Raw genomic sequence first — 57,671 nt, 5'->3', positions numbered from 1 at the left:
GCCAAATCAGCGGCGACACTGGACCGTGCATCCCCGCCGGAAACTGCAAGCTGCACCGCCTCGGTCGCCAGGGCCTCCGCCCGCAAGATTGCGCAGCCAATCGCGAACTGGCTCGAATAGGTAAACACTTGATCGTCGCCGACATAGGGGTCTTTCGTCGCCAACCGGACCGATTGTGCGCAGGCAAGACACGCCTCGAACCGACGCACCCACGCCTGTCCGAACGGGGCCACCGACGTGGCAACGAAGGACGCAACCGCAGTTGGCAACACGACATGCAATTCCGCACCACACGCAATCAACGCCTCGGCCCACAGAATGTCAGCGCCGGCGGCGAGGCCGCCATAAGCAAAACCGACCCGAGCCTCGCGCAGCACGGCCTGCATTTCCGCACTGAGTGCGGCGATACGCTCCGCGCTCGGGTCGGTCGTCGGATCGGTCGAATCCGGAAAGGTAAAAATCCGACCGGTAAAATGCGCCACGCGCGGCGGTCGCAACGGATCGAGCCACGCACTCGGCGCCCCCAGCTCCCGCAAAATAATGTCGATTTGCCCAACGGTCGATGCGTGTGCGGTATAATCGTGCGGTGCCCGCGAGATCGCGCTCGCCAATGTCTCGGCCGCCGCATCTGCTGCGCCCAGCAGCACTTGCGCCTCCGCCCGGCTTGCCAGGGTATAATAAGGTTCCGCTGTATCTGCCTCGGTGCCGGTATGGGTCAGCACCTTTTCCGCGGCGCGACGCGCGCCATCGGCATCTCCGGCAATCAACCGCATCGTCGCAACGTTGATCGCACTGTAAAGCCCGCCATGCCGCGCGTCGCTCGCCGCGTAGCGCGCAGCGGATGCGCGCGCGAACGCGCGTCGCCGCGCTCCGGTCGAGGCCAACGCCACGTCCTTCAGCAACCGCGCGCCCAGCGTCGCAGCTTCTGCGTCACGGGGATCATCTCCCAACCGCCACCGCGCATATTCCAGCCGCGCGAAATCGGTCGCTCCCGATCGCGCCAGGCACAAGACCGCTGCATGGGCAACCGCAGGCGAAACCCCGTCCCGCTCGATGCGCCGATAGGCCAGATCGTAGGCAGCAAGATGCTCGCCGCGCCTGATCAGCGCGGCGAGCTTCGCATCCTCTACGCTCTTATCCGCCAAGAAGGCCGCGCTCTTTATTTACCCACGCCATTTTCGATTTTCGGATCCAGCGCAATTTTCTGCTGATGGCGATCGACAAACATCAATGTATATTCAAATATGCCGAGCCGCGCACATTCGAAAACAATCCGAAATTTCGTCCGTGGAGCAATTGCCCCCTCGAACGTATTTTCCAGCCATTCATAACTCGAAAAATTGATACTGTAATCGCTGCCAACAACGAAAGGACGATCCTGAAAAGACCACCCGGCAGCGACCAACTGATCGCTAAGGGTAAATACGATGGTAATCTTTTCATCTACCGAAAGACGTAACGGTACAGGATTTTGCGGATCAACATAATTCATAAAATTAAAATATGGATCCAATCCGAGGACAATTTCCTGAGTAAGTTCTGGCCAAACTTGCGTCATTTTGTATCTCCCCGTTTATTAACCTCCGATATTGAACCCCACTTTGTTCCAGAATGCAAGGAATTCAGGCTTCCGATACCCCGACACGTATAGATTTTTTACGATTTGCCGCACCCGCGCGAGATCGCCGCGCCTGAACAGCGCGCGAGCAAGCGTATCGCGCCCTTCCGGCAATAAAACCGCCTCCAACGGGGCGAGTGTCGAAATTGCCGCATCCGTCTCACCGCGCGCAAGATGCGCAAAGCCGATCAACAACGCGACTTGGCCTGGATCCTTGTCATGCGGGTGCGCCGCCAAATCCTTTAGCAGTACCGACGCAGCGCCCAGTCCACCGGGAATATCACCCGCGCGCTGGTGCAATGCGACCGCCTGGCGCTGCCAGCGGCCTTCGATCTGTGACCGCCAACTCCAGTTGCTGCCACCGATCCTGCGCAAATGCGTGATCCGTTCCCGCGCCAGATCGTGCGCGGCGCGGGCTGCGGCGAGGTCCCCCTCGGCAAGCGCCAGATCAACCGCATCGAGATCCCCATAAGCGGCATTTTCGAGCCAAACGGCGTTATCGGGATCGAAGGCGGCCAATTTGGCGAGGCCAGCGCGCGATCGCGCCACGATCGCCCTGCTCTCCTCCAACTTGCCAAGGTCGAGCGCACGCCGTGCCAATGCAAGGTCGGCGGTCAGCACCTTTTCCTCCAATGGCCGATTCGCCGGATCGCTGGCGAAATGGGTGTGCAGGATGCGCGATGCCGTCGCCCGCTCGGTATAGGCCTCGCGCAGATGCCCCAGCAGGAATTGCGCATCGGCCACCCAATTTTGTGCATCGACCAAATCGGCCAACCGGTCGCTATCGCGCGGCGCCTTCAGACTGGCCTCCCTGAACCCGTTCCGCGCCACCTCAAAGGCAGCGAGCGCATCCGCATAGCGCCCCTGCTCCAGCAGCAGCGTGCCCAAATTGCTCCGCGCATAAGCGGGTTCCAGCCGCCAGTCGGCGCGCTTGGGATCGATTTGCACCAGCATATCGGCAAGCCGGGCATATTCGCCAAAGCCCCGCTCGGCCGCCGCAATATGCTCAAGTTTCCACTGAACGAAGGCTAGCCAATACACATTTTGCGCATGGTCGAACAAACGCGCGCCGTCATGCGGCGCCCGCGCGACGAGCTGCGCCGACGTGGCGGCTGCGCTTGCGAAAGCCTGTCCGGCGCCGGGAAGGTCAGCGCGCTTCACGCGAATCGATCCAAGCAGCGTCAGCGCTTTGGCCTGCTGCGCCAGCGCCGCATCATCCAGCCGGTCGCGATCCATGCGTCCATAATGATCGAGCACTTTGCGTCCGACACCATCGAGCACGTCGAGTCGCCCGACCGGCTCAAGTTTGCCGCGAAGATCACCCAGCATGAACGCCACAAGATCCTCGCTCTCCGCTGCCTGTCGCTGCGCCAGACGCCGTGCGTCGATCGCCGCCAGCGTAAGCGCCCCAAACGCGACACTAAGCAACATTGCCGCAAAGGTAACCGCCGCCATCAGGCGCGTCCGGCGGCGAGCATCGCGCTGCACCAAAACATCCAGGCCGACCCCCAACAGCCCTGCGGCAAGTTTCAGGCGGGCAAGCCGCCGCCCGTCACCACCCGGTCGCAAATCCACCGCCAGCGGTTCGCTGCCCGCCGGAAGCGCGTCCCGCAGGTCCTGAGGCAGGCAATCCAGCAACGGGAGGCCGATTTGCTGTTCACCGACGAGAACGCAAAACACGCGATCGACCGAATGCGTCTTCAAAAAATACGTGATTTCGGCGGCCACCCAATCCGAAGCGCGCGCGGTCGGCGAACACAGCAGAATCAGGTAGGGCGAGCGATCGAGCGCGGCCCGAATCGATTCGCCAAGGTCGGGCCCCGCCGACAGCTCCGCCTGATCCCGAAAAATGGGACGCAACCGCTGAGGCTTATCAGGGGCCGCGCCCAGTTTGCGGGGTGGACGATAGCTTTCGAGCGCGCGGTGCAGCCAATTCGCCCATCGTTGGTCACTATGACTGTAGCTGATAAATGCTATATAGCCTTCAGAATGTGCCACCTACTCGCCCCCGGCTGGCCAATGTCGCATTGCCTAGGGCATTGAACGCCTGATGCAAGACGTTGGTGGATCAAAGCAAATTTCACCCTCGGCGCTCGCCGCAGTAGAGCGCTGTCCGTTATTCCGCCACATGAACGCCAGTGAGCGCGCCCATGTGGCATCGCATACGATCTGGCGTATCTATCAACGCGGCGATCAGGTCGTGCGGGCACAGGAAGCCGGCGAGGATGTGTACATCATCGCAACGGGAACGCTGCTCGCCAACCAATTCTCCCGTGCCGGTCGCGAGATCGGTTATCGCCGCCTGGAGGCAGGCGCGCATTTCGGGGAATTGGCCGCGATTGACGGGGCACCGCGCTCCGCCAATATCTTCGCCATCACCATGTCCGAGATCGGGCGGATGCCGCCACCGCTGGTCAAGATGCTCCTGTCCGATTGCCCCGGTTTCACTCGCGCCTTGCTCGAAGATCTGGCGGCATTGGTCCGCAGCCTCAGCGCGCAGGTCTTTCGGTTGGGTGCAGTGCCCGCGCCATGTCGGCTGCAGATGGAGCTATTGCGCATGGCGAGGGTGAGCGGAGTCATCGAAGATCGCGCCGTCATTCCAGCAATACCGACTCACGCCGACATGGCGGTTCTCGTCGGCACTCAACGCGAGGTGGTGACCCGGGAATTTGCGCGCTTGAAGACGCTCGGCCTCATTGCACGCAGCGGCAAGGACCTGGTCGTCGAGACCGTGTCCGCGCTGGTTGCGGAAATCGAGCGTCAGGGCGGTGACGGGTCGCTGTCCGAATAAGGCACCCGAGCCAGCCACCGAAACACCATCGCCAGCGCGCCGTGGCTCAGCCGATCATCCCGTCGCCTGCTCCTTTGGCCAGCATCCGACCGATCGCATCGAACAGCGAATCCATCGCCACAGGCTTGAACAGGACTTCGTCGGCCCCTGCCGCCAGGCAACGCTCGCGCAAGTCAACTGCGGTATCCGCCGTGACAACGATAACCGGCAGTTGCCCCTTTGCATCGCAACGCGCGCGAATGTGGCGAAGCGTTTCGAAACCGTCCATCCCCGGCATCCGCAAATCCAGTAGAACGATTTCGAAATCCTGCGAGTCGATCAACGCGAGCCCCGCTTCACCGCTTTCGGCGCCCGTCATCGTCGCCCCGGCGACATCGAGCATGTCCTTCACGACACGCCGATTCATCGGGTCATCTTCGATGAACAAAATGTTCACCTGACGCACTCCGTTGCGGGTTCAAGGTATAACAAATGCGACATGGTCTGCACCTCTATCGCTTTATGCCGCTTGCGTGACAAGCGTCAGCGGTGCGGAATCGTCCGCCGGCACCCCGTCGAGCACAGCGGCAGCCAACGCGGCTCCGGCTATCGGCTTGCCGATGACGCGGTCGATCCCCGCAGCGGCAAAGCGCGCGCGATCTGCAGCATCGGGTGCTGGCCACAATAGCGCGGACACTGCGCTGCTCGCACCAAGCGCGGCGAGCGCGGCATCAACGTCGCGCTCCGCCCGGATCGTTGCGTCATCGATCAGGACGCTGGCAACCCCGCCCTCGGCAATCCGCGCGACGGCTTCGTCGGCATTTGCCGCGAACAGCACAACGCCAGCGCGCTTCTCCAGAACCGCGCGCAACATGCTGCGCGAGATGGGATTGCGATCCAGGATCAGCAGTGCCTCCTGCGGGATCGACTCTTCAGCGTTCGATGTGGGAGCCGCCGCCAACGTCAGCGGAAGCGAAAGCGTAAAGGTCGTGCCCTCGCCCGGCGCGCTCGCCACCGTTACACCGCCGCCCATAGCCTGCGCCAAATTCTGACAGATCGCCAACCCAAGTCCCGTGCCTCCATATTTGCGGGTGGTGCCGGCATCGACCTGACGAAACGATTCAAAAATAATTCCGAGCTTGTCCGAAGGGATGCCGATGCCGGTGTCGCTGATGCCGATCCGCAACGTTGCCCCTTCCGAGGCAGCGCGCACCGTAATCGTTCCCTTTTCGGTAAATTTCAGCGCATTAGACAGTAAATTGAAGGCGATTTGCCGCATCCGTGCCGGGTCGCCCTCGATGAACGCCGGACAATTTTCAAGATCGAGGACAAAGGCGAGCCCCTTGCCCCGCGCCTGTTCCTCCCACAGCCGCGAAACGTCGCGCAGCATGGCTTTCAAATCAAAAGCCACATGCTCGATCGTGAGGTTACCGGTTTCCATCTTGGCGACGTCAAGAATGTCATCGACCAATGCGCGCATCGTGACGCCCGCGCTGTGGACGACGCCGATCCGGTCGCGCAACGGCTCGCTCAAACCGCGATCCGCGAGCATCACCTGCGTCATGCCGAGTATACCATTGAGCGGGGTACGGATTTCGTGGCTGGTCGTGGCGAGAAATTCGGTTTTGGCGGCAAGCGCCCTGCCCAGCGCCGCGTTGGTCTTTGCCAGATCAACGTTCGCGGCCCGCACCTCGTTACGGCTGCGGCGGATCGTAATCAAACCGAAGGCGAGCATCGACACGATGATAACGGTCGCCACCGCCAGACCGCCAAAGATCGTCTGCTGCATCCGCGCGCGATTTTTCGCGTCCTCGATATTGCGCTGCAATTGCGCACGCTTCAGCTTTTCGATTTTCAGCTCCTGGTTCGCGAAATCGAACCGGGCTGCGGCGAGCGCGGTATTGGCGGACGCGGCGAGCTTGGACGTCTTGTCGTCGAACTGCTTCAACGCCTCCAGATGAGCAAGCGCCTGCGCCTGACGCCCCGCCGCCTTATATATATCATACGCTGTCTGATGCCCCTCCCGCAAATCAAGGGTCGACGTATTGGGATCGACATTGGCGAAGGCTTGCGAAATCAGGCGTTCCGCTTCGGGCAAGTGGCCACGCAATCGCGCCGACCAGGCCGACAAAACCAGGAAATGATTGCGCGCAACGCCTGCTTCGTCCCCACGCGACACAGCGAGCCCCAACTCGATGGTGTGGTCGGCGGCGGAGAGTTGCCCCGCTAAGAGTTGAGCACGGGCGATGTTTCGCAACGTCCGAGCCTGTAGCACGGGAATTTTCAGTTTTCGCGCAATATCTAGGGCTTTTTGAAATTGCTCCTGCGCTTCGGAGATCCGATTGAGCCCCATCAGGCAAATGCCCCGATTGCTATACATCGAAAACAGCAACTGTGAATCACCATTATATATGTCAATCGATTGACTGAAATATTTCAGAGCATTTTGATAGTCCCCAGCCTCCTGATATAGAAATCCAATACTAATAATTGCGATCGCACGTGTACGAGTTTCCCCAACATCACGAAAAATATCATGAGCTTGTTGATATGCAGAGAGTGCTCCGGCAACGTCAGCTTTTGCGAGCCGAAGCCCGCCGCGTGACAGCAATAAATCACCATAAAGTTTTGTTGACGGTCGAGATTTTTCCACCAGCGAGATCGCGTGGTCGATCAATGGTTCTGCGAGTGCAACATCGTTCATTCGAGAATACGCTTCGCCCTGCAACCATTGCGCGGTGGCGATCGCATTTGTGCGAAAACTGCCGACAGGGAAATTGCCCGCTTTGGCTTCGGCTGCCTTCGCGCGATCGATCGCCTTCACCGGGTCACCGAGCATTGCGGCTTTTGCCTCGGCGATCAGCGCGTCATACTGTACAGTCGCTTGCCCTGTACCTTCGGCATTTGCCGAAGGTACAGACAGGCACATTCCGGCAACAGCCAGCAGCAGCGTCGAGAACGCTCGGAAGATCATATGCCTCATCAAGCGCATTGTGGCCAAGGACAGGTTAAATCCTGGCTAACCTGCGGGGTTTGCCCGCTCAGGCGCTCTTCCAGAAGGTTGCTGGACGTTTGAACATCGACTGCCGCGTATCCTCGACCGGACGATCCCGATATTCATGCAGGAAACTGCGGAACGCGTCGATCGAAATCGGTCGACTGATCAAATACCCTTGAACCATGTCGCATCCCATCACCGAGAGCAGCGCCATTGCCGCTTGCGTCTCGACACCCTCCGCCGTGACCTCCATATCCAGGGCATGGGCAAGATCGATCGTCGACCGCACGATCAGTGGATCGCGGTTGCTGCTGGTCAGTTGCAGCACGAACATTTTGTCGATCTTCAATTCCCGCGCGGGCAACTGTTTGAGATAGGCAAGCGAGGATAACCCCGCGCCGTAATCGTCGATGGCGATAACGATGCCCTTGTCGGCAAAAATCTGGAGGTTGGCGATCGCGCATTCAGGATCGCGGATCACCGCGGTTTCAGTAATTTCGAACCCGATTTTGGCACCACAATCGTGAATTTTGGCGCAAGCCGCCTCGACGAAATGCTTGTCGCTCAGCAATTGCCCGGAGATGTTGATAAAGATCGTCAATTCATGCCCGTCAGCCGCGAGCGCCTTTTGATCCCTGATCACCTCGTCGAGCGTCCACAACGTCAGCGCCGAAATCTGCAATGCCTGCTCGGCGACGGTGATGAAATCGCCGGGTAGAATTAAACCCCGCTTCGGGTGTTGCCACCGCACCAGCGCTTCGGCGCTGGTGATCTTTTGTTCGCGAACATGCACCTTGGGCTGATATTCCAGGAACATTTCACCATTTACGATGGCCTGCGGCAGCTCGCGCGTCAGCGTTTGCCGGTCGAGCGTGGGGGTGCAAACGGAAAGGTCGCGCAACACCGGCTGGTTGCTCCCGCGCGCATCTTCCAGCGCACCTTCCGCTTCCTCGATCAGCCGGACGCCCTCGGCGGTGCCATGCAGCGCGGCGGCGGCGCCTATCGCGATGAGGACATCATGCGCCCCACCGTCGAGATCGAACGGAGTTTCGGCTACGGTCAACAATGCTGTAATCGCCACCTGGAGATCGGCAAAGCTCTCCCGCTCCAAGGTCACCTCGACCGCTGTACGGCTGACGATCACGGTCGAGGCATCCGGGAGGATCGAATCGATCCGGCGATCGAGATCGAAAATTAGGCTGGCAGCGCCGGACCGTCCGAGGTTGCGACGCAGCGCGGAAAAATTGGCGATCTCCACCAGACACAGGAATTGCCAGGCCAATGCGACGCCGCCATCATCACGGGTCGCAGTATCGATCGCGCTGCGTCTTGCCACCCGGCGCGCCACAGACGGTACGAACGGCGCATTTCCGCTTTCGATTGCGGACGCACGCATTTCCCTGCCGGTCGAGCGGCGAAACGGTTTCGGAGGTTGCACAGCACGCACCATAGTGTCCGAGGTAAAGCCGAGCACTAAACGAACCGTTAAGGGTACGCCGAAGCGCGCCTAACCGCCCGGAAACCCGGTTGCTTTATCCTTAAGATTCAATTAATAATCAGGCGTACTCGACTGGGTACGCAAGGGAGAAAGACGATGTTGGATTTCATTCTGGATGCGGTTTACGGTGAGGGCACCCGCCCCTGGTAAATTGTTTTATCGACCCGATGCGGGGATAATCCAGTCCACATTGGAATGCCTTCGCTCTGCGTCGGGTCGATGTTTCTATTGATGCGTTTTACGCTGCCCGGTGATCTTGGCAGCTTGTTCGCCTCAATTTTGGACTTCAATTTTTTATATTGATTTTCATTTTTTTACCATTGGCATAATTTAATTTATTTTGACGCCGCGGTGTTTTATTTCACATCATCGCCTCGAACAATCGCGCCATAAAGGCAGCCCCGCGTTCGAATTGCGCGATTTCCAGATATTCGTCCGGTTGATGCGCTTGCTCGATCGAGCCGGGGCCGCAGATAACCGTCGAAAAGCCCGCCCCCTGAAATTGCCCGGCTTCCGCCGCATAGGGTGCCGCTCGTGCCGGTCCGTTATCGCCTGCTAACCGACGCGCGAGCAGTTCCGCCGCCCCGTTGGCCTCGGGCGCAAAGGAGGGAGTCGCCGACCGCCTCAGAACGGCAACTCCGGCATCGGCAAAGCGCGCGCGCAACGCCCGATCCTCCCGCGCGCACGCCTCCAGAAAAGGCGCCATGATCGCATCCGGGTCCTGCCCCGGCGGGGTTCGTAGGTCGAACACGAAAGTACACTCCCGCGCGAGAATGTTAACCGCCGTCCCGCCCTGCATCAGCCCGATCGTCAGCGTGGCGTGTGGCGGGTGGTATAGCGACGCCGGGTCGCCATGCTGTTCCAGTGCATCCGCAAGCCCCCGCAATTGCGCCATCAAACCAACCGCAACCATATTCGCCGAAACGCCGAGATGCGTCAGGCTGGAATGCGCCTCATGCCCCCGGACCGTAACGCGCCACGTCGAGATACCCTTGTGTCCGCTCACCACTTCCATGTTGGTCGGTTCGCCAACGATAACCGCGCAGGGTGCCGGAAGCTCCGAAACGAGTTCGCGGATCATCGACGGCGCGCCGAGGCAGCCGACCTCTTCGTCATAGGAGAATGCCAGATGCAGCGGCCGCGCCGCTTCACCACGCGCGAACTGCGGCACGACCGACAATGCCAGCGCAAGAAACCCCTTCATGTCGCACGTTCCGCGACCGAAGAGTCGGTCTCCGCGCCGTGTCAGGACGAATGGGTCGCTGCTCCACGCCTGACCGTCAACCGGCACCACATCGGTATGGCCGGACAGCACGACGCCGCCCGGCACGGGGGCACCGATCGTCGCGTACAAATTCGCCTTGGTGCCATCCGCGTTCGAAACGCGCCGACTCTCCACGCCATAGCCGCGCAGGAAATGCTCGACATAGCCGATCAGCGCCAGATTCGAATCGCGCGAGGTCGTATCGAAGGCGATCAGCGCGTCGAGATGCGCCAAAGCGGTTGTTTTCAAGTCATCGATCATGCGGGCTACACTAAGCGCGTGACGCCGCGCTTGCCAATCACCCCGCCGCAGGTTGCTCCCACCCGCCGCCGAGGGCCTTAAACAGCGCAGCGCTGTCCTGCCGCAATTGCGCGTCGCTCGCCACAAGTTGCTCACGCGCGGCAAGCACCGCAACCTGCGCATCGATCACGCTGTTTTGCGCGACGAAGCCCGTGCGATATTGCGCCTCGACCGCATGGTTGGTTGCCTCGGCATCGGCAACTGCGCGCCGTAGCGCGGCATTGCGCCGCCGCTCGGCATCGATCCGGGCAAGCGGATCTTCGACATCACGCAAGGCGCCAAGCACAGTGGCGCGATAGCGCAGATAGGCCTGCTCCCGGTCTTCCTTGCGCAAATTGACCGTCGCCTTGCGCCGCCCCCAATCGAGCAGCGGGAAGGTTACGCCACCCACCCCGCTCGCCTGAATGCTGTCGCCGGACACAAGCGAACCGAGCGAGGTCGAGATCAACTGCGCCATGCCGGTCAGCTTAAACTTGGGATACAGATCGGCCACCGCAACGCCGATTTCCGCCGTCGATGCAGCCAATTGGCGCTCGGCCGCGCGAATATCGGGGCGACGGCGCAACAGATCGGAAGGCAAGCCTGCGGGAATCACCGGAACCGGCTGGAGCGCGGGCAGCGGCCCGGTCAACTCGGTGATTAAACTCTCCGGCGCGATGCCGAGCAGGATCCCCAGCGCATGAATCCGCACGCGCACATCGGCGCGCAACGGTTCCAGCCGCGCTTCGATGCTGGAAATTGATTGTTGCTGGCGCTTCACGTCGATTTGGGGGCTCAGGCCAACCTTCGCGATATTCCCGGCGATCTCCAACGCGCGGCGCTGCCGGGCGAGTTCCTCCTCAACCACGGCAATTTGCGCCTGATCGAGCCGAAGCGCAAAATAGGCCTGCGCCACTTCGGCACCCAGCGTCACCGCAGCATCGCGTTGCGACCAGATCGCTGCATCGGTGCGCGCCAGCGCCCCCTCGACGCCGCGCCGACCGCCGCCGAACAGATCAATCTCCCAGCTTGCGTCGAATCCTGCGGCGTAGGTGGTGATTCCGCTGCCTGGCAGCGCGATGCCGCCGCTGTTGGAATTGCCGCCACCGTTTCCGCCCGAAAACAGGCGAGCCAGCGACGAAAATCCCGCATTCTTGCTGAACTCGACGTGTGACCCGTTGGCGCTGGCATCAACGGTGGGCTTGCCCACCGCATGTGCCGCGATTTCCTCCAGGCGCGCTTGCCGGACACGCGACGCGGCGATGGCGATTGTGGGGCTGTCTTTCAGCGCCCGCTCGACCAGGCTGGTCAGCGTGTCGTCGCCAAAAGCCGTCCACCAATGCGCCGGATCGATCGCAGCCCCGGGTGCCGCAATCTGCGGCTCCGAAAAGGCCGGCGGAACCTCGACTGCAGGAGTGCGATAGTTCGGGCCAACGGTGCAACCGCCGAGCAAGGTCGCGCCGAGCAGCGCCGCCGTAACGAGAGAGCGGGTCAATGGGCCATGCCTCCACCACCGCCACCGGTCTTGCCGGAGCGCATAAAGAAAACGAGGGGCGCGACGCACAGCACCACGACCATCAACGATTGGAACACATCGAGAAAGGCGAGCATTGCCGCCTGCCGCTGCATCTGGCTGTAAAGCACGGCCAGGGGCGTCGTCGTGTCGCCCTGCCCACCAAAGACCGCCCCCGCCTTGGCCAGCCAATCATTGTAATTGGGGTTGAGCGGATTGAGCGGGCCCGCCAGATTCGACTGGTGCCGCTGCATTCCGGAGGCGAGCATCGTTTGCGACATAGAGATTCCGATGCTGCCGCCGATGTTGCGCGCGACATTGAGCAAGCTCGATGCTTGCGCGGTCTTGTTCTGCGGCAAGCCGACATAGGCGACCGCGTTGATCGGCACGAACAGAAATGGCAGCGCCATCGCCTGCAACAATCGCGCAAAAGCCGCGTCGCCGAACGAAATGTCCGCATTCAGGTGGGTCATGTTCCACAAGGCAAAGGCCTGGGCCAGCAATGCCGGAAACAACAACATCCGGACATCGACCACCCCCGCCAGGCGACCGGCGAACGGCACCGCGACCAGCGTTGCGATGCCCCCCAGCGTCAACGCCAGGCCCGCCTGAAACGATGTGTAGCCGAGCACTTGTTGCAGCATTTGCGGTATAAGCTGCGTGGTGCCAAACAGGATCATGCCAGTCACCCCCATCACCAACAGCGTGAGGGAAAAGTTGCGGCTCTTCATCAGCTTGAGATCGACCACGGGATCCTTGTGGTTGACCTCCCAAACGGCCAAAGCGAGCAGCGATACGCCCGAAATAACCGCCGACATGACGATGAAATTACTGGAGAACCAATCCTCGCGCTCGCCGCGATCGAGGGTGATTTCGAAAAATCCCAGCCCGAGCGCGATCAGGATTACGCCGATATAGTCGATCCGGATACCACGCTTGAGCAAGGCGGCGTGATCGTCCTTGATCGCCTTGGGTTCATCGACGAACAGATCGACCAGAAACAGCGAAATAACGCCGATCGGCACGTTGATCAGGAACACCCAATGCCAGCTCGACACCTCGGTGATATAGCCGCCGAGCGTTGGCCCGAGCACCGGCCCCACCACCACCACGATGGCAAAGGCGGCAAAGGCCATTCCACGCAAACGCGGCGGGAAGGTATCGGCCAGCATCGATTGCTCAACCGGAGCAAGACCGCCACCGCCAATCCCCTGCAACACCCGCGCGATGACCAGCGTCGAAAGGTTCGGCGCAAGTCCGCACATCAGCGACGACAGCGTGAAAAGCGCGATCGAGATCATGAAATAGCGCTTCCGCCCGATCACATCGGACAGCCATCCGCTGATTGGAATCACGATCGCATTGGCGACGAGATAGCTGGTCAGCACCCATGTCGCCTGATCGCTCGAAATCGACAGGCCGCCCGCGATATGATCGAGCGCGACGTTGGCGATCGAGGTGTCGAGCACCTCCATAAAGGTCGGGATCGAGATGATCGCGACGATCAGCCACGGGCTGTAGCTGCCCGCTGCCGACCGGGTCGGGTCCCACCCGTCCGCACGCCGTGCGGCGCCCGCCACCTTAGCGAACCTTGACCGTCGGAGTCACCGACATGCCGGGCCCGAGCGGATATTTTCGCGGATCAGGGCCGTTCCTGGTGTCAAACTCGATCCGCACCGGCACACGCTGCACGACCTTGACGTAATTGCCCGTCGCGTTTTGCGGCGGCAGCAGCGCAAAGGCCTGGCCCGCGCCACGCTGGATCGAATCGACATGGCCCTTGAACTTGACGCTCGGATACGCGTCGATCTTGATGTCGACCGGCTTGCCGGCGGTCATGTCCTTGAGCTGGGTTTCCTTGAAATTGGCGGTGATCCAGATGTGATCGGGCACGATGGCCATCAACTGCGTCCCCGGTCCAACATAGGAACCGACATTGACTTGCCGATTGACCACCTGCCCCGCCACCGGCGCCACCAGACGATTGTCGCCGAGCGTAACATTGGCCTGCCGCACTGATGCGCGGCGCGCATCGATCACCGCGCGTGCGGCGGCGACTTGCCGACGGGCGACCGCGATGTTGGCGGCGGCGCTATCGATTTGCTGACGTGCGGCGGCGGCATCGGCGGCGGTCGTTCGCGCTGCGGCACGCGCCGCGTCGAGTTGCTGGCCCGCGACAGCGGTCGGATCGATTTGACGCAACGCCTCATACCGCGCCAGATCCTGCTGCGCCTTGGCCGCATTGGCGAGCGGCGCGCGCGCCTGCGCGGTCACCTGGTCGCGCGTTGCCTCCGCCGCGACCACTTGCGCGCGCGCCTGTTCGAACTGCGCCTCTGCCTGCTTTACGTTTGCGTCGGCCTCGGCGAGCTGTGCTTCTGGCCCTGAAGGTTCGATCACCGCCAGCACCTGGCCCACCTCGACATGGCGGTTATCAAGGTCGGCGACGGCTTTCAGCGTGCCCGCCACCTTTGGCGCAAGCCGCACGATGTGGGTGTCGACGAAGGCATCGTCGGTCGTCTCATATTGCCGCGCATCAAGATAATAGAGCACCGATCCGATCACGACCGCGCCCACCACCACTACCAGGACGATCCAGAATAACGGCTTCTGGAAAAGCGAGGATTTCGCAGGCTCGGTTGCAGCCAGAAGGTCCTGCCCGCTTTGGGTCGCGGGTTGGGGCGTGTCGCTCATGAAAGCTCCTGTCGTTCGGCGATCAGCCGGTCGAGAATGGCGTCGATATTGGCCGCGATCCGCGCCGCCAGCACGGTGGTTGCGGAAACATCGAGTTGGGTGCGCTGCATCAATTTCAGAACCGTCGCACGCGAACCGCGCAGCGCGACCACCTGGCCGATCAGCGTAATCACGGTCACCTCTGCGGTATTGCCATCGCTTCGACCGGTCGCGATGCGCACCAATTCAACGAGAACGTGAAGCATCTTCTCCATCATCCCGCCGTAAATGCGCTCGAACGCTGCGGTCGGCTCCATTTGCTCGCGCATGATAAACAGCGAGTAAGACGTGCTTTTCGGGCCTGTCATCTTCTCAATTAGGCGACCGATAATGTCGTGGATCAACCCACGTGCCGCTTCTGCACCGATGCCTTCCGGGATGCGGTCGTCGCCCAGCGCGAGCGTCAGGCTGTCCCCCATTTGCAAGGCGATATAGTCTGCGGCGGCCAGATACAGCCCTTCCTTGCCGCCGAAATGATAAGTGATCGACGACATCGCCGTACCCGCCGCCGAGGCGATGCTACGCGTGCTCGCACCTTCCAGCCCCTTGGCGGCGAATTCCGCGATCGCGATTTCAAGGAGTCGTTGCTGAACCACGCCGCAGCTCGTAATTCGTTCGAACGAACAAAACAATCACCAAATTGTGCGGCGCGGCAAAAACGCCGCTCCAGCGAGGGCGGCTCCGGGGTTCAGGCGCTTACGGAATCGCGTTCCCGCGACCGGGTTTCGGCGGATGACGGGTTGGAAAATTCCATGCCGTCATCGACCGACCCGTATCGCAATGCGAGCAAGTCCCGCGCATAATTCTGGTGGACGCGCCACGGTGCCTTGCTGCCCTGCTTGGGGAATTTCTCCATTGCGCGCGTGACATAGCCTGAGCTGAAATCAAGAAAGGGAGCGGGTGTCAGCGCGGCATCGCCAACGCGCGGCGTTGCCTGTCGCAGCCCGCGCTTCTTCATCGTGTTGAGCAAACGACAGACATAGGCGCAGGTCAAATCGGCCTTCAACGTCCAGGATGCATTGGTGTAGCCGAACGATGTCGCCATATTGGACACGTCCGAAAACATCATGCCCTTGTAATTGAAGGTACGGGACAAATCGACGGGGGCACCATCGACGCTGAAGGTGACGTCGCTCAACAATTGCAACTCCAGCCCGGTCGCCGTCACCACGATGTCGGCGGGCAATGCCGCGCCCGATTGAAGTTCGATTCCCGCCGGGGTGAACCGTGTGATGGTGTCGGTTACCACCGATGCCTTGCCGTCCTTGATCGCAGTGAACAGATCGGAATCGGGCACCATGCAAAGCCGCTGGTCCCACGGATTGTAGCGTGGCGTAAAATGCGTCGCGACGTCGTAATCAGGGCCAAGTTCACCCCGCACCATCTCGATCAAGCGTTCCTTGGTCTTTTCCGGGCGTTTGCGGGCAAGATTGAAGAAGAACATCTGGAACAGCACATTGCGCCAGCGTACCAGCCCGTAAGCCAGTTTCGCGGGCAATTTGGACCGCAGCCAGTTGGCCGTCGCATCTTCCGCCGGTCGCGACACGACATAGGTGGGCGAGCGTTGCAGCATGGTGACGTGCGCGGCGCTCTCCGCCATTGCGGGCACCAGCGTCACCGCAGTTGCCCCGCTGCCGATCACCACCACCTTCTTGCCCGCATAATCGAGATCGGCGGGCCAGAATTGCGGGTGGACGATACGCCCTTTGAAATCCTCCATACCCGGCCACTCGGGTGCATGGCCGCGCGCGTAATTGTAATAGCCGCTGCACATGAAGAGGAAATTGCAGGTGAAACCAACCGGTCCCTCGGGCCCCTCCACCTCGACCGTCCAGCGCGCCTCGGCGGTCGACCACGCTGCCCGCTTGACGTGGTGACCAAAGCGGATGTGACGATCGATGCCATAGTCGCGCGCGGTGTCGCCAACATACTTTAAAATCGAGGGACCATCGGCAATCGCCTTTGCCTCGGTCCACGGCTTGAAGGCATAGCCGAGCGTGAACATGTCCGAATCCGACCGGATGCCGGGATAGCGGAACAGGTCCCACGTCCCGCCCAATGCCGCCCGTCCTTCGAGAATAACATAGCTGCGGTCGGGACATTGGGTTTGCAGATGATAGCCCGCGCCGATCCCAGAAATCCCCGCTCCCACGACGACGACGTCGAAATGTTCCATGCTCATGATCGCTCTCCGTAGGATACCCGATATTCGATTTTCGGGCTGGCGGGAAGAGACCCGTTGCGATTAGAAATCTTTCTTGTAGCGCACGGTGATGTTCGACCCGCCGAACGAGCCAGCTTGTGACAGTACGCTCAGCGCCTTGGTCAGCGACACTTCCAATTGCGTCGCGGTGAAGCCGCGCGCATCGGTAATCACCTCCACATAGATGTTGTTGGTGATGTATTTGCCCGCAGCGAGCGAGGTACTACGCCCGGTAGCGCTATCCGCGCCGAGAATGCGCAGCCGGTCGATCCCTGCCACCGAGCGCAACTTGCCGAGCGGATTGAGCCCTCCGCCCGAACCGCGCAACGAATTGAGCGCGGCGGCGAGCTGGATCGCCTGGATCGCCGACAGGTTGGTGACCGAGCTGCCGAACAGCAACCGGCTGAGCACCTCATCCTGTGGCAAAGCGGGAGTGGAGTTGAACGCGATTTGTGGCTTCTGGCCCGTTCCCGAGACATCGATCACCACAGTGATGCCGTTGGTGGTGGTCGTGGCACTCAGCGCGATTTGCGGATCGACCACAGCGCCACCGTCGAACCGCACATCGCCCTTGGTGACATCGAAGCGCTTGCCGGCGAAGGAATAGGTGCCGCGCACGATTTCGAGATTGCCGGTTACGCGCGGGGCGAGCGAAGTGCCGACGACACGCAAATCCGCTTGCCATTCGGATTCGAGCCCCATGCCCGACACGAACAATTGATTTACGGCGCGCACTCGCAGATCGAGCTTGAACAGCCCGACCGGTTCGGCGGGCGCGCTCGCCTGGGCATTGGCCTTGGTGATGTCGCTCTTGCGGCGCACCCCGGTCAATTCCGCGACATCGGCCTGGCCCTGACGGATGATCTCGTAGCGCGCATTGGGAATGCGTAAATCGCCCTTAATCAGCCCGCCACTCGCCTTGCTGTTGGTGATCGCGATGGTGCCGGTCGCGGTCGCGCCGAGCGCATCGCTGCTGGCGAGGCGCGCATTGTTAAGCGTCGCGCGCACGTCGATCGGGAAGCCCGCTGCCGCCGAGAAGCCGACCGATCCCTGCCCCTGCACGGTCCCCTCGCCCGCCCGCGCCGACAGTTGTGTGATCTCCAGCCTGTCATTGGTAAAGCGCCCGGCGAGCTTCATCTGGGTCAGCCGCGTGCCATAGATTTCATTGTCGTAGGTCAGCGAATCCGCGCGGAGCAGACCGGCCAGTTGTGGCGCATCGACTCGTCCAGCAAAATCGGCGGCGACCGCAATTGGCCCCGACAGTTGCTGCCGTGCCAGCCCCGCAAACGAGAACAGCACGCCCGAGGGGCCATTGTAGCGGATTCCACCCGACAAGGGGGCCGCCATCAGCCGCTGCGTCCAATTGCTACCGCCGCCGAGCGACCCCAGCGTAACGACCAACCGCCCGATCGTGGTGCCGCCCCGCTGCACCAACGCGCGAATATCGCCGCCATTGCCGTTCAGGCCGATCTGCGTGACCAGATCGACGGGTTCGGAGACGCTCGCCAGGCTCGACCGGGTGAACCGCGTGACGCGGAATTGCCCGGCTATGCTTGGCACCGCAGCCCCGCGCGGCTGGGTATAATCGAGCGAGCCCGTTGCAGAGCCGCCGAGACCGAGATCCGGCACGATGGCATTGGCGACCGACAGGTCGAGCGCATCGAGCCGCAGCTTGGCAACCAGCCCCGCGCCATAATCGGCAGCGATGCGCGCGCTGCCCTTGTCGAAATCGATCCGCGTTGGCTGGAGATGATAGGTCCCACGCTCAATCGCGATCCGCGCAGGCGTGCCGGTCTTGAAGCCAATGCCATTGGCCTGACCCTGCGCCGCCACCAGCCACAAGGTTGGGCTCAGCCGTGCATTGGCCGCGATATGGAACGGCACGCCATTCGACCCCGAAGCCACCGCCTGCGCGGTCCCGTTACCATTGACGTAATTGATCTTCGCGCGCGCGCTCGACAGCACCGCCGCGCCGTAGCGCAGATCGGCGACTTGCGTGTCGGCGATGATCTGCGGCGCGTTGGGGTAGAGGATCGCCTGTGCATTGACGATCGCGCGCCCGATCGTGAAGTCGACCGCGCCCGGAACCTTGGCGTTGCTCGCGCGCGCGGCAACATCGACGCGTTGCACCTTGCCCTGCGCGGCGAGCAGTGCGGCACCGCTGATGCCCGATCCGGCGAACTGCACGCGCCCGGCAAACGGCCCGGCGGGAAGTTGCTGGAGCTTGCCGGTGACATCGACCCCCGCGAACCGTGCCTTGCGGATGTAGATCGCCAATTGCGTACCGGGGGTGACGTTAAGGTCGGCGGTGAACGGGCCATATTGCGTGCCCCCCTTGGCGCGCACGGCATAAGACGATCCCGTCCCACGCACGGTCGCTTCCAGATTGACCAGTCCCACCCCAACGCCGGGGCGCGGCGCGCGCAGCAGCACGACCGGCTTGGTCGCCGTCCCCGTCACACGCGCGAAGAGCGGGCCATATTGGGTCGAATAGGCGTCGGCTTCGACCAGCAATGGCCCCTTTGGATCATAGCGCCCCTGCCCGCGCGTGACGCGGAACTGCGGCGCGGCCAAATGCAGGTTGCGGAAGGTGACAATACCGTTCGGGTCATAGCCGACGTCCGCCGTGACCACCGCATTTCCACCAAGAAAGCTGCGCGCGCCTTCGTTGAAGATTTGCGATGTCCTGGCGGCGACGTGGCCGGTGATCCCAAACCCGCCGCTCGCCACCGTCACCAGCTTCGCATCGGTGCGCAGCGAAACGATGCCAACGCCATCGATCCGGTAATTATTGACGCGCCCGTTGAGCGCACCGCGATACAGTCCGGTCTTGAGATTGGCGACGACCAAGGCAGTCGCGTCGATCTTGTTCGAGCGAATCCGCAGATTGTCGGACAGCAGCGTGTTGCCGGTGATCGCGATATCACCATTGATCGCGACATTGTCGAGCAAGCCGCCGGCTGCCGCATTCAGCCCGGTTACACGCGCGGCGCGCGCGGCGAGCGGGACGATGATATGGTCGGCATTCACCCGTGCCAGACCCGACGCGTAGAGTTGCTCGACCTGCGTCTCGCCAAAGCCCAGCACACCCGCCGTCACGACATAATTGACCGTTGGCGTGGCGAATTTGCCGTCAAGCACCACGCGCGCCGCGACATCGCGCCCGCGCAAATTGGGGGCGATCGCGCCAGGGGTCAGCAACTTTGCACCAACCGTAAATTGGCCGAAACGACTCTCGGCAAGGTCGAGCAAGCCCTTGGCATTCAGCGCCAGCGCATCGGAGCGCAGCGCCCCCGACAGCGTCACCCGTCGCTGGTCGAGCGTGGCGCTAAGCGAGACCTGCACGCGCGGCGCGGTCAGCCGGGCGAGCGGGTTGATCGCGCTCGCTTCCGTCTTGGGTGCGCCGCCGGGATACAGGCCCGGATTGGCGAAGCCGCGCACAGTGAAGGTGCCGCTGTTCGCGGCCAGCGCCAGATCGGTGAACGACGCGCCGCCCAGCGTGCCGGTCGCCTTGCCCTGCCACGCCTTCCAGCTACCTTTGCCGCCAACGCTGAAATCGAGCGGAGCCTTCAACCCGCTCATGCTGGCAACCACCCCCGTTGCCGGGGCAAGCAGATGCGCATCGAGGTCGAGCCGGTTCGCATCGGGCACGGCATCGAGCCTGAAATTTAGCCGATCGCCGCCCGCAATACCGCGCCCGGCCAGCGCGGCGATGCTGGCGGTCACTTGCGCACGCCGCTCGGCAATGTGGGTTGCGCCGTCGATCCTGAGGATATGCACCGCGCCCGTCACCGGTTGCGCGAGCACCATCCGCGCGACGGTCAAGCGCCCGATATCGATGTCCAGATCGGGCAGGATCGGCGCATTGGGGTCGGTCGGCACCGCCTTGAACGCCGGTGAGCGCTGCATCGTCACCAGCGCTGCCTGCGCCGAGCGCACATCGATATGGTTGCCTAGATAGGCGAACGGTCGCCAATCGACCGCAATACGCGGCGCGGTCAGGAACACGCCCTTGGGGTCGCTCACCCGGACATCGGTCAACACCATTGCGCCGTAGAGCGATCCTTCGATCCGCCCGACCTTGATGTTGAGGCCAGACGCCGTGGTGTAGCCGCCGAGCGAATTGGCGATAATCCTGCGCCCAGGTGCGGTGTTGAGCCCAAGCACCAGCACCCCCGCCAGCACGACCACCCCCAGCAGCGTAAGCCCACCCCATTTAAGGGCTCGCTGCCACAAGGGAGGACGGGCGATGATGACGGTCTCTTCGGTCATCAAAAGGCCTGCCCGATGGAGATGTAGAGCGCAATCTTGCCATCACCCTTGCGCGGGTTGAGCGGTGTGGCGACGTCGACGCGCAGCGGCCCGAAATTGGTATAGAAGCGCCCGCCGATCCCGGCTCCGAAGCGCAGGTCGGTCGCCTTGGGCAACACGCTCTCATAGGCATTGCCGCCATCGAGGAAGGGGACGATGCCGAAATTGCCGAAGCGATAGCGTGCCTCCAGCGCGAATTCGTTGATCGAGCGGCCGCCGACCGGATCGCCATTGGGATCGAGCGGCCCGAGCCGCTGATAGCCATAGCCGCGCACCGATCCGCCGCCGCCGCCATAATAGCGCCGCGACGGCGCAAGGTCGTCGCGATCCGTGCCTGCGATCGACCCGGCGCGCACGCGCCCCGCCAGCACGATGCTGTCGCCGATCGGATAATAGCCGCTCGCTTCTACCAGCGTCCGCGCATAGGGCCGCACCGCACCGCGCACCGACGTTTCCGGACTGAGGCTGAACTTCAGGCGATACCCCTTGGTCGGGTTGAGCAGGCTGTCCGAACGGTCGAATTCCACCTGCCCCGGCAGTGCGGCGATGAAATACGTCGCGCGCCGTCGCGCACCGCGCCCGAAATCATAGACGCTCTCGTTGGTGCCGGTCAGTTCGAACCCATAGGCATAAGTGAATTTCTTCTGCCAGATCGGCGTCGAATCGTAGGATATCCGGCCCGACAACGTCGTCGTGAAGGCATCGAAGGCATCGTAATTGGAATGGTCCGCCCCGGCGGTGATCGTCACCGTCCGGTCGCGCCGTCCGGCATTGGAGCGACGGAAGGTAGCGGTTGCGCCTTGCTCCTGCGTGCCCGCGACTGCTGTCAGAATCAGCGCACCTTCGGGCGGGAACAGGTTGCGATGCGTGAACGATCCTTCCAGCCGGATGCCCTGCCCCGTGCTATACCCCCCGCTGACCGCCAGTGAGCGGGGCGGACCACGCTCCTGCTCGATCAGCAAATTGACCTGTTCGGTGCCATCGGGGTTTAGGTTGCCGGTGCGGACCGGCTCGACCGAAACGGTCGAAAACAAACCCGTCGCCACCAGCGCCGCGCGCAGGTCATCGACCTTGCGATTATCGTAAAGCTCGCCGGGCTTGAAGCGAGTCAGCACCCCGACATGCGCCGCGCCAAACGCCAGCCGCCCTTCGGTGGTGAAGGTGCCAAACGAGGATCGCGGGCCGACATCGACCGGCAAGGTGTAATCGCCCGTTCCCGCGACGTCATCGAGCAGGATGTCGCGTTGCCCGACCTTGGCGAAGGGATAACCCCGCTGCGGCAGCACCAGCGCGACATTGGCTTCCGCGCCCTGCACCCGCTCGGCCTCAATCGCATCACCGCTGCGCAGCGGGAGCAGGCTTTCGACCATTCCTGCGGGAAGCGTCGGTGCCGCCTGCACTGTGATCGTACCCAATGTATATTGCTTGCCCGGCGTTGCCGAAACGATCGCGCGGACCCGTGCGGTGTCTCCGGGAATTTGCTCGATCGTCGAAATCGCGCTGCCGTCATAATAACCGAGCGACTTCATCAGGCGGAGCGCGAGATCTTCGTCTTCATGCCCGCGCGCCGAGACGACGGTGGCATTGGCCGCCTTGCCGCCACCGCCCTTAAGCGCCGACAGGCTGTTGAACTTGCCGGTCAACCCCAGCGTATCCAGCCCGCGCACGACGGTATCATAACGGAGGTCGGGAACCTTCGCGTCTTTGACGGTCACGTCGACGAGCGGGGTCGAATCGAACGCCCGCAACGCCGGCAACGGCTGCATCAATTCGGGCGGGGCGGCTTCCGTTGGAGCAGGCGGCGAGGTCAGCGGCGCGATCGGCTCCAGCGGGGCATTGATGTCGTTCGACAGCGGCGGCAGTGCTTTGTCGAACGCGTCGTCGGGGACGATCGCTGGTTCGCCCGACGGTGGTGTGCCCACCTTCGGCGTTGGCGCGGGAATAGTGGGCGGCGCCTGCTGCACGCCACCAGCGGCCACAGCGATCAGTCCCGTTGAAAATAACAGCAAACCCAAAACCCGCGCTTCCCCGCTTCTTGCCAGAGGGTCTCGCGATTCCAGCCCCTGCCTTTCCGCCTAACGCGCGAAGGCGAATAGGTTTCCGCTAAGCTGCTTTCGCGCGCAACCGATAGGCGTGCAGCAACGGCTCGGTATAACCGCTCGGCTGGGCAATCCCTTCGAACACCAGCGCGCGCGCGGCCTGCAAGGCAAGGCTTTCGGGGTGCCCGCTCATCGGGCGGTACAGCGGATCATCGGCATTTTGCGCATCGACCTTCACCGCCATGCGCGCAAAGGCGGCATCGACATCTTCGGTCGTCGCCACACCATGCAGCAGCCAGTTGGCGATATGTTGCGAGGAAATGCGCAGCGTCGCGCGATCTTCCATCAGGCCGATATCGTGGATGTCGGGCACCTTCGAACACCCCACCCCCTGATCGATCCAGCGCACGACATAGCCAAGAATGCCCTGCGCATTATTGTCGAGTTCGGCGCGCACGTCCTCGGGCGTCCAGTTACGGCCGAGCGCGACCGGCACCGTCAACAGCGGTGTCAATCCCGGCACCGCTTCCCTGGCAATCTCGCGCTGCCGCGCGAACACGTCGACCTTGTGATAGTGCATCGCGTGCAGCGTCGCCGCGGTCGGCGACGGCACCCAGGCGGTGTTCGCCCCCGACATGGGATGGCCGATCTTCTGCGCCATCATGTCGGCCATGCGATCGGGCGCGGCCCACATGCCCTTGCCGATTTGCGCCTTGCCGCTCAGCCCCGCCGCCAGCCCGATGCGGACGTTGCGATCCTCATAGGCCTTGATCCAGTCGCTCGATTTCATCTCGGCCTTGGGGATCATCGGGCCCGCGCGCATCGCGGTGTGCATTTCATCGCCGGTACGATCGAGGAAGCCGGTGTTGATGAAGACGATCCGGTCCTTCACCGCTTCGATACAGGCGGCGAGATTGGCCGAGGTGCGACGCTCCTCGTCCATCACGCCGACCTTGATCGTGTACCGCGTCAGGCCAAGCAGATCCTCGACCGCATCGAACACAGCGTTGGTGAAAGCGCATTCGCTCGGCCCGTGCATCTTGGGCTTGACGATATATACCGATCCCGCCCGGCTGTTGCGGAATGTGCCCAGCCCGCGCAGATCGTAAAGCGCGATCGTGCTGGTGACGATTGCGTCAAGAATCCCCTCGGGCGCATCCCCGCCATCGGCGAGGCGGATTGCCGGGGTCGTCATCAAATGCCCGACATTACGCACAAACAACAGGCTGCGTCCGGGTAGCGTCAGCCCATCGTTATAAACGCGATCGGGGTTGAGCCGCCGCGTGATGGTCTTGCCGCCCTTCTCGAACGCCTCGGCCAGATCGCCCTTCATCAGCCCCAGCCAATTGGCATAGGCCGCAACCTTGTCCTCGGCATCGACCGCCGCGACCGAATCCTCCAGGTCGCAAATCGTGGTCAGCGCGGATTCGAGGACGACATCGGCGATCCCTGCGGAATCCTCGCGCCCGATTGGGTGATCGCGATCGACCACCACCTCGATATGCAGCCCGTGATTGACGAACAGCCACGACGCGCCCTTGCGCCCGACCAATTGCGCGGGGTCGCGCAACAGCGGCTCCGCGTCGTGCAAATCCGCCCAGGAGCCAACCGCCAGCGGCACCGCCTCATCGAGAAACGCCTTGGCTGCCGCCACGACTTGCCGTCCGCGCACGGGATCATAGCCGCCCGGCACCGCCGTGCCCGGCAACGCGTCGGTGCCGTAAAAGGCGTCGTACAGGCTCCCCCAGCGCGCATTGGCGGCGTTGAGCAGGAAACGCGCATTCAGGATCGGCACGACCAGTTGCGGCCCGGCCATCGTCGCGACTTCGGCATCGACATTTTCGGTGCCGATGCTGAACGGCCCAGGCTCGGGCACGAGATAGCCGATTTCGCGCAGGAACGCCTCGTCCACCGCTCCGCCCGCTTGATAGCGCGCATCGATCTGCGCCTGCAGCGCGTCGCGCACGCCGAGCAGCGCGCGGTTTTGCGGGGCAAACGCATCGTAGATCGCCGCCACACCCTGCCACCAGCCGCCCGGTTCGATGCCGAGCCCCGGCAATACGCGCTCCTCGATGAAACCAGCCAGCGGCGCTGCCACCGAGAGTCCGGCGCGGTTGAGCATGGCGGGGACGGGCGTAGCGGGCATGGGAACATCCTCCTGAAAAGCATCTCGGCCTGGGGAGGGCTATAGGCGGCTTAGGCCACCAGCCCCCCGTCGTTCAAGTCCCGTCGTTCAAGCCCGATCCGCGTCAAAGGGGGCCGCAGACGCCTCGATCCGGTCGAGCATCTCACGAAAGTTGGCGATTTCCTTCGCCGAAAAGCCTTCAAAAACCTGCGCTTCCAGTTCGAGCGCCTTGGGCGCGACATCGTCATACAACGCCCGCCCGGTGCTGGTCAGCATCAACAGATGCGAGCGCTGGTCGCCCGGATTGGGGCGTCGCGCGACCAGTCCACGCTCGACCAGTGCGGTTGCGGCGCGGCTCACCGTCACCTTGTCCATGCGCGTCGCCACCCCCAGCGCCTGTTGGGTAATGCCGTCATGCTCGGCGATGATCGCGATCAGCCGCCACTCGGGAATCTTCAAGCCAAACAGCGCCTGATACGCGCTCGCAATCGCCGCCGACACGCGGTTGGAGGCGATCGACAGCCGATATGGCAGGAATTGATCGAGCTTGAGGCCGGTCATGTCGCCTCCCCGGTCGTTGCCACCCCGAACAGTACCTCACCGCGAAAGACCGTGAACACCGCGAGCCCGACCAAAACCGCCGATGCGATCCACAATCCGCCAAAACCGAGCAGCGGGAAGGTCGCCGCCCCCGTGATCGCCCCGCCGACCAACCCGACCCACAGGTAGAAATGCGGCAGCCACGCCCAGCGCGGGCCGCCAAGCACCGCCGCCGCCAGCCTTTGTCCCAATTTGACCAGCGTTCCCGTCATATAGGTCAAGCCGAGCCGCACCTCGCCATCCTCCTCGAACACGGTGTTCTCCGCGCCCATCGCGAGCGCCATGAGGCTGGCCGCCGCCCAGACCGCGCCCAACTGCCCAGCGGTTCCCGCAAGCGCGAGCAGCAACGCCATCCACGCCAGGATCAGCGGATGACGATAGCGCCCGGCCATGCGCCCGATCATCGATCCGATCGCGACACCGCCGACAAAGGTCGCGATCAATTGCAGTGCAAGCAGCGCCGCCGCGTGATGCTGCGCCACGCCGACCGCGAGCCGGGTCGAATTGCCGCTCATGAACGAGACGAAAAAACCACCGGTCGCGATGAACCCGATCGCATCGACAAAGCCCGCCAGGGCGGACAGGCAGACGGCGAAGCTGCGTTGGCGGGCATCGTAACGGATCACCTGCTTTGTGTATCGGGCCGACGCGGCCCCGTCATCCCCCGCTGGACGTTCCCGTGGATCATCGGTATAGTTTCATTTGTTACCAGTTTCCCGGAGCAAAGCCGATGACGACCCATGCGACCAAGCCCGAAAACCCAATGGGCCTGAATGGCTTCGAATTCGTCGAATTCACCTCGCCCGATCCGGCGGCGTTGGCTGATCTGTTCGTGAAGATGGGCTTCACCCATGTCGGCACGCACAAATCGAAGAATGTCCGGCGCTATGCGCAAGGCGACATCAACTTCCTGCTCAACATGGACGATGCGGGTCAGGTCGCGGGTTTCCGCAACGCGCACGGCCCCTCGGCCAATGCGATGGCCTTCCGTGTCGCCGACGCCGACGCCGCCCTGAAACTGGCGCTGGAACGCGGTGCGACGGCGGTTACCGGCGCACACGGTCCCGGCGAGCTCGACATCCCCGCAATCGAGGGGATTGGCGGGGCTAACCTCTATCTGGTCGACAAGCATGGTGGCGAGACGATCTACGACACCGATTTCGTGCCGACCGGGGCGACTGTCGGCGATCATAGCGTCGGCCTGCACACGCTCGACCATCTGACGCACAATCTCAAGCGCGGACGGATGGATTATTGGGCGGACTATTACGAACGCATTTTCAATTTCCGCCAAATCCGATATTTCGACATTGAAGGGCAATCGACCGGGCTGTTCTCCAAGGCGATGACCGCGCCCGACGACAAAATCCGCATCCCGCTCAACGAAAGCCAGGACGAGCATTCGCAGATCGAGGAGTTCATCAAGGATTATAAGGGCGAGGGAATCCAGCATCTCGCGCTGGCGACCGACGACATCTTCGCCACGGTCGACGCGCTGCGCGCCAATGGCATCCGCTTCCAGACGACGCCGCAGACCTATTTCGACCTGATCGACAAGCGCCTGCCCGGCCACGGCCATGACGTCGCCGAAATGCGCAAGCGCGACATCCTGATCGACGGCGCGCCCGAAACCGGCGGCGGCCTGTTGCTGCAGATCTTTACCGAGAACATGGTCGGGCCGATCTTCTTCGAGATCATCCAGCGCAAAGGCAATGACGGCTTTGGCGAGGGCAATTTCAAGGCGCTGTTCGAAAGCATCGAACTCGACCAGATCCGGCGCGGCGTGGTGCCGGGCAAGGTCGAGGCATGACCCGCAATCCTCCCCGTTTCGGGGAGGGGGACCAGCCGCAGGCTGGTGGAGGGGGCGTGCCGCAGGCGCTTCCGCCCGTTAGAGCCCCCCTCCACCCCTCGGCTGCGCCGAGCGGTCCCCCTCCCCGTTCCGGGGAGGATTACATGACCGGCTTCGGCAACCACTTCGCCACCGAGGCCGTGGCCGGTGCCCTCCCCACCGGGCGCAATTCGCCGCAGCGCCCGGCATTCGGGCTCTATGCCGAGCAACTGAGCGGCACTGCCTTCACCGCGCCGCGCCACGAGAATCGCCGGTCGTGGCTCTACCGCTTGCGCCCTTCCGCCGCGCATCCGGCTTTCACCCGCTATGGCGGTGCGCCGCTCTTCGCAGCGGCACCATCGGACGCCCCGCTCGCGCCCAATCGCCTGCGCTGGGGTCCGCTAGACGGATTGGACGCCGACTGGCTCGATTCGCTCACCACGATGATGGTCGCGGGCGATGGGCCGCAGACGCAGACCGGCGTCGCCACGCACCTCTATCGCTGCGGCAAGGACATGGGGAACCGCGCGTTCGTTTCAGCCGATGGCGAATTGCTGATCCTGCCCGAACTAGGCGCGCTGACGCTGCTGACCGAATTGGGGCGGATCGAGGTCAAGCCCGGCGAGATCGCCTTGATCCCGCGTGGCGTGCGCTTTCGCGTCACGCTGCCCGACGGCCCGGCGCGTGGTTATGTCGCGGAGAATTACGGGGCGCCCTTCCGGTTGCCCGATCTCGGACCGATTGGCGCCAACGGTCTCGCCAATCCGCGCGATTTCGAAACGCCAGTCGCGTGGTATGAGGATGTCGAGGGCGACTATCAGCTCGTGCAGAAGTTTCTCGGCACGCTGTGGGAAACCAACCTTGGCCGCTCCCCGCTCGACGTCGTCGCCTGGCACGGCAATTACGCGCCGTGGAAATATGATCTGGCGCGCTTCAACACGATCGGCAGCATCAGCTTCGACCACCCCGACCCGTCGATCTTCACCGTGCTGACCTCGCCCAGCGACCTGCCGGGCACCGCCAATGTCGATTTCGTGATCTTCCCGCCGCGCTGGCTGGTTGCCGAAGATACCTTCCGCCCGCCCTGGTTCCATCGCAACACGATGAGCGAGTGTATGGGGCTATTGCGCGGCGCCTATGACGCCAAGGTCGGCGGCTTCGTTCCGGGCGCATTGTCGCTGCACAATCAAATGAGCGGGCACGGGCCCGATGTCGCGAGCTGGCAAGGTGCCGGCACCGCCGATCTCGCGCCGCAAAAGCTGACCGACACGATGGCGTTCATGATCGAAAGTCGCTGGGTGTTCCAGCCGACCGATTTCGCGCTGGAGACAGCGGCGCTGGACAGCGACTATGATGCGGCATGGGGCGGCTTTCCCAAGGCAGTGCTACCGCAATAGCCAACTGCCTTGGGCTAAGCCCGCTTCACTTCATCTGCCGCCGCACGCTCGCCATCGTCGCCTTGCCATAGGGCGGCTTCAAACCCGCCAGCTTCGCGACGTCGAGCTTGGCCTGCTTGAACACCGCCTTGCCGTGGCTGAAGGTTTTGAAGCCGTCAAAGCCATGATACGAGCCCATGCCCGATGGCCCGATCCCGCCAAAGGGCAGTTCCTCCATCGACACATGGAACACCACGTCATCGAGCGTCACCCCGCCGGAAATGGTGCGATCGAGCACGCGCCGCCGCTCGGTTTCATCCGGCCCGAAATAATAGAGGCCGAGCGGACGGTCGCGGCGGTTGACCTCGGCAATGGCGCTGTCGATGCCGGTATAGCGGCGCACCGGCAGGATCGGGCCGAACAGTTCCTCCTGCATTACGATCATATCGTCGGTCGCGTTGCGGACAATGTGGAGCGGCATCTTGCGCGCGTTGGACCCGGCGAAATCCTCATTCGCGGGATTGACCGTCTCGACCGTCGCGCCCTTGGCGCGTGCGTCGGCGACCCAGTCCCGCAGGCGTTGGTGATGGCGATCGTTGATGATTGCGGTGTAATCGGGGTTGGCGAGCAGCGTTGGATACATGCTCGACACCGCCGCCTTCAGCCCATCGACCACCGCCTGCTCCTGCGCCTCGGGCACCAGCATGTAATCGGGTGCCAAACAAATTTGTCCGGCGTTGAGCATCTTGCCGATCGCCACCCGCTCGGTCGCGCGCGCAATGCCGGCATCCTTGCCGATGATGACGGGCGACTTGCCGCCGAGTTCGAGCGTCACCGGCGTCAGATTATCGGCAGCGGCGTGGAGGATATGCCGCCCAATGCCAGTCGCGCCGGTGAAGATCAGATGGTCGAACGGCAATTCGGAAAAGGCCTTGCCCACCTCCGGCCCGCCGCTGAAGAAGGCCAGCTCCTCGGTCGCGAAATATCTGGGGCTCAGTTCCTCGAACAGGGCCGCCGTGCGCGCGGTGAATTCGCTGGTCTTGACCATCGCGCGGTTGCCCGCCGCGAAGATGCCCGCGATCGGCCCCATCACCAGATTGACCGGGAAATTCCACGGCGCAATCACCCCGACCACGCCCTTGGGCTGATATTCGACCCAGGCGCGCGCGCCGAGCAGCCCCAGCGGAAATTGCACCGCGCGGCTGTCACGCCGTGCCCAGCGATCGAGCGACTTGATCGCGTGCTTGATCGGCGCGATCGACGACGCGATGTCGGTCAGCATCGATTGTTCGCGGCTGCGATGCCCGAAATCCTCGCTCAGCGCGTCGCAAAAGGCATCGGCATTGTCGGCGATCATCGCCGCCGCGCGCGCCAGGCGATCCTTGCGCACCGCCAGCCCAACCGGGAGTTCATCCATGAACGCCGCGCGTTGGCGCGCCAGCACATCCTGCATCGTCATCCTCATCCCCTTTTGGAGTATTATCGTATCAGGTCGCGCAACCGATCAACCCTCCGACCGGAACCACCACCGTATCCTGCCCCGCGCGATCGAGTTGCAGCAAGCCCTCGGTGACGACCGCCCCCCCGCTGATCGACTCGCGCGTCTCGATCTTCATCGTCAGCTTCGCAGATAGGCCTGCGGCACCATAATCGTCGCTCTCGCCAAAACCGAAGCCACCTGCCCCGGTCTGGCCGCTGCGTTCGAGATCGGTCACCGTCCCGCCGAGCGACAGGCGCAGCCGCCCCGGATCGGCTTGCGCCATCGCCACCAGCGCGCGCGTGCCGCTTACCGTCCACAAATAGGCGGCGCAGCCCTTGGCCGGGAGATCCTGCCGCGGAATCGCTCCCAGCGGCAAACCATCGATCGAGGATGGCAGCGGGGTCGGCGCAGGTGCGGCTTGCGGGGCAGCGGCAAGCAGCAGTGGCGCGAACGGGAGAAGCGCTTTCATGCCAGCGAGCCTATCAGGAACAACCACGCCGGGTAAGCCGCGATCGCCAGCAATGCACCGAACGGCAGGCGATCCCCCATCGAGGTGGGCCGCCCGCGCAATATGCCCAGCAACACCACCGCCAACCCGATCAACGCCGCCAGCAACACCACCGCCGGCAGCATCCGCCAGCCGAGCCACAGACCGATCGCACCGAGCAATTTGGGATCGCCCCCCCCCAGCCCGTCGCGGTGACGCAGCGCCTTATATCCCGCCCCAACCGCCCACAAGGCCGCAAACCCGCCCACACCGCCGATCACCCGGTCGATCAACGCAGGTTCGATACCCAGCAAACCGCTGGCCAAGCCCGCCGCCGCCAGCGGCGCGGTCAGCGCATCCGGTAGCCAAAATTCGTTGATGTCGAGCGCCGCCAGCGTCAGCAGCAGCCAACCGAACACCGATCCGGCCAAACCCACCGGCCCCGGCACCGCCAGCCCCGCCAGTACGCCAACCCCGAGACATCCCAGCTCGATTTGCCAATGCCGTGGATCGATCCGCGCGCCACACCGGCGGCAGCGCCCTCGCGCGAGTGCTGCGCTCAGCAACGGCACCAGATCGCGCACGCCAAGTATCACCCCGCACGCATCGCACGCGGACCGGCCCCGCGCGACCGAGCGCCCCTCGGGCCAGCGCACCACCAGGGTTGCGAGAAAACTCCCGACGATCGCGCCAAGGCCGCCCAGCATTACAGGCCAGAGCCAATCATCCATAAGATATCAGTGGTTCCCCATGTTGCGGGCCTTGTCCCTGCCCCGGCTACCATTTGTAAAGCGACAAAGTCGGGCCTAGATCGCGCATAGTCTTTTCCACCCGAGAGTCGCATCGTCATGGCCACCGATCCCGTCGTCATCCTGTCCTTCGCTCGCACGCCGATGGGCGGCTTCCAGGGTGCGCTGAGCGGCGCGACCGCGACCGAACTGGGCGCGACCGCCGTGGGTGCGGCGGTCGAGCGCGCGGGGCTTTCGGGCGAGGTAATCGAGCGCATCTATATGGGCTGCGTGCTTCCCGCTGGGCTTGGCCAGGCCCCTGCCCGCCAAGCCGCGCTCAAGGCTGGCCTGCCCGAACATATCGAGGCGACGACGGTCAACAAGATGTGTGGCTCGGGCATGATGGCGACGATGCTCGCCGCCGATGCGCTGGTGGCGGGTTCCGCCGACATGATCGTCGCGGGCGGCATGGAGAGCATGACCAACGCGCCCTATCTCTCACTGCGCCATCGCGGCGGCGCGCGCATCGGGCATGATGTGCTGAAGGATCACATGTATCTCGACGGGCTCGAAGATGCCTATGAACCAGGCAAGCTGATGGGCAATTTTGCCGAGGACACCGCCGCCGCCTATCAGTTCACCCGCGCGCAGATGGACGATTATGCAATCGAATCGCTGCGCCGTGCCCAAGCCGCGCAGGCCTCTGGCGCCTTCGATCGCGAAATCGTGCCGGTCGAGGTTTCCGGTCGCAAGGGGCCGACCACGATCAGCCTCGACGAGCAGCCTGCCAAGGGCGATGCCGCCAAAATCCCGACGCTGAAGCCCGCTTTCTCGAAGGACGGCACGATCACCGCCGCCAACGCCTCGTCGATTTCGGACGGTGCGGCCGCGCTGGTGATGACGCGCGCCTCGGTGGCGGAGAAGCTTGGGCTGACGCCGGTCGCCCGGATCGTCGCTCAGGCGGCGCACGCCCATGCGCCGTCGCTCTTCACCACCGCCCCCGTCTTCGCGATGCGCAAGGCGCTCGCCAAGGCAGGCTGGTCGGTCGACGATGTCGATCTGTTCGAAGTCAACGAAGCCTTTGCGGTGGTGGCGATGATTGCGATGCGCGACCTCGGCATCGCGCAGGAGCGGCTGAACGTGAATGGCGGGGCCTGTGCGCTGGGCCACCCGATCGGTGCGAGCGGCGCGCGTATTCTCGCCACGCTGCTGTCGGCGCTGCACGCAAGCGGCCAAAAGCGCGGCCTCGCCTCGTTGTGCATCGGCGGCGGCGAGGCAACCGCCATCGCGGTGGAGACGATGAACTGAAACCGCGGAAGGCCCGCTACAGCTTCAGCGTGAAATAGCGGGCGAACACCTCATCGCTATACCCGGCGAACGGGCCGCATTCGACAAAACCGGCGCGCGCATAAAGCGCGCGCGCCGCCGCAAAGGGGGCGTTGGCGCCTGTCTCCAGGCTCAAATGTGCAAAGCCACGGTTACGCGCGGTGCCGATTACATGATCGAGCAGTATCGCCGCCACCCCGCGCCGTACCTGATCCGGCGCGGTACGCATCGACTTCACCTCTCCATGATCCGCATCAAGTGCCTTGAGCGCGGCCATACCGAGCAGCGTTTCGCCCTCCCACGCCGTCCACAGCGTCACCGCAGGATCGCGCAGCCTGCTCAGGTCGAGCGCGAAGACGCTGCCGGGCGGTGAGTTCTCATGCGCCGCGCGCAGATGCAGACCGATCAACGCAAGCACCGCCGGATGCGTCACGTCGTCGCGGACAATCCGCCAGGCGGCGCTTGCCTCGCTCAACCAAGCGTCTCGCCGGGCTCCACGCCCCACAGATGCACCGCCTCGACAAAACCGCCGCGCCCGCGCACGTCGAAATAGCACCATCCGCGCGTGCATTTGCTGATCCGCCCGACCACGCCCGGTGCCGCGCGCCACAACACCCGGCCTGCATCGCGCGGCGAATCGCGCAGTTCGGCGACGGTGCCCATCACCAAAGCGGTGCGCGTCTCGCGGATCAGCGTACCCATCATCCAGCCCTGCGTGCCATCCGGATCTTCCACCTTGTACCATTGCCCATGCTCGTAAATATCGAGCACCTTCACCGGCAAATCGGCGCGCTGATACAGCCAGTTCGACGGATAGGTCCGCGCCGGCCCGGTGCGCATCCGCGCCTTGCCGGCACCGATCGAGGCGAAATAGGGCGGCTTCTTCTGCACCAGCCCCGCCACCGACGGCACCGCCAGCGCAAACCCCATCGTCGCCAGCAAAATTCTGGCTCGCAACCGCATCTCAGTCCCCCACAAAATCCTACATCGTTTACAGCGGAAGCACCGCGCGCTTCAACACCCGTTGACGCCGCCAAACACCTCCGCCAAGCCTTTGCCATGCCCGAAATGACACGTCCCGCGAACCCGAGAGTGCCCAGCCCGAAGGTTTGGGTGACCCGTGAATTGCCCGCTGCGGTCATGGACCGCATGGAGCAGTTGTTCCACACCAGCATCCACCGCGGCCCCGCCGCGCTCACCCGCGACGAACTTTCCGCTGCGATGGCGGAATGCGACGTGCTCGTCCCGACGGTGACCGACGAAATCGATGCCGAGCTGATCGCAGGCGCGGGCCCTGCCCTCAAGCTGATTGCCAATTTCGGCGCGGGCGTGAACCATATTGACCTGAAAGCGGCGCGCGCGCGCGGCATCATCGTCACCAACACCCCCGGCGTGCTGACCGAGGACACCGCCGACATGACGATGGCGCTGATTCTGTCGGTGCCGCGCCGCCTGGCCGAGGGCGAAAAGCTGGTGCGCTCGGGCGAATGGAAGGGCTGGACACCGGGCGGGATGCTTGGCCACCGCATTGGTGGCAAGGCGCTCGGCATTCTCGGCATGGGGCGGATCGGCCAGGCCGTCGCGCGGCGCGCGCGCGCCTTCGGGCTGACGATCCATTATCACAATCGACACCGGCTACCCAAGGTGGTCGAGGCCGAACTGCAGGCGCAGTGGCATCCCAATCTCGATGAGATGCTGTCGGCAATCGACATCCTGACGATTCACACCCCGCGCAACCCCGACAGCGAAGGGCTGATCGATGCCGCGCGGATCGCGCTGCTGCGGTCGCATGTGTATCTCATCAACACGTCACGCGGCGGGATCGTCGATGAAGGCGCGTTGATTGCGGCGCTGGAAGGTGGGCGACTGGCTGGGGCGGGTCTCGATGTATGGCAGCACGAACCGCAAATCGACCCGCGCTTGCTCGCTTTGCCCAATGTCGTGATGACCCCGCATATGGGCTCCGCCACCTTCGAGGGGCGGCTGGCGACGGGCGAAAAGGTCATCACCAACATCCGCATGTGGGCCGATGGCCACCGCCCGCCCGATCAAGTGCTGGAAGGCTGGGCCTGACACGGCCCCCACCCTTCCCACTTCAACTTTCCGATTGACGCCCGCCACCGCGCATTGCAGCTTCACTCCAAGAATAAAAAATCTGAGGAGAGTGATGATGGACCGTACCGGGTCGTTTGCCGTGGGTGCTGCACTTGTCTTGTTTTCGGCTTTGCATATCGTAAGTGCGCCGGACTATCTCAACATCCTTCCGGCGGCGGCCCTGCTCTACGGGGTCTTTCGCCTTGCCATCAAACGCAACATTGCCGGAACGCCGATCGACGAAGAGCTGTCGTTCGCGCCTCCTGCCGAGGGCTGAACGGACCGCGGTACGCGGCCCCCCTTCTGTTCGTTTCGAGCATCGTCGACAAACCTGGCGCAGCGCGTGTGGCTGTTTTTCAACTTCGCTCGAAACGAACGGGGGGACGCGCTCAGCGCGCGTGGAAAAAGTCGTAGATCTGCTGCGCGACCGCCGCGCTGACGCCGGGGGCCTTTTGCAGGTCTTCAAGGCTCGCGTTGCGCACCGCGCGCGCGGTGCCGAAGTGCATCAGTAGCGCCTTCTTCCGCGCCGGGCCGATGCCCGGCACGTCATCGAGCGGTGAGGCGCCGATCGCCTTCGCCCGTTTGGCGCGGTGTGCGCCGATTGCGAAACGGTGGACTTCATCGCGCAGGCGCTGAAGATAGAACAGCACCGGCGCATTGACCGGCAATTGAAACTCGCGCCCGTCGAGCATGTGGAACACCTCGCGCCCATCGCGACCGTGGTGCGGGCCTTTAGCGATGCCGACCAGGCACACATCCTCGATCCCCAATTCCTCGAGCACGCCCTTGACCGCGTTGAGTTGCCCGCGCCCGCCATCGATCAACACCAGATCGGGCCAGTCGCCCGCGTCGCGATCGGGGTCCTCATTTTGCGCGCGTGCGAAACGGCGCGCGAACACTTCGCGCATCATGCCGAAATCGTCGCCCGGAATCGTGTCGGGGTTCTTGATGTTGAACTTGCGATACTGGCCCTTGCGGAAGCCCTCGGGCCCGGCAACGACCATTGCACCCAACGCATTGGTGCCCTGAATATGGCTGTTATCGTAGATTTCGATCCGGTCGGGCGGCTCGGGCAGGTCGAACAGGTCAGCTACCTCACGCAGCAGCTTTGCCTGGGTGGTGCTCTCGGCCAGCCGCCGGTCAAGCGCCTCCTCGGCATTGCGCTTGGCCTGATCGAGCAATTTGCGGCGGGTGCCGCGCTGCGGCATCGACAGCGTGACCTTGAACCCCGCCTGCCCGCCCAGCGCCTCGCCCAGCAGCACCGCTTCGTCCAGCTCGCGGTCGAGCAGTACAGTACGCGGCGGCGGGACTTCCTCGTAAAATTGCGCGAGGAACCCGGCCAGAATTTCATCCTCGGGCACGTCGGCGGTGTGCGCGGGGAAGAAGCTGCGGTGCCCCCAATTCTGCCCGCCACGAATGAAGAAGGCCTGGATGCCGATCACGCCATTCTTGTTGGCCATCGCAAAGATATCGGCATCGCCCAGCCCCTCGGCGTTGATCGCCTGACTGCCCTGAATAAAGGTGAGCGCCCGCAATCGATCGCGCAGGATCGCGGCGAGTTCGAAGTCCATCGCTTCGGCGGCTACCTGCATCTGGCCACCGAGCTTGGCCTGCACTTCGGTCGATTTCCCGGCGAGGAACGCCTTGGCGTCAGCCACCAATTCGCCATAGCCCGCCGCGTCGATCCGCCCGACGCACGGCGCCGAGCAGCGCTTGATCTGGTAGAGCAGACACGGTCGGTCGCGATTCTTGAAAAAACCGTCGGTGCAACTACGCAGCAGGAACAGCTTTTGTAGCGCGTTCAAGGTGTTGTTGACCGCACCTGCGCTGGCGAAGGGGCCGTAATAATTGCCCTTGGCACGCCGCGCACCGCGATGCTTCTGGATGCGTGGAAAATCATGATCCGCGCGTAACAGGATGAACGGGAAGGATTTATCGTCGCGCAGCAGCACATTGTACGCGGGGCGATATCGCTTGATGAGCTGCGCTTCGAGCAGCAGCGCCTCCGCCTCGTTATTGGTCGTGACGATCGTCATCGCGCGCGTCTGCGCGACCATGCGCTGCAAGCGCCGCGAGAGCCGCTCCACCTGCGTATAATTGGTGACGCGGTTCTTTAGCGCGCGCGCCTTGCCGACATACAGCACGTCGCCGCGCGCATCGAGCATCCGATAGACACCGGGCCGCGCCGGGAGGGTGGCGAGCACGTTACGGATCGCTGCGACCCCGGCATCGAGATCGGGCGTGTCGCTGCCGCGGACGGTAAAGGTGGCCTTGTCTTCGTTGAAGCGGGTCGGGGCGTTGGGATCGGACATTGTCGATGATCTAGGCATTCGCGCGCAGGGATGCCACGGCTTCCTTGGCGGAAGAACCTCCCCGCACGAAAAAGCAGCGGCAAGTTGCCCCGCCGCTGCCCGAATATACACTAAGCGCCGTTACTTGATCGCGGCGAGGTCCGTCTTGACCTTGGTCAGCGCGGCGTCGGTCAGTGCGCCTTGCGACAGCGGCGCAAGCTGGTTGAGCGTCATGCCCTTGAACTGATCGTACAACGGATGCGCGGTAATGTTCTGCAGGTCGGTGTCGAGCACCGCCTTGCCCGCCGTGCTGGCAGCGATTGCCTCGATCGGCGTGTCGAGATCGAATTTCGCGGCACCGGTCGCGGTAGCGGTCGTTGCGGGCGCAGCGACGGCAGGAGCCGATGCCGCAGCAGGTGCGGGGGCGGTCTGGGCGGCGAGCGGCGTCGCGATAAAAGCGACGGCTGCGGCAAGAACGACAGACTTCATGGGGGAGCCTCTTTCGAAAGGTAAGCGGCGCGAATCACCGCGAGGCCGACGTTACCCCGATCAGTGGCGAAACGAAATGCACCCGTAATAACGGGCACATCGCGGTCAGTTGAGCTTGCTGAGTCCAGCGATGGTCCGGTCAACCAGGGCTCTATCGGCATCGACACCGTGACGCTGCGCGATGATCGTTGCGGCAGCGCGGGTCGCCGCTTCGGCGGCACGCGCGCGAACTTCGGCAATGGCGGTGCGCTCGGCTCCCGCAATTTTGTCTTCGGCCATCGTTTGCCGACGTGCGATCAAATCGGTAAGATCGCTTTCCGCCTTGGCAAGCATTGCGGCTGCTTCGGCTTCGGCATGAGCGACGATGGCGGCGGCATCGCCTGCGCTCGCTGCGTTGCGCGCCTTGGCTTCAGCAAGCTGCGCCTCGGCTTCCGCCCGCAGTTTGGAGGCTTCCTCCAACTGCCCACGGATCGTCGCGATACGGCTGTCGAGCACGCCCGCGATCATCTTCGGCACCTTTTGCCAAATCATGATCCCGATCACGACCAGCATCGACAACGCCACGAACATCGGCGGCGTGATGCCGACGAACGCCATTTCGTGATGCAACTCGGTCGCCCCGGTATGCTCGATCGTCTTGACCGCTTGACCGTCAGCCATGTGCCAGCTCTGCCTTAACCTGCGTTTCGATGGTCGCGCGGTCGACCGCCACGCCCGAAAGCTTGGCGACGATCTGTTCGACCGCTTCGACCGTATTGGTCTCGATTTCAGCCAGCGCCTGAACCTTGGACGCGTCGATGCGGCTGGTGGCGGCATCGAGTTGTGCGGCCAAAGCGGAGTCGCTCGCCTTCAACTTGGCCTCGGTGCCGGCAATCGCCCGCGCCTTGGCTTCGCCGAGGGCAACCGTCGCCTTCGACCGGGCGGACTCGAGACCCGCCTGATAGTCGCGCTCGGAGGTGAGCGCAGCATCCCGCGCCGCCTCTGCCGCGGCGATGTCCCCCGCGATCCGCCCGTTACGATCTTCGATCGTGGACTCGATCTTGGGGACCATCGCCTTGCCGATCCCGAAATAGATCAGCGCGAATACGATCGCGAGCCAGAAAAGCTGCGAGGCGTAGATCTCGCCAATCTGGGAAAGCTGCGGCATTGGTTGCGCTCGCTCTTGCTTACTTGACGACGAAGAGGATGAGGATCGCGACGACGAACGCGATCAGACCCAGAAGTTCCGAAGCCGCGAAGCCGATGAACAGGCGGCCCTGCTGGCCGTCTGCCGCACCCGGGTTGCGCAGTGCGCCTTCGAGGAACGAACCGAACACGTTGCCCACGCCGAGCGCGGCCAGACCAACGCCGATCGCCGCGAGGCCGGCACCGATGTACATTGCACCAAGATCAGTCATGATAAGCTCCTTGAGAATTGCGTAGTCAGGTTATGGAAAAGATTAGTGCAGGTGTACCGCATCGTGCAGGTACAGCGACGTCAGCAGGGCAAACACATAGGCCTGGATCGCGCACACCAGCAACTCCAGTGCGCTAACCCCCACGATCATCGCGAAGCTGAGCAAGCTGACGACGCCGCCAAGCGGACCGCCTGCGTTGAGCCCCTGCACCACGAAACTGCCGAACACTTCGAGCAGGATGTGCCCCGCCGTCATCGCAACGAACAGTCGCAAACCGAGCGAGAACGGGCGCACCATGAACGAGACGAATTCGACCGGGATGATAACCGGCATCAGCCAGGCAGGCGCCCCGTGCGGCACGAACAGGCTGAAGAACTTCAGCCCGTGCGTCGCGAAACCAACCACCAGCACAATGCCAAAGGACAAGAACGCCAGCACGGCCGTCACCGTAATGTGGCTGGTCACCGCGAAGGTGTGCAGGCCCGGCAGGATCGCCAGCGGCAGCACGCCGACCAGATTGGCGAACAGGATGAAGAAGAACAGCGAGAAAATGTAAGGCGCGAATTTTTTGCCGCCCGAACCGATGTTCACCGTCACCATATTGTCGATGAAGCTGACGGCATCCTCTGCGGCAACCTGCCAGCGGCCAGGAACGAGCTGCCGCTTCAGGCCACCGGCCATGAACACGGCGAGCAGCATGAACACGACCACCATGAACAGCGCCGAGTTGGTGAAGGATACGTCATAGCCAAACAGATTCAGGTGCCCGCCCAATACGGGCTCCACCTTGAACTGTTCCATCGGATCGATTTTGCCGGCGCTCACTCCGCGCGCTCCTTCGAAATCTTGATGATATTAAGGAACGCCCCGATAACCGCGAGCGTCAAGACTATCAGCAGCGCCCAGGGCGAGGTTCCCAACCAATGGTCGAGCGCCCAGCCCATAACCCCGCCACCGAACAAGGCCCCCAGCAGCAGCGTCAGCACGCGTGCGCCCTGCGAATAGCCTTTCGCGGGGGGCAGCGCGACACCAGCACGCACCTGGCCAGCCGCCTTCGCCGAAGCGATGCGGGCATCCAGGTCGTTCTTCTGGCGTATGTCGGCCAAGGGGCGCTTATCCTGATAAGAAAACGCCGCCGTGCCTCTGGCACCGCGACGGTGAACATCGGGGATCGTGGGGAAAGAGCCCCGTTCACGCGCCGTTTAGGAAGGTGACCGGGGGGTGTCAACTCTTGTGGCCGATCCGGCCACCTGCGTTGCCTATCGCCCCTGCCCGCGATACTCCTTTGGTCCAATGAGCGAACCCCTTCCCGATCATGCCGGACACCGCGCGCGCTTGCGGCAGCGCTTGATCGAACAGGGCGGTGACGCTTTGCTCGATCATGAATTGGTCGAATATCTTCTGGCATTGGCGATTCCCCGGCGCGACACCAAACCGCTGGCCAAGGCCTTGCTTGCTGAATTTGGCGGGGTCGGCGGGCTATTCAGCGCCGATCCGGAAGCGTTGCTGCGTGTCACCGGCATGGGCGAGACCTCCGTCGCGGCGATCAAGATCGTGCAGGCAACCGCCTTGCGGCTGTTACGCGTGCAAGCCAGCGCGCAACCGGTACTGGCGAGTTGGCAAGCGTTGATCGACTATCTCCACGCCGACATGGCGCACCGCACCAACGAGCGTGTCCGCGTGCTCCACCTCAACACCCGCAACATGCTGATTCGCGACGAGGCGATGAGCGAGGGCTCGATCGACGAAGCCGCGCTCTATGTGCGCGAAGTGATCCGCCGTGCGATCGATCTCGGCTCGGCGGCGATCATTCTGGTCCACAATCACCCGAGTGGCGACCCCGCCCCCAGCCGCGCCGACATCGAAGTCACCCGCAAGGTCGCCGAGGCGGGCAAACGGCTGGGCATTGCGGTCCACGATCACATCATCATCGCGGCAAGCGGGCATTCCAGCCTGCGCGCGATGGGGCTGTTGTAGAGAATGCGGCGCCCGCCGCTCCAGGGTGGAGAGCGGCGGGCACGACGGTAACAGGGTACGGCATTACCCCTGCTGCGACAGGAATCCGGTCAATTCGGACTGGCTGATCTTCTTGTTCTTGTCGGTATCGGCCTGGGCAAAGGCCTTGTTCAGCCAGCTCTTGGTCGCGGGCGAGGTTGCCTTGGTCGAAGGGTCGCTCGCGCTTTTCAGGGCGATCATCCAGGAATCGAATTCCTTGGCGCTCAACACACCATCGCCATCCTTGTCATAGCTGGAGAACTCCTGGCTCACCACCTGCGCCACCTGCGTGCCCGTCGTCGGCTGGGCAGCGACCGCCGATTCCGCCGTGGGCACGGCCGCCGAATCGGCCGGTACGGCACTTTGCGGTGTCGGCGGCGCAGGCTGGACAGGAAGTACCGGATCAGTCGTCGCGGGCGCCGATTGCGTGGTTTGCGGGGTTGCCGGCGTAGTTTGCACGCCCTGTGCAAATACCGGAGCCGACATTATCATCACTCCGCTAAGTAAAGCATATTTCAACATCGGATCTCTCCATGTGATTGTTCAAGTGTCACGTTGAACGCGACGCCATGCGTCCTAACCAGCGTTCACGGTATCAACACCCATGCTTCCGGATCGGTCCCTTTGTCGCTGATTTGAAGGATCGGCTTGTCCCTGCTAACGCGCGTGTCATCGCGGACCCGTTGCGATTCCGCGATGGCCCGACTCTGCCGCATCAAGGAAATCCGATGGTCCCCCGCTATTCCCGCCCCGACATGGTCGCGATCTGGACGCCCGAAGCGCGTTTTCAGATCTGGTTCGAGATCGAGGCACATGCGACCGATGCGCTGGCCGAACTGGGTGTCGTCCCCAAGGAAGCCGCCGCCGCGATCTGGGCCAAGGGTGCGTTCGAGGTCGAGCGCATCGACGAAATCGAGCGCGAGACCAAACATGACGTGATCGCCTTCCTGACCAATGTCGCCGAGCATGTTGGCCCCGAAGCGCGCTTCATGCACCAAGGGATGACCTCGTCCGACGTGCTCGACACCTGCCTTGCGGTGCAACTGGCGCGCGCGAGCGACATTCTGATCGCCGATATCGACGCGCTGCTGGCGGTGCTCAAGCGCCGCGCGGTCGAGCATAAGCTGACCCCGACGATCGGCCGCAGCCACGGCATCCATGCCGAGCCGGTTACGTTCGGGCTCAAGCTCGCCCAGGCTTATGCCGAGTTTGCCCGCAACCGCGCGCGGCTCGTCGCGGCGCGGGCCGACATCGCCACCTGCGCAATTTCGGGCGCGGTCGGCACCTTCGCCAATATCGATCCGTTCGTGGAGACGCATGTCGCCGAGAAACTCGGCCTCACGGTCGAGCCGGTTTCGACCCAGGTCATCCCGCGCGACCGCCATGCGATGTTCTTCGCGACGCTCGGCGTGATCGCCTCGTCGATCGAACGCCTCGCGACCGAAATCCGCCATTTGCAGCGCACCGAAGTGCTGGAGGCCGAAGAGTTCTTCTCGCCGGGGCAAAAGGGCTCGTCGGCGATGCCGCACAAGCGCAACCCGGTGCTGACCGAAAACCTGACCGGCCTCGCCCGCATGGTACGCGGCTATGTCACGCCCGCGCTGGAGAATGTGGCGCTGTGGCATGAGCGCGACATCTCGCACTCCTCGGTCGAGCGCTATATCGGCCCCGACGCCACGATCACGCTCGATTTCGCACTGGCGCGGCTGACCGGGGTCATGGACAAATTGGTCGTCTATCCCGCGCGGATGGACAAGAACCTCAACAAGATGGGTGGTCTGGTCCATTCGCAGCGCGTGCTGCTCGCGCTCACGCAAGCGGGCGTCAGCCGCGAGGACGCCTATCGCCTCGTGCAGCGCAACGCGATGAAGGTGTGGGATTCAGACGGCGTGCTGTCCTTGATGGAATTGCTCAAGGCCGATCCCGAAGTCACGGCGGCGCTGTCGGTCGCGGAAATCGAGGACAAGTTCGATCTCGGCTATCACCTGAAGCATGTCGACACGATCTTTGACCGGGTGTTCGGCAACGACTGATCGACAAATTTGCACGCTTCAACGTGCAAATGCTGCAAGTGCGAATGCGCGTAATAAAATTGCGTAATTGAGCAACAATCTCCAGATGCACCCGTGCCGGAATGATCCGGCACGGAGATCCCTACCATGCGCATTCTACAAAGCCTCGCGAGCGGCCTCATCGCCGTTGCAGGCGTCGCGCTGGTGGTCGAGGTTCTTAGCCTCTAACCCATCGGCCCACCCGCCCCTTCTTATTGACGGGGCGGCCAGGGCCGTGGGGTTGAGAGCAGATTTTCAAATCTTTGGCGGAAGGCGCCCGCCAAACATCCCGCCGTCACCCCGGCCCAGTGCCGGGGGCCACTGTGCCGCAAATCCTGCGAGTATTCCCGGCGGCCCCGGGACAAGCCCGGGGGTGACGGGTAAGAGCATGGGCCCAGCCGCTTACCCCCAGGCGCTCTTCATCTTCTTGAAGAATCCGCTGGTCTGCGGGCATTCCTTGCCGGTTTCGGTCGAGCGGAATTCCTCGAGCAATTCCCGCTGGCGCGAGGTCAGGCTGCTCGGCGTTTCCACTTCGATGCGGATAACCAAATCGCCGCGCCCGCGCCCCTGCAACACGGGCATCCCCGCGCCACGTTGCCGCAATTCGCGGCCCGACTGGGTTCCCGCCGGGATCTTGATGGTGTGTTGCACGCCATCGGGGCCGGGAATGGTGATTTCCCCGCCAAGCGATGCAGTGGTGAAGCTGATCGGCGCGCGCGCGTACAGCGTCGTGCCCTCGCGCTGGAACAACGGATGCCGCGCGACATGCAGAAAAATATAGAGGTCGCCCGGAGGCGCGCCGCGCATCCCGGCCTCGCCCTCCCCGGTCAGACGCACGCGCGTGCCCTCATCGACGCCGGGCGGGATGTTGACGGTGCGCGTCTTGGTCTTTTCGACGCGGCCCTCACCACGACAATTGCCGCACGGATCGGAAATGGTCTGCCCTGCGCCGTGGCAAGTCGGGCACGTGCGCTCCACCACGAAGAAGCCTTGTTGCGCGCGGACTTTGCCGTGGCCGTGGCAAGTCGTGCAGGACTTGGCCGACGTGCCCTTGGTCGCGCCGGTGCCCTTGCACACGTCGCACACGCCGGTCACATCGACGGTGATATCGGTGGATTTGCCGTGAAAGGCTTCCTCCAGCGTGATTTCCATGTCGTAGCGCAAATCCGCGCCACGGCGCGGGCCGCTGGCGCCGCCGCGCTGCCCACCCATGAATTCGCCGAAAATGTTTTCGAAAATGTCCGAAAAGGCGCTGAAATCCTGCGCACCGCCGCCGCCACCGCCCTGTTTGAACGCGGCATGACCATAACGATCATAGGCCGCGCGCTTTTGCGGGTCCTTCAGGCAGTCATAGGCTTCGCTAATCGCCTTGAAGCGTGCTTCGGAATCATCGCACCCCGGATTCTTGTCGGGGTGATAGCGCATCGCGAGACGGCGGTAGGACGATTTGAGCGTGCCTTCATCGGCATCGCGCTCGCATTCCAGCAATTCGTAAAAATCGACTTCAGTGCTCATCTTGCGCCTCTAAGCCCTCTCCCCAGCAGGGGAGAGGGTTGGGAGAGGGGGAGTGATGCGGATGCGGTTGCGATCATATCGCAAATGCCCCCTCTCCCCCGGCCCTCTCCCCCGATGGGGAGAGGGGGACTTCATTACGCCTTGCTGTCGTCGACCTCGGAGAATTCCGCGTCGACCACGTCTTCCTTTGGTGCTTCCGCTGCATCGGCACCCGGCGAAGCCTCGGCCTGCGCCTGCTTCTCGTAAATCGCCTGACCCAGCTTCATCGCGACCTGCGCCAAGGCACCGGCCTTTTCCTTCATCGCCTCGGCATCGCCACTCTCGACCGCGGTCTTGGTCGCGGCAATCGCGGTTTCGATCTCGCCCTTCAGCGCGGCATCGACCTTGTCGCCATTTTCGGCGAGCTGACGCTCGGTGGTGTGGACCAGGCTTTCAGCGTTGTTCTTCGCCTCGGCTGCCTCACGACGCTTCTTGTCGTCCTCGGCAAACTGCTCGGCATCGCGCACCATCTGCTCGATGTCGCGATCGGACAGACCACCCGAAGCCTGGATGCGGATCTGCTGCTCCTTGCCTGTGCCCTTGTCCTTGGCCGAAACGTTGACGAGGCCGTTGGCGTCGATGTCGAACGTGACTTCGATCTGCGGCACGCCGCGCGGTGCGGGCGGAATGCCGACCAGGTCGAACTGGCCGAGCAGCTTGTTGTCCGCCGCCATTTCGCGCTCGCCCTGGAACACGCGGATGGTGACAGCCTGCTGGTTGTCGTCCGCGGTCGAATAGGTCTGCGATTTCTTGGTCGGGATCGTGGTGTTGCGATCGATCATGCGGGTGAACACACCACCCAGCGTCTCGATGCCGAGCGACAACGGCGTCACGTCGAGCAGCAGCACGTCCTTGACGTCACCCTGCAGCACGCCCGCCTGAATGGCGGCACCCATTGCGACGACTTCATCGGGGTTGACGCCCGAATGCGGTTCCTTGCCGAAGAAGTCCTTCACCACCTGGCGGACTTTAGGCATACGCGTCATGCCGCCGACCAGTACCACTTCGCTAATGTCCGACGCCTTGACGCCGGCATCGGCCATCGCCTTGCGGCACGGCTCGAGCGTGCGCTGGATCAGATCATCGACCAGCCGCTCGAGATCAGCGCGCGACACCGATTTGACGAGGTGCTTCGGGCCGGTCGCATCAGCGGTGATGAACGGCAAATTGACTTCGGTCGTCGCCGCCGAAGACAGCTCGATCTTCGCCTTTTCGGCGGCTTCCTTCAAACGCTGGAGCGCCAATTTGTCCTTGGTCAGGTCAATGCCCTCGGCCTTCTTGAAGTCGTCCGACAGGAAGTTCAGCAGCTTGTTGTCGAAATCTTCGCCGCCGAGGAAGGTATCACCGTTGGTCGCCTTTACTTCGAACACGCCATCGCCAATCTCGAGGATCGAGATGTCGAAGGTGCCGCCGCCAAGGTCATAAACCGCGATCGTCTTGTTGGTGTCCTTGTCGAGCCCGTAAGCGAGCGCTGCCGCCGTCGGCTCGTTGATGATGCGGAGCACTTCAAGGCCGGCAATCTGCCCGGCATCCTTGGTCGCCTGGCGCTGCGCGTCGTTGAAATAGGCCGGAACGGTGATGACCGCCTGCGTGACCGTTTCGCCAAGATACGCCTCGGCGGTTTCCTTCATCTTCTGGAGCGTGAAGGCTGAGATTTGCGAGGGGCTATAGTCCTTGCCGCCAGCACCAACCCAGGCGTCGCCATTGTTGCCACGCACGATGTGGTACGGGACCAGCTCGGTGTCCTTCTTGGTGATCGGGTCATCAAAGCGACGGCCGATCAGACGCTTCACCGCGAAGATGGTGTTTTCCGGATTGGTCACCGCCTGGCGCTTCGCCGGCTGGCCGACCAGCCGCTCGCCATCCTTGGCGAAAGCGACGATCGACGGCGTGGTGCGCGCGCCTTCGGCGTTTTCGATAACCTTGGGCTTGCCGCCCTCCATCACCGAGACGCAGCTATTGGTGGTGCCGAGATCGATTCCGATTACTTTTGCCATTGGTCCTCTGGGGCCCCCGTCTGTCAAAAAATTGCCATTCCGCCGCGCCCTTACGATAAGCAACGCGACACTGCACTCCGGCGATATAGGGGGGCTTTCGCTTGTCGCAAGATTTCGCAGCACGTAGAGTGACGCGATAAGTTCCCAAAGCGGGAGAGAGCATTGCATATTCGAATGATTCTGGCGTCCGGGCTCCTGTTTTTGGGCGGGTGCAGCCATCCACCGGTGCTGTCCGTCGACAAGGGCTATATCCGCCTTGCCGCAATCCCGAGCCGCCCGGCAGCGGCCTATTTCACCATCCACGGTGGCCCAGCCGACACGACCCTGCTCTCGGTCAGCAGCGATGTGTCGGTGAAGAGCGAGCTGCACGAATCGATGATGTCGGGCAACATGGCGACGATGCAGCCGATCGGCGACCTGGCGATCCCCGCCGCTTCCACCACCGTGTTCAAGCCCGGCGGCAAGCATTTGATGCTGTTCGACATGAACCCGGGAATCAAACCGGGCCGCGCGGTGACGCTGACCTTCACTTTCTCCAACAACCAGCGCGTCTTATACGACGCACCGACCATCGCCGCAGGGGCTCCGGCCCCAGCCGAGTGACCAGCCGCGCGCTGACATCGGGCGAGGTGGCGCTTGCCCGCAGTGTGTTCGGCGACGCGATCGATTATGCGCCGGTGCGGCTGGAGCAGCGCAAATGGGCGTTCTTCCAGCCGCGCGAAACGGTGATGGCACTCACCGGCACGATCCACTTTCATCCACAGGGTTCACGCTACCGGGCGGATTTCTCGTGCGGCGATCTGGATGACCAGGGGCTGCTGATTCACGAATTGACGCATATCTGGCAAAGCCAGCGCGGGATTTTCCTGCCGCTGCGCCGCCATCCCTTCTGCCGTTACCATTATGCGATCCGACCCGGCCTACCGCTGCACCGCTACGGGATCGAACAACAGGCCGAGATCGTGCGCCACACCTTCGTGCTGCGCCAGGGCGGCTTCGTGCGCGGCGCATTCCCGCTGGCGACGTATGAAAGTATTTTGCCGTTCAGATAGCGGGTTGGATCAAGCCGCGAGCTCGCTTGCGGCACGCGGGGCCAGCCCGAGCGTCAGCACCGCCACCGCCCCCCGGCCCACGCCTTCGCTTTCCAGACGGAGCGTACCCTGCATTGCGACCATCGAATTGGCGCACCAGTGCAAGCCCAACCCGCCCGATTTGTATTTACGCGTTGAAAACCCGCGCTGGAACAGCGTAGGCGTCGCATCGGCGGCGAATCCCTCGCCATCGTCGCGAATCGCGATGCGGGCTGTGTCGCCATCCTCCTCGATCGAGACCGTGATCGATCCGCTGGCGGTGCCCTTGGCGGCAATCGCGTCGGCGGCATTGGAGAAGAGGTTGCCGATCACCTGGCTCAGGATGATTCGGCTGGCGAGGACGTAGCAAGGCTGCGCTGGAAAGCTGAACGCGATCGAAACCCCGCCGGAATAGCGCGCAATCGTCGCATTGCGGGCGATGATTTCGGTGATGTCGCACGGTTCGACCGGTGGACGCTCGTGCGCGGCGCTTTGCTGCTCGCCAATGATTTCGAGCACATGGCTCATCGCCTCACGCCCGATCTGGAGTTGATCGCGACGATGTGCGCGGTCGGCATTTTCCGCTTCGATCGCCGCCGAGACGAAGGCAACCAACTTCGCGCGGCGCGGCGCGGGCAAATCGTCCTGCGCCAGTTCGGCCACCGCACGTTCCAGCACCGCGCGGTCGACCGGCGGCGCTTGCGCGATTCCCTGGCTCAGGATCGTGCTGATCGGATTGAGCGCGTTGCGGACATTGTGCATCACCGCCACCGCGCTCTCGCTCTTGCCGAGCGCGAAACTCTGCACTTCCAATTGTTCGCGCAGATCCTTCAATTGCTGCAGCATCGCATTGAAACTGCGGCCAAGCGAACCGATTTCGTCCTTGCGCGTTTCATCCGGCAACAGGCCGAGCGCGCCCGACGATCGCACGACCTGCATATGCTGCTCGACCCGGGCGAGCGGGCGCAGCACGAGCCGGGTTATCATCCGCCGCAACATCGCCAACACGCCGAGCAGCAGGACCACGGCTCCCGTTACCGCCAGCAGCAGCATCCGCTGCCCCAGCACCGACACATCGCGCGGCACGGTGAAAGCCGCACTGGCGACGGCATGTCCGTCCGCCCCCTGGATCGGCACGGCGATACGCATGGTCGCGTTGGCGGCGACGATGCGGTTGGCATCGGGCGCGTTGGCAAGATCGATCTTGGCCCGCAATTGCAGCACATCGGACAGCGCGCGCGACGTGATCCGCCGCGCCATCACCACATAGCCGTGCGGATCCCCGGTGCCGTCGCTGCGCCGCACCTTGGCCACGCCGATTGCCGCCAACTCGTCACCGAGCCGCAAATAATAATGCCCGGAGCTCTTCGTGCCCAGGAACCGCTTGAAATCGGTATGGACCAGCGCTGTGGCAAAGGCGTCGCGCCGGTCTGGCCGATCTAGCCCGCGCGCGAGATCGCGCCAGCGCGCGATGACAATCCGTCCGTCATTGCCAACATAGGCCATGCCATCGACATTGAGATTGGCCATTGCCAGCGTCGAAAAACTCTCGCGCTCAAATTCCGGCGTCGGGTGCGCCATATAGGTGTAGCTGGCGGTCCAATCGCCATAATCGCGCACCGCATTTTCAACCTTGGTCGCAAAATCGCCAAGCGCGGCATGGGTGCGATCGACCTGCGCATCGATCGATTTCGCCTCAAGCTGATTGAAGCTCGGCACGATGACACTGGCCAGCAACAGCGTGAGCGCCACCGAACCGGCCAGGCCGACTGCGGTCAGGATCACGACGAGCTTGACACCAAGCGAGCCACGCCCGCGCCATCGTCCGATCCGGCCGCGCACGGCACGGATCCTGTCGCCGATCATCCGTGTGTCCCGTTGCCCGGTTCGGGCAGCTCGGCTGCGGTGTCGATCGCGTTCGGAAGGATGATGAAGCCTGCTTCGGCAATCGCCCGCGCAGCCTCTTTCGTGACCGGGCGCGAGAAGAAATAGCCCTGCATGTGGCTGCATCCGGCAACGCGCAGCGCCTGCAATTGGGCCTCGGTTTCGACACCCTCGGCAACCACGCCAAGCCCGAGCGCGCGCCCGAGATGGATGATCGAGTGGACGATCGCGGCGCTTTCGCGCTCACGCCCCATACCATCGATGAAGCTGCGATCGATCTTGAGGCAATCGAGCGCGAATTTGCGGATGTTGTACAGGCTCGAATAACCCGTGCCGAAATCGTCGAGCGCGATGCGGAAGCCCATCTGGCGAAGCTTGTACAGCGTGTCGGCGGCGCGATCGGCATCGTCGAAAATCGCGGTTTCGGTAATCTCGATCTGTACGCGGCGCGGGTCGATCCCGGCGTGCTGCACGCTTTCGACCAGCCGCCCGACGAAATTGTGGCGGCGGAACTGACGCGGTGAAAAGTTCACCGAGACATATTGGCCGGGCCATTCGGCCAACACCTTGAGCGATTCGGCCAGCACCCAATCCCCAAGCTCGTGGATCAGGTTCGATTCCTCGGCGATCGGGATGAACACGGCAGGCGAGATCGGCCCGTGGTCCTCGGTGTTCCAGCGCAACAACGCCTCGAACCCGACGACTTCGAGCGCCTCGCGGGTGACGATCGGCTGATAGACCAGGCTCAGCTCGCCCTTGGCGATCGCTTGTGTCAGCCCCCCTTCGATCGCGCGGCGCAAACGGATATTTTCATCCATGCTCTCATCGAACACCCGCACCACGCCGCGCCCATCGCGCTTTGCGTCGTTGAGCGCCAGGTCCGCGCGGCGCATGAGATCGGTCGGGTCGCGCGATTCGCCGGCCTCGGTCACGATCAGGCCGATCGAGGCACCGCCCTGCACCGAATTGCCCAATACCTTGAACGTGCCCGAACAGGCCTTCAACAAGCGCGCGCAATCCATCTCCGCAGCTTGGGTGCCGGGGGTATCGAACATCAGCCCAAATTCATCCCCGCCAAGCCGCGCAACCATGCCGCCCGCTGGCACATTGGCCTGCAAGACCGAGCAGATTTTGCGAATGAGTTCATCCCCGGCAAGGTGGCCGAGCGTATCGTTGACCAGCTTGAAGCGATCGAGATCGACCATCGCCACCGCAAAGCGCGCCTCGGTGCGCGCGCGGTCGGTCAGTGCGCGGCGGAAAGCCAGTCGGTTGGGGGCCTCGGTCAGCGAATCGTGATTCGCCATATGGATCGCGCGGCTTTCGTTCGCGGCGAGTTCGTGGCCCTGCTCCTGCAATTGCACAACTTGCGCGGCGAGCACTTCGCGCGCTTCGGCCAATTCGCGGTCGCCTTGCCAGCGATGCGCCAGCGCGCTTGCCATCTGCGTCACTTCGGCGACTTCAAACGGTTTGGCGATGTAGAAAATCTTGTCGGCTGGCCCCGCCGCCTTGGAGATTTCGACCGGCGAAAAGTCGGAATAGCCGGTGACGATGACAAGATTGATATTGGGGTCGAGCGCGCGGATGCGCACGGCGGTTTCCTTGCCGTCGATTCCCGGCGGCATCCGCACGTCGATAAAGGCGACTGCAAACGGATCCCCGTCGCGGATCGCGGTTTCGACTGCGGCAACGGCATCCAGCCCCTGCATACAATGCGTCAGCGCGAAATCGGGCCCGGCATTGTCCGGCGCGGCATCCGCGTCGTCATCGCCGAACAATTCCGCCGCCATTGCGTCGAGCACGCCCGTGGCGGCGGCAACCGGCGCGAAGCTGCGCCGGTAGCTGTCATGCATGGCCGGTTCGTCGTCGACGATCAGAATTCGCATGTAAGCACCGCCAGTCGCAAAGTCACCGGGCATAGCAGCCCGCTGCACAGACCTAAGCGGACACAGTTAAAGGCCCGTAAACGACGTTGTCGAGATCAGGCCCCGGCGAGGGCACGCACGCCCAGTTCGATCGCGCCGAGCGGTCCGGCCATGCCGCCCAGCGCGGCGGGCACGACATAGGCATCGATCGGCAACAGGCCGCCCGCCGACACATAGCCACCAAGGCTCGCTTCCAGTCGGGTACGGATCATCGGCAGCAAATGCGGAATACCCACGATCACGCCGCCGCCCATCACGATCCGCCGCGGGATACCGGTCAGCACCAGCGTGTGGCACAATTGCGCGAGCGTATGGGCGACGCCCTCCCATACCGGATTGTCCTCGGCCAGCGTCTCCGCGCCCACGCCGGTGCGCGCGCGGATTGCGGTGCCCGAGACCAGTCCCTCGACACAATCACCGTGGAACGAGCAGCTTCCGGCCCAGCTATCTCCCGCCAGACGAACCGGACGGATATGGCCGAGTTCCGCATGGGTCAGCCCGGCGACGGGCGCATTGCCCAGCACCAGACCGACGCCAACGCCGGTGCCGACGGTGATATAGGCATGGTCGGCAACATCCTGCGCCGCGCCCCACCGCCCTTCCCCCAAGGCCGCGCCGTTGACATCGCTATCAAAACCGGTCGGCACTTGGCCGATCGCCGCCAGGCGCCGGGCGACATCGACATTCGACCAGCCGGGCTTGGTCGTCGCGGTGATCGAGCCATAATCGGGCGCGGTGTGATCGAGCGAAACCGGGCCAAAACTGGCGATGCCGAGCGCATCATAGTGCGACCAGCCGCGCAGCACATTTTCCACAGCGCCGAGCGTTTCTTCGGGCGTCGTGGTTGGGATCTGGACGCGGTCACGCACATCATCAGGACCGGTGGCGAGGACGCAAATGCACTTGGTCCCGCCCAGTTCGACTCCGGCAATCAGGGGTGTTGTCATTCTACGGTCACCGACTTGGCAAGGTTGCGGGGCTGGTCGACATCGGTGCCCTTGGCAACGGCGACATGATAAGCGAGCAATTGCACCGGTACGGCATAGACCAACGGCGCAATGAGCGGATGGACCTTGGGCATTTCGATCGTTGCGATCGTGTTTTCGCCCGCCTGCGCAATCCCGTCCGCGTCCGAGATCAACACGACCAGCGCGCCGCGCGCCTGCGCCTCCTGCATATTGCTGACGGTCTTGTCGAACAACGGGCCCGAAGGCGCGAGCACGATCAGCGGGACGGTGTCGTCGATCAAGGCGATCGGCCCGTGCTTCATCTCGCCCGAGGCATAGCCTTCAGCATGAATGTAGCTGATTTCCTTGAGCTTCAGCGCGCCTTCCAGCGCCAGCGGATAATCAGGCCCGCGGCCAAGATAGAGCACGTCGCGCGCCACCGCGATCTTGGGGGCCATCGCGGCGATTTCCTCGTCATGCGCGATCGCACGGCTCATCGCCTGCGGCACTTCCTGCAGATGATGGACGATATCGCGCTCGGCTTCGGGCGTCAGTTGCCCCTTGGCGCGGGCGAGATTGACCGCGAGCGCCGCCATGACCGCGAGCTGGCAGGTGAACGCCTTGGTCGAGGCAACGCCGATTTCGGGGCCGGCATGGGTCGGCAGCAACAGATCGACTTCACGCGCCATCGAGCTGGTCGGCACGTTGATGATGCCCGCCGTGGTCAGCCCCGCCGCCTTCATGTGGCGCAGCGCTGCCAGCGTATCCGCAGTCTCGCCCGATTGCGAAATGACCACGCCCAGCATGTTGGGGGTGAGCACCGGATCGCGATAGCGAAATTCGGAAGCGACATCGACTTCGACCTGCACGCGCGCGAGCTGCTCGATCCAATATTTGCCGATCATGCCGACATAAGACGCGGTGCCGCACGCGACGATGGCGACGCGCTCGACCGAAGCGAGATCGAACTCCATGTCGGGCAGCGCGACGCGCTCTTCGAGTGGACGCAAATAGCTGCGCAGCGTCTGCGCGACCACCACCGGCTGCTCGTAAATTTCCTTGAGCATGAAGTGGCGATGGTTGCCCTTGTCCATCAACTGGCCCGAGGCACCCGAATTGACGATCGGGCGCGTGACCGGATTGTTGTCCTTGTCATAGACCTGCACCGCTTCGCGCGTGACTACGGCCCAGTCACCCTCTTCCAGATACGCGATGCGCTGGGTCAGCGGGGCGAGTGCGAGCGCGTCCGAACCGATGAAATTCTCACCATCACCGTAACCGACGGTGAGCGGCGCGCCGAGCCGGGCGCCGATCAGCAGATCCGGCTCGGACTTGAACATCACGCCCAGCGCGAAGGCGCCGTGCAGGCGCGGGAGGACGTTGGCCACCGCCTCGCGCGGCTTGAACCCGCGCGACAATTCGCGGTCGATGAGATGCGCGACGACTTCGGTATCGGTCTGCGACTTGAACTGCCGCCCCTCGGCGATCAGCTCATCGCGCAGCGGCTTGAAATTCTCGATGATGCCGTTGTGGACCAGCACCACATCGCCGACGATATGCGGGTGCGCATTGTCGACGGTCGGCGCGCCATGCGTCGCCCAGCGAGTGTGGGCGATGCCGCTGTCGCCGGGCAACGGGTCCTTGGCCAGTTCGGCGGCGAGATTGACGAGCTTGCCCGGCGCGCGGCGGCGATCGAATTCGCCATCGTGCACGGTGCACATGCCCGCTGAATCATAGCCGCGATATTCGAGCCGCTTGAGTCCGTCGAGCAGCCGGTCCGCGACCGCGCCCTTGCCGAGAATGCCTACGATACCGCACATAGTTTCGTCTCTCCGTTGCCCGGACCGGGCTATTTCCTGGCGGCGGCCTTCTTCGCCGCCATCGCAACGCGGAAGCGCTTGCCCCAGCCGGGCCGCGCCTCCTGCTTGCCGCGCGCGAGCGCCAGCGCATCGGCCTCGACATCCCTGGTGATGACCGATCCCGCACCGACCGTCGCGCCCGCGCCAATCGTCACCGGGGCAACCAGCGCCGAATTGGAGCCGATGAACGCGCCCGCGCCGATCACCGTCTTATACTTGAAAAAGCCATCATAATTGCAGGTGATCGTGCCCGCGCCGATATTGGCACCGGCGCCAACCTCGGCATCGCCAAGATAGGTCAAGTGGCTGGCCTTTGCCCCCGCGCCGAGCACGGCCTTCTTCATTTCGACGAAATTGCCGATCTTGGAATGCTCGCCCAGCACCGCGCCGGGCCGCAACCGCGCGAACGGACCAACCTCGGCGCCAGCGCCGATCGTCGCCCCTTCGATGTGCGAGAAAGCGTGGATCGCCACGCCATCCGCCACGGTGACGCCGGGGCCGAACACGACATTGGGCTCGATCACGACATCGCGCCCCAGCACGGTATCATAAGCGAACCACACGGTTTCCGGCGCAATCAGCGTCGCGCCATCGGCCATCGCCTGCGCGCGCCGGGCGTTCTGCCAGGATAGCTCCACGCCCGCCAGTTCGGCGCGGCTGTTGACGCCGGCGACTTCCGCCGCGCTGGTTTCGATCACGGCAGAGGCGCGCCCATCGGCGGCGGCGAGCATGACGATGTCGGGCAGATAATATTCGCCCGCCGCATTATCGTTGCCGATGCGCGCCAGCAGCGCGAACAGATCGGCGCTGCGCACCGCCATCAGCCCGGAATTACACAGGGTGACCGCGCGTTCGGCCTCGCTCGCATCCTTATATTCAACCATCTTGGCAATGACGCCCGCTTCGTCGGCGATGATCCGGCCATAAGCGGCGGGATCGGCGGGGCGGAAGCCGAGCACCACGACGGCGGGCGCATCGGTCGCGTGGAGCCGCGCGACCATCGCCTGCATCGTTGCAGACGACACCAAGGGTACATCGCCATAGAGGACCAGCACATCGCCCTCGAAACCGGCGAGCGCGGCTTCGGCTTGCGCGACGGCATGGCCCGTGCCGAGCTGTTCGGCCTGTAGTGCGGTGACGATGCCGAGCGGGGCGACCGCCGCCTCGACCTGCTCGCGCCCCGCGCCTGTCACGACGACGGTGCGCTCCGGCTTCAGCGCCGCGACGCTCTCCGCCAGATGCAGCAGCATTGGGTGCCCCGCGATCGGATGAAGCACCTTGTGCAAATCCGACTTCATGCGCGTGCCCTTGCCCGCGGCAAGGATGACGGCGGCGATGTTCGGTGCGGGTGCGGTAGCCATGCGGACTGCCCTGCCACGACGCTCTTGCCATTTCCAGAGCAACGCTGTCAGGCAACCGTTCATGACAAAGAATTCCTTCGCGATTGTCGGGTTCGACCTCGATGGCACGCTGGTCGACAGCAGCGGCGACCTGACCGACGCGGTCAACCACACGCTCGCGTTCGCCGGGCGACCGTTGCTGGGTGTCGAGCAAGTCAAGACGATGGTCGGCGGCGGGGCCAAGCATATGCTGACCCAGGGGCTGGAGGCGACCGGCGGTTGCACACCCGAAGTGTTCCGTCCGCTCTACAAGCGGATGCTGGCTTATTATAGCGAGCATCTATCGGTGCATACGCGGCCCTTCCCCGGCGTGGTCGCCGCGCTCGATCAGCTCGATGCGATGGGTGTGACGGCAGCGATCGTCACCAACAAGTTCGAGAGCCTGGCGCTGCGGCTGCTCGACGATCTCGGCTTACGCGAACGGTTCGCGTGCATCATCGGTGGCGACACGCTGGGCCCCGGTCTGTCCAAACCCAACCGCGCGCCAATCGACGCGATGGTCCAGCGCTGCGGTGGTGGGAACGCCGCGTTCGTCGGCGATTCGATCTACGACATCATGGCCGCGAAGAATGCCGAAATTCCGGGCATCGTCGTCAGTTTCGGCTTTCTGCTCCATCCGGTCGAGGAAATGGGTGCCGACGCCGTGATCGATTCGTTCGACGCGCTGGTGCCGACGCTGGAGCGCCTGTCAGCGTGACGTCGATCAGCCTGACACGGGCCCCGCACCGCCCTTGCGCCACTTGGTCCACAAGTGCCGCGCCAGCATTGCGGGCGGCATTCGCAACCAGTGCGAGCGGAGATAGAAGGCCATGCGCGTAAAGGGCCGCGTCGCCCTGCCCCAACCATCGCGCGCGGTGAGGCGGTACAGGTAACACCGGTCAACCCCGGTCAATCGCGCACCATCGCCATAAAGCGCCGCCGCCAGCCGCAACGCCCGGGCCATTTCGTGCGACAGGCCGTGCCGCGTCGCCCGTGCGGCGAGGCCATCGGTGCCAAACTCGGCAACCAAACACTGCACGTCCCACAGATTGCGCATTCCGCCCGCCAGGTCGCCATCGGCGAACAGATGCGCCGCCGCATGGACCAGCATATCGTTGGGTGACAACGCCCATAGGCCGGGTTTCAACTCCACCGCGTCCGCCAGCAGCGCGCCCGCATCGGGGGTGATCCGCGCGGTCAGCGGCAGGATGGTGTGATGGACGTCGATCATCCGGTCACGGTCACGGTGGATGAGCGGGGGCAGCTCGTGCATCCAGTGCCGGTAATAGGCATCGTCATAGGGATCGGGCTTCACCCATTCCCAGCCAGCCCCCAGCAACGCCGCCTCGACCGAATCCAGCGCCGCGCGCGGCACGAGGATGTCGAGATCGCCGATCGAACGCCCTTGCCCAGCCTGCAACCCCGCCGCGACGAAGGCGGTGCCCTTGAGCAACACGACCCGCACGCCGAGCGGTGCGAGCACACGGCGCGCGACTTCCGCCTCCCACAAGGCCGCCACCCGCCCCTGTTCGGCGGAAGCACGGGCATCGGCGAGAATCCGCGCGACCG

Annotated in this window: 49 protein-coding genes (2 of these 49 only partly in view); 11 read left to right on the top strand and 38 right to left on the bottom strand. The window is 63.5% G+C overall.

The genetic code is table 11. The features are described from left to right. The 3 genes in view from WC704_RS03630 to WC704_RS03620 are tightly spaced (at most 18 nt apart) and all read right to left on the bottom strand, a layout consistent with a single transcriptional unit that may run on beyond the window. Positions 1–1,145: the 5' portion of an adenylate/guanylate cyclase domain-containing protein gene (locus tag WC704_RS03630; protein WP_372888602.1), read on the bottom strand. It extends 655 nt beyond the left edge of the window; only the first 1,145 of its 1,800 coding nucleotides appear in the window; the start codon lies at positions 1,143–1,145; its stop codon lies beyond the left edge, outside the window. A 14-nt stretch (positions 1,146–1,159) separates the two neighbouring features. Next, the gene (locus WC704_RS03625) at positions 1,160–1,558 is read right to left on the bottom strand and encodes a hypothetical protein (RefSeq protein WP_372888601.1); all 399 of its coding nucleotides are present in this window, start codon (positions 1,556–1,558) and stop codon (positions 1,160–1,162) included. An 18-nt stretch (positions 1,559–1,576) separates the two neighbouring features. After that, positions 1,577–3,616: a toll/interleukin-1 receptor domain-containing protein gene (locus tag WC704_RS03620; protein ID WP_372888600.1), complete on the bottom strand. Its 2,040-nt coding sequence runs from the start codon at positions 3,614–3,616 to the stop codon at positions 1,577–1,579. A 154-nt stretch (positions 3,617–3,770) separates the two neighbouring features. Between WC704_RS03620 and WC704_RS03615 the strand changes: the two genes are divergently transcribed. Continuing rightward, positions 3,771–4,409, top strand: a complete 639-nt coding sequence (locus tag WC704_RS03615) for a Crp/Fnr family transcriptional regulator (protein WP_372888599.1) — start codon at positions 3,771–3,773, stop codon at positions 4,407–4,409. 46 nt (positions 4,410–4,455) lie between these two features. On the opposite strand, the gene WC704_RS03610 is transcribed toward WC704_RS03615, so the two are convergent. From WC704_RS03610 to WC704_RS03545, 14 genes are all read right to left on the bottom strand, one after another. Continuing rightward, the gene (locus tag WC704_RS03610) at positions 4,456–4,845 is read right to left on the bottom strand and encodes a response regulator (RefSeq protein WP_372888598.1); all 390 of its coding nucleotides are present in this window, start codon (positions 4,843–4,845) and stop codon (positions 4,456–4,458) included. Positions 4,846–4,908: 63 nt separating this feature from the next. Next, positions 4,909–7,092, bottom strand: a complete 2,184-nt coding sequence (locus WC704_RS03605) for an ATP-binding protein (RefSeq protein WP_372888725.1) — start codon at positions 7,090–7,092, stop codon at positions 4,909–4,911. Positions 7,093–7,429: 337 nt separating this feature from the next. After that, on the bottom strand, positions 7,430–8,722 hold the full coding sequence (locus tag WC704_RS03600; RefSeq protein WP_372888597.1) for an EAL domain-containing protein: 1,293 nt from the start codon (positions 8,720–8,722) through the stop codon (positions 7,430–7,432). A 523-nt stretch (positions 8,723–9,245) separates the two neighbouring features. Next, complete coding sequence (gene argE, locus WC704_RS03595) at positions 9,246–10,409, bottom strand: acetylornithine deacetylase (RefSeq protein ID WP_372888596.1); 1,164 nt, start codon at positions 10,407–10,409, stop codon at positions 9,246–9,248. Positions 10,410–10,446: 37 nt separating this feature from the next. Next, a complete protein-coding gene (locus tag WC704_RS03590; RefSeq protein WP_372888595.1) occupies positions 10,447–11,922 on the bottom strand; it encodes an efflux transporter outer membrane subunit in 1,476 nt (491 codons plus the stop codon). Further along, positions 11,919–13,520: a DHA2 family efflux MFS transporter permease subunit gene (locus WC704_RS03585; RefSeq protein WP_372888594.1), complete on the bottom strand. Its 1,602-nt coding sequence runs from the start codon at positions 13,518–13,520 to the stop codon at positions 11,919–11,921. Before WC704_RS03585 ends, WC704_RS03590 begins: the two co-directional genes overlap by 4 nt. A gap of 1 nt (position 13,521) precedes the next feature. Beyond that, on the bottom strand, positions 13,522–14,631 hold the full coding sequence (locus WC704_RS03580) for an HlyD family secretion protein (RefSeq protein ID WP_372888593.1): 1,110 nt from the start codon (positions 14,629–14,631) through the stop codon (positions 13,522–13,524). Beyond that, positions 14,628–15,266 carry a CerR family C-terminal domain-containing protein gene (locus WC704_RS03575; protein ID WP_372888592.1) on the bottom strand — a complete coding sequence of 213 codons (639 nt, stop codon included), beginning with the start codon at positions 15,264–15,266 and terminating at the stop codon, positions 14,628–14,630. Before WC704_RS03575 ends, WC704_RS03580 begins: the two co-directional genes overlap by 4 nt. A 92-nt stretch (positions 15,267–15,358) precedes the next feature. Next, the gene (locus WC704_RS03570) at positions 15,359–16,852 is read right to left on the bottom strand and encodes a flavin-containing monooxygenase (RefSeq protein WP_372888591.1); all 1,494 of its coding nucleotides are present in this window, start codon (positions 16,850–16,852) and stop codon (positions 15,359–15,361) included. A 63-nt stretch (positions 16,853–16,915) separates the two neighbouring features. Beyond that, positions 16,916–21,145 (bottom strand): translocation/assembly module TamB domain-containing protein, encoded by a 4,230-nt coding sequence (locus WC704_RS03565; RefSeq protein WP_372888590.1) that lies wholly within the window; start codon positions 21,143–21,145, stop codon positions 16,916–16,918. Next, positions 21,145–23,190, bottom strand: a complete 2,046-nt coding sequence (locus WC704_RS03560) for an autotransporter assembly complex family protein (protein ID WP_372888724.1) — start codon at positions 23,188–23,190, stop codon at positions 21,145–21,147. The genes WC704_RS03565 and WC704_RS03560 overlap by 1 nt, the downstream gene beginning before the upstream one ends. Before the next feature lie 97 nt (positions 23,191–23,287). After that, entirely contained in the window at positions 23,288–25,369 is a 2,082-nt protein-coding gene (locus tag WC704_RS03555) for a malate synthase G (RefSeq protein ID WP_372888589.1), read from the bottom strand. A gap of 87 nt (positions 25,370–25,456) precedes the next feature. Continuing rightward, positions 25,457–25,909, bottom strand: a complete 453-nt coding sequence (locus WC704_RS03550) for a MarR family winged helix-turn-helix transcriptional regulator (RefSeq protein WP_372888588.1) — start codon at positions 25,907–25,909, stop codon at positions 25,457–25,459. Further along, positions 25,906–26,574: a YoaK family protein gene (locus tag WC704_RS03545; protein ID WP_372888587.1), complete on the bottom strand. Its 669-nt coding sequence runs from the start codon at positions 26,572–26,574 to the stop codon at positions 25,906–25,908. The genes WC704_RS03550 and WC704_RS03545 overlap by 4 nt, the downstream gene beginning before the upstream one ends. Positions 26,575–26,678: 104 nt before the next feature. On the opposite strand from WC704_RS03545, the gene hppD reads away from it, so the two are divergent. Continuing rightward, entirely contained in the window at positions 26,679–27,758 is a 1,080-nt protein-coding gene (hppD, locus tag WC704_RS03540) for a 4-hydroxyphenylpyruvate dioxygenase (RefSeq protein ID WP_372888586.1), read from the top strand. 143 nt (positions 27,759–27,901) lie between these two features. Beyond that, positions 27,902–29,173 (top strand): homogentisate 1,2-dioxygenase, encoded by a 1,272-nt coding sequence (gene hmgA / locus WC704_RS03535; protein ID WP_372888585.1) that lies wholly within the window; start codon positions 27,902–27,904, stop codon positions 29,171–29,173. Between the two features lie 25 nt (positions 29,174–29,198). Here the strand turns inward: hmgA and WC704_RS03530 are convergent, their stop codons facing one another. The 3 genes from WC704_RS03530 to WC704_RS03520 are packed head-to-tail and all read right to left on the bottom strand — an operon-like array spanning position 29,199 to position 31,850. Beyond that, positions 29,199–30,611: a coniferyl aldehyde dehydrogenase gene (locus WC704_RS03530; protein WP_372888584.1), complete on the bottom strand. Its 1,413-nt coding sequence runs from the start codon at positions 30,609–30,611 to the stop codon at positions 29,199–29,201. A 28-nt stretch (positions 30,612–30,639) separates the two neighbouring features. Then, the gene (locus WC704_RS03525; RefSeq protein WP_372888583.1) at positions 30,640–31,101 is read right to left on the bottom strand and encodes a hypothetical protein; all 462 of its coding nucleotides are present in this window, start codon (positions 31,099–31,101) and stop codon (positions 30,640–30,642) included. Beyond that, positions 31,098–31,850 (bottom strand): A24 family peptidase, encoded by a 753-nt coding sequence (locus tag WC704_RS03520; RefSeq protein WP_372888582.1) that lies wholly within the window; start codon positions 31,848–31,850, stop codon positions 31,098–31,100. Before WC704_RS03520 ends, WC704_RS03525 begins: the two co-directional genes overlap by 4 nt. Before the next feature lie 117 nt (positions 31,851–31,967). On the opposite strand from WC704_RS03520, the gene WC704_RS03515 reads away from it, so the two are divergent. After that, positions 31,968–33,155, top strand: coding sequence for an acetyl-CoA C-acyltransferase (locus WC704_RS03515; RefSeq protein ID WP_372888581.1), 1,188 nt, complete (start codon positions 31,968–31,970; stop codon positions 33,153–33,155). 16 nt (positions 33,156–33,171) lie between these two features. Here WC704_RS03515 and WC704_RS03510 read toward each other — a convergent pair whose 3' ends face one another. Both WC704_RS03510 and WC704_RS03505 read right to left on the bottom strand, forming a co-directional pair. Then, entirely contained in the window at positions 33,172–33,648 is a 477-nt protein-coding gene (locus WC704_RS03510; RefSeq protein ID WP_372888580.1) for a GNAT family N-acetyltransferase, read from the bottom strand. Further along, positions 33,645–34,136 (bottom strand): SH3 domain-containing protein, encoded by a 492-nt coding sequence (locus WC704_RS03505; RefSeq protein ID WP_372888579.1) that lies wholly within the window; start codon positions 34,134–34,136, stop codon positions 33,645–33,647. Before WC704_RS03505 ends, WC704_RS03510 begins: the two co-directional genes overlap by 4 nt. A 96-nt stretch (positions 34,137–34,232) precedes the next feature. On the opposite strand from WC704_RS03505, the gene WC704_RS03500 reads away from it, so the two are divergent. Further along, positions 34,233–35,246, top strand: coding sequence for a 2-hydroxyacid dehydrogenase (locus WC704_RS03500; RefSeq protein WP_372888578.1), 1,014 nt, complete (start codon positions 34,233–34,235; stop codon positions 35,244–35,246). Positions 35,247–35,343: 97 nt separating this feature from the next. Beyond that, positions 35,344–35,544, top strand: a complete 201-nt coding sequence (locus WC704_RS03495) for a hypothetical protein (protein ID WP_372888577.1) — start codon at positions 35,344–35,346, stop codon at positions 35,542–35,544. Positions 35,545–35,656: 112 nt separating this feature from the next. Here WC704_RS03495 and uvrC read toward each other — a convergent pair whose 3' ends face one another. The 7 genes from uvrC to WC704_RS03460 all read right to left on the bottom strand — a co-directional run bounded on the left by uvrC (position 35,657) and on the right by WC704_RS03460 (position 40,550). Further along, on the bottom strand, positions 35,657–37,579 hold the full coding sequence (gene uvrC / locus WC704_RS03490; RefSeq protein ID WP_372888576.1) for an excinuclease ABC subunit UvrC: 1,923 nt from the start codon (positions 37,577–37,579) through the stop codon (positions 35,657–35,659). A 120-nt stretch (positions 37,580–37,699) separates the two neighbouring features. Further along, a complete protein-coding gene (locus WC704_RS03485; protein ID WP_372888575.1) occupies positions 37,700–38,047 on the bottom strand; it encodes a hypothetical protein in 348 nt (115 codons plus the stop codon). A 105-nt stretch (positions 38,048–38,152) separates the two neighbouring features. Continuing rightward, positions 38,153–38,707 (bottom strand): hypothetical protein, encoded by a 555-nt coding sequence (locus WC704_RS03480; RefSeq protein ID WP_372888574.1) that lies wholly within the window; start codon positions 38,705–38,707, stop codon positions 38,153–38,155. Next, complete coding sequence (locus WC704_RS03475) at positions 38,700–39,194, bottom strand: ATPase (protein ID WP_372888573.1); 495 nt, start codon at positions 39,192–39,194, stop codon at positions 38,700–38,702. Before WC704_RS03475 ends, WC704_RS03480 begins: the two co-directional genes overlap by 8 nt. Before the next feature lie 19 nt (positions 39,195–39,213). Beyond that, entirely contained in the window at positions 39,214–39,426 is a 213-nt protein-coding gene (locus tag WC704_RS03470; protein ID WP_010164404.1) for a F0F1 ATP synthase subunit C, read from the bottom strand. Positions 39,427–39,486: 60 nt separating this feature from the next. Continuing rightward, on the bottom strand, positions 39,487–40,269 hold the full coding sequence (locus WC704_RS03465) for a F0F1 ATP synthase subunit A (RefSeq protein ID WP_372888572.1): 783 nt from the start codon (positions 40,267–40,269) through the stop codon (positions 39,487–39,489). Beyond that, positions 40,266–40,550, bottom strand: coding sequence for an AtpZ/AtpI family protein (locus tag WC704_RS03460; protein WP_372888571.1), 285 nt, complete (start codon positions 40,548–40,550; stop codon positions 40,266–40,268). Before WC704_RS03460 ends, WC704_RS03465 begins: the two co-directional genes overlap by 4 nt. A gap of 187 nt (positions 40,551–40,737) precedes the next feature. On the opposite strand from WC704_RS03460, the gene radC reads away from it, so the two are divergent. Then, positions 40,738–41,421, top strand: a complete 684-nt coding sequence (gene radC, locus WC704_RS03455; RefSeq protein ID WP_372888570.1) for a DNA repair protein RadC — start codon at positions 40,738–40,740, stop codon at positions 41,419–41,421. A gap of 63 nt (positions 41,422–41,484) precedes the next feature. Here the strand turns inward: radC and WC704_RS03450 are convergent, their stop codons facing one another. Beyond that, the gene (locus WC704_RS03450) at positions 41,485–41,925 is read right to left on the bottom strand and encodes an EF-hand domain-containing protein (RefSeq protein WP_372888569.1); all 441 of its coding nucleotides are present in this window, start codon (positions 41,923–41,925) and stop codon (positions 41,485–41,487) included. Between the two features lie 242 nt (positions 41,926–42,167). On the opposite strand from WC704_RS03450, the gene purB reads away from it, so the two are divergent. Continuing rightward, the gene (gene purB / locus WC704_RS03445) at positions 42,168–43,472 is read left to right on the top strand and encodes an adenylosuccinate lyase (protein WP_372888568.1); all 1,305 of its coding nucleotides are present in this window, start codon (positions 42,168–42,170) and stop codon (positions 43,470–43,472) included. A 420-nt stretch (positions 43,473–43,892) separates the two neighbouring features. Here the strand turns inward: purB and dnaJ are convergent, their stop codons facing one another. Then, entirely contained in the window at positions 43,893–45,005 is a 1,113-nt protein-coding gene (gene dnaJ, locus WC704_RS03440) for a molecular chaperone DnaJ (protein WP_372888567.1), read from the bottom strand. Positions 45,006–45,139: 134 nt separating this feature from the next. After that, complete coding sequence (gene dnaK, locus WC704_RS03435) at positions 45,140–47,041, bottom strand: molecular chaperone DnaK (protein ID WP_372888566.1); 1,902 nt, start codon at positions 47,039–47,041, stop codon at positions 45,140–45,142. 174 nt (positions 47,042–47,215) lie between these two features. Here dnaK and WC704_RS03430 point away from each other — a divergent pair, with 174 nt between their 5' ends. Next, a complete protein-coding gene (locus WC704_RS03430) occupies positions 47,216–47,644 on the top strand; it encodes a copper chaperone PCu(A)C (RefSeq protein ID WP_372888565.1) in 429 nt (142 codons plus the stop codon). Then, positions 47,641–48,093, top strand: coding sequence for a vgr related protein (locus WC704_RS03425; RefSeq protein WP_372888564.1), 453 nt, complete (start codon positions 47,641–47,643; stop codon positions 48,091–48,093). The genes WC704_RS03430 and WC704_RS03425 overlap by 4 nt, the downstream gene beginning before the upstream one ends. A 9-nt stretch (positions 48,094–48,102) precedes the next feature. Here the strand turns inward: WC704_RS03425 and WC704_RS03420 are convergent, their stop codons facing one another. The 5 genes from WC704_RS03420 to glmU all read right to left on the bottom strand — a co-directional run bounded on the left by WC704_RS03420 (position 48,103) and on the right by glmU (position 56,084). Then, the gene (locus WC704_RS03420; protein ID WP_372888563.1) at positions 48,103–49,977 is read right to left on the bottom strand and encodes a CHASE4 domain-containing protein; all 1,875 of its coding nucleotides are present in this window, start codon (positions 49,975–49,977) and stop codon (positions 48,103–48,105) included. Further along, on the bottom strand, positions 49,974–51,878 hold the full coding sequence (locus tag WC704_RS03415; RefSeq protein ID WP_372888562.1) for a putative bifunctional diguanylate cyclase/phosphodiesterase: 1,905 nt from the start codon (positions 51,876–51,878) through the stop codon (positions 49,974–49,976). Before WC704_RS03415 ends, WC704_RS03420 begins: the two co-directional genes overlap by 4 nt. A gap of 95 nt (positions 51,879–51,973) precedes the next feature. Next, positions 51,974–52,864 carry an ROK family protein gene (locus WC704_RS03410; protein ID WP_372888561.1) on the bottom strand — a complete coding sequence of 297 codons (891 nt, stop codon included), beginning with the start codon at positions 52,862–52,864 and terminating at the stop codon, positions 51,974–51,976. After that, complete coding sequence (glmS, locus tag WC704_RS03405) at positions 52,861–54,684, bottom strand: glutamine--fructose-6-phosphate transaminase (isomerizing) (protein WP_372888560.1); 1,824 nt, start codon at positions 54,682–54,684, stop codon at positions 52,861–52,863. Before glmS ends, WC704_RS03410 begins: the two co-directional genes overlap by 4 nt. A 29-nt stretch (positions 54,685–54,713) precedes the next feature. After that, entirely contained in the window at positions 54,714–56,084 is a 1,371-nt protein-coding gene (gene glmU, locus WC704_RS03400) for a bifunctional UDP-N-acetylglucosamine diphosphorylase/glucosamine-1-phosphate N-acetyltransferase GlmU (RefSeq protein WP_372888559.1), read from the bottom strand. Positions 56,085–56,145: 61 nt separating this feature from the next. On the opposite strand from glmU, the gene WC704_RS03395 reads away from it, so the two are divergent. Then, complete coding sequence (locus WC704_RS03395) at positions 56,146–56,820, top strand: HAD-IA family hydrolase (RefSeq protein ID WP_372888558.1); 675 nt, start codon at positions 56,146–56,148, stop codon at positions 56,818–56,820. A 6-nt stretch (positions 56,821–56,826) separates the two neighbouring features. Here the strand turns inward: WC704_RS03395 and WC704_RS03390 are convergent, their stop codons facing one another. Then, a protein-coding gene (locus WC704_RS03390) for a nucleotidyltransferase family protein (RefSeq protein ID WP_372888557.1) crosses the window boundary here: on the bottom strand, positions 56,827–57,671 show its 3' portion. Its footprint extends 166 nt past the window's final position; 845 of the gene's 1,011 nt are visible here — the last part of the coding sequence; the start codon falls outside the window, past its right edge; its stop codon occupies positions 56,827–56,829.

It is taken from the genome of Sphingomonas sp. (genome assembly GCF_041661885.1).
Classification (GTDB): domain Bacteria; phylum Pseudomonadota; class Alphaproteobacteria; order Sphingomonadales; family Sphingomonadaceae; genus Sphingomonas.
This window is presented reverse-complemented; position numbering and strand designations above follow the sequence as displayed.

Excerpts from the sequence above, each read along its gene's own strand:
- WC704_RS03570 (WP_372888591.1), bottom strand. The coding sequence starts at position 16,852 with ATGAGCATGGAACATTTCGACGTCGTCGTCGTGGGAGCGGGGATTTCT.
- WC704_RS03495 (WP_372888577.1), top strand. The coding sequence starts at position 35,344 with ATGGACCGTACCGGGTCGTTTGCCGTGGGTGCTGCACTTGTCTTGTTT.
- WC704_RS03475 (WP_372888573.1), bottom strand. The coding sequence starts at position 39,194 with ATGCCGCAGCTTTCCCAGATTGGCGAGATCTACGCCTCGCAGCTTTTC.
- WC704_RS03415 (WP_372888562.1), bottom strand. The coding sequence starts at position 51,878 with ATGCGAATTCTGATCGTCGACGACGAACCGGCCATGCATGACAGCTAC.
- WC704_RS03550 (WP_372888588.1), bottom strand. The coding sequence starts at position 25,909 with ATGACCGGCCTCAAGCTCGATCAATTCCTGCCATATCGGCTGTCGATC.
- WC704_RS03625 (WP_372888601.1), bottom strand. The coding sequence starts at position 1,558 with ATGACGCAAGTTTGGCCAGAACTTACTCAGGAAATTGTCCTCGGATTG.
- WC704_RS03485 (WP_372888575.1), bottom strand. The coding sequence starts at position 38,047 with ATGAAGTCTGTCGTTCTTGCCGCAGCCGTCGCTTTTATCGCGACGCCG.
- argE (WP_372888596.1), bottom strand. The coding sequence starts at position 10,409 with ATGATCGATGACTTGAAAACAACCGCTTTGGCGCATCTCGACGCGCTG.
- uvrC (WP_372888576.1), bottom strand. The coding sequence starts at position 37,579 with ATGTCCGATCCCAACGCCCCGACCCGCTTCAACGAAGACAAGGCCACC.
- radC (WP_372888570.1), top strand. The coding sequence starts at position 40,738 with ATGAGCGAACCCCTTCCCGATCATGCCGGACACCGCGCGCGCTTGCGG.
- WC704_RS03420 (WP_372888563.1), bottom strand. The coding sequence starts at position 49,977 with ATGATCGGCGACAGGATCCGTGCCGTGCGCGGCCGGATCGGACGATGG.
- WC704_RS03555 (WP_372888589.1), bottom strand. The coding sequence starts at position 25,369 with ATGCCCGCTACGCCCGTCCCCGCCATGCTCAACCGCGCCGGACTCTCG.
- WC704_RS03605 (WP_372888725.1), bottom strand. The coding sequence starts at position 7,092 with ATGAACGATGTTGCACTCGCAGAACCATTGATCGACCACGCGATCTCG.
- hppD (WP_372888586.1), top strand. The coding sequence starts at position 26,679 with ATGACGACCCATGCGACCAAGCCCGAAAACCCAATGGGCCTGAATGGC.
- WC704_RS03395 (WP_372888558.1), top strand. The coding sequence starts at position 56,146 with ATGACAAAGAATTCCTTCGCGATTGTCGGGTTCGACCTCGATGGCACG.
- hmgA (WP_372888585.1), top strand. The coding sequence starts at position 27,902 with ATGACCGGCTTCGGCAACCACTTCGCCACCGAGGCCGTGGCCGGTGCC.
- glmS (WP_372888560.1), bottom strand. The coding sequence starts at position 54,684 with ATGTGCGGTATCGTAGGCATTCTCGGCAAGGGCGCGGTCGCGGACCGG.
- WC704_RS03480 (WP_372888574.1), bottom strand. The coding sequence starts at position 38,707 with ATGGCTGACGGTCAAGCGGTCAAGACGATCGAGCATACCGGGGCGACC.
- WC704_RS03470 (WP_010164404.1), bottom strand. The coding sequence starts at position 39,426 with ATGTACATCGGTGCCGGCCTCGCGGCGATCGGCGTTGGTCTGGCCGCG.
- dnaK (WP_372888566.1), bottom strand. The coding sequence starts at position 47,041 with ATGGCAAAAGTAATCGGAATCGATCTCGGCACCACCAATAGCTGCGTC.
- WC704_RS03580 (WP_372888593.1), bottom strand. The coding sequence starts at position 14,631 with ATGAGCGACACGCCCCAACCCGCGACCCAAAGCGGGCAGGACCTTCTG.
- WC704_RS03525 (WP_372888583.1), bottom strand. The coding sequence starts at position 31,101 with ATGAAAGCGCTTCTCCCGTTCGCGCCACTGCTGCTTGCCGCTGCCCCG.
- WC704_RS03565 (WP_372888590.1), bottom strand. The coding sequence starts at position 21,145 with ATGACCGAAGAGACCGTCATCATCGCCCGTCCTCCCTTGTGGCAGCGA.
- dnaJ (WP_372888567.1), bottom strand. The coding sequence starts at position 45,005 with ATGAGCACTGAAGTCGATTTTTACGAATTGCTGGAATGCGAGCGCGAT.
- purB (WP_372888568.1), top strand. The coding sequence starts at position 42,168 with ATGGTCCCCCGCTATTCCCGCCCCGACATGGTCGCGATCTGGACGCCC.
- WC704_RS03505 (WP_372888579.1), bottom strand. The coding sequence starts at position 34,136 with ATGCGGTTGCGAGCCAGAATTTTGCTGGCGACGATGGGGTTTGCGCTG.
- WC704_RS03500 (WP_372888578.1), top strand. The coding sequence starts at position 34,233 with ATGCCCGAAATGACACGTCCCGCGAACCCGAGAGTGCCCAGCCCGAAG.
- WC704_RS03430 (WP_372888565.1), top strand. The coding sequence starts at position 47,216 with ATGATTCTGGCGTCCGGGCTCCTGTTTTTGGGCGGGTGCAGCCATCCA.
- WC704_RS03530 (WP_372888584.1), bottom strand. The coding sequence starts at position 30,611 with ATGACGATGCAGGATGTGCTGGCGCGCCAACGCGCGGCGTTCATGGAT.
- WC704_RS03515 (WP_372888581.1), top strand. The coding sequence starts at position 31,968 with ATGGCCACCGATCCCGTCGTCATCCTGTCCTTCGCTCGCACGCCGATG.
- WC704_RS03520 (WP_372888582.1), bottom strand. The coding sequence starts at position 31,850 with ATGGATGATTGGCTCTGGCCTGTAATGCTGGGCGGCCTTGGCGCGATC.
- WC704_RS03450 (WP_372888569.1), bottom strand. The coding sequence starts at position 41,925 with ATGTCGGCTCCGGTATTTGCACAGGGCGTGCAAACTACGCCGGCAACC.
- WC704_RS03410 (WP_372888561.1), bottom strand. The coding sequence starts at position 52,864 with ATGACAACACCCCTGATTGCCGGAGTCGAACTGGGCGGGACCAAGTGC.
- glmU (WP_372888559.1), bottom strand. The coding sequence starts at position 56,084 with ATGGCTACCGCACCCGCACCGAACATCGCCGCCGTCATCCTTGCCGCG.